Annotated in this window: 51 protein-coding genes (2 of these 51 only partly in view); 34 read left to right on the plus strand and 17 right to left on the minus strand. The window is 61.6% G+C overall.

Annotation, left to right across the window (positions count from 1 at the left end; translation table 11 throughout):
* From MNBBLIKP_RS06060 to MNBBLIKP_RS06080, 5 genes are all read left to right on the plus strand, one after another.
* On the plus strand, positions 1-8 hold the final stretch of the coding sequence (locus tag MNBBLIKP_RS06060; protein WP_088308505.1) for a nuclear transport factor 2 family protein. The gene continues 520 nt to the left of window position 1, outside the view; only the last 8 of its 528 coding nucleotides appear in the window; its start codon lies off the left edge, out of view; its stop codon occupies positions 6-8.
* Positions 5-1,237, plus strand: a complete 1,233-nt coding sequence (locus MNBBLIKP_RS06065; RefSeq protein ID WP_217896657.1) for an aromatic ring-hydroxylating oxygenase subunit alpha — start codon at positions 5-7, stop codon at positions 1,235-1,237. The genes MNBBLIKP_RS06060 and MNBBLIKP_RS06065 overlap by 4 nt, the downstream gene beginning before the upstream one ends.
* Positions 1,234-1,725 (plus strand): aromatic-ring-hydroxylating dioxygenase subunit beta, encoded by a 492-nt coding sequence (locus MNBBLIKP_RS06070; protein ID WP_088308508.1) that lies wholly within the window; start codon positions 1,234-1,236, stop codon positions 1,723-1,725. The genes MNBBLIKP_RS06065 and MNBBLIKP_RS06070 overlap by 4 nt, the downstream gene beginning before the upstream one ends.
* Positions 1,722-2,471, plus strand: coding sequence for an SDR family NAD(P)-dependent oxidoreductase (locus MNBBLIKP_RS06075; protein WP_088308510.1), 750 nt, complete (start codon positions 1,722-1,724; stop codon positions 2,469-2,471). Before MNBBLIKP_RS06070 ends, MNBBLIKP_RS06075 begins: the two co-directional genes overlap by 4 nt.
* A gap of 344 nt (positions 2,472-2,815) precedes the next feature.
* Positions 2,816-3,970, plus strand: coding sequence for a tyrosine-type recombinase/integrase (locus tag MNBBLIKP_RS06080; protein WP_088308512.1), 1,155 nt, complete (start codon positions 2,816-2,818; stop codon positions 3,968-3,970).
* 5 nt (positions 3,971-3,975) lie between these two features.
* On the opposite strand, the gene MNBBLIKP_RS06085 is transcribed toward MNBBLIKP_RS06080, so the two are convergent.
* On the minus strand, positions 3,976-4,275 hold the full coding sequence (locus tag MNBBLIKP_RS06085; protein ID WP_088308514.1) for a hypothetical protein: 300 nt from the start codon (positions 4,273-4,275) through the stop codon (positions 3,976-3,978).
* Positions 4,276-4,900: 625 nt separating this feature from the next.
* On the opposite strand from MNBBLIKP_RS06085, the gene MNBBLIKP_RS06095 reads away from it, so the two are divergent.
* The 7 genes from MNBBLIKP_RS06095 to MNBBLIKP_RS06125 all read left to right on the plus strand — a co-directional run bounded on the left by MNBBLIKP_RS06095 (position 4,901) and on the right by MNBBLIKP_RS06125 (position 13,051).
* Positions 4,901-5,548, plus strand: a complete 648-nt coding sequence (locus MNBBLIKP_RS06095; protein WP_176399675.1) for a TetR/AcrR family transcriptional regulator — start codon at positions 4,901-4,903, stop codon at positions 5,546-5,548.
* Positions 5,549-5,624: 76 nt separating this feature from the next.
* Positions 5,625-8,045: a TonB-dependent receptor gene (locus tag MNBBLIKP_RS06100; RefSeq protein WP_088308520.1), complete on the plus strand. Its 2,421-nt coding sequence runs from the start codon at positions 5,625-5,627 to the stop codon at positions 8,043-8,045.
* 241 nt (positions 8,046-8,286) lie between these two features.
* A complete protein-coding gene (locus MNBBLIKP_RS06105; RefSeq protein ID WP_140420536.1) occupies positions 8,287-8,520 on the plus strand; it encodes a hypothetical protein in 234 nt (77 codons plus the stop codon).
* Positions 8,517-9,758, plus strand: a complete 1,242-nt coding sequence (locus MNBBLIKP_RS06110; RefSeq protein ID WP_088308524.1) for a thiolase family protein — start codon at positions 8,517-8,519, stop codon at positions 9,756-9,758. Before MNBBLIKP_RS06105 ends, MNBBLIKP_RS06110 begins: the two co-directional genes overlap by 4 nt.
* A gap of 11 nt (positions 9,759-9,769) precedes the next feature.
* Positions 9,770-10,651 (plus strand): SMP-30/gluconolactonase/LRE family protein, encoded by an 882-nt coding sequence (locus tag MNBBLIKP_RS06115; protein ID WP_088308526.1) that lies wholly within the window; start codon positions 9,770-9,772, stop codon positions 10,649-10,651.
* Positions 10,652-10,665: 14 nt separating this feature from the next.
* Positions 10,666-11,511: an SDR family NAD(P)-dependent oxidoreductase gene (locus MNBBLIKP_RS06120; protein WP_088308528.1), complete on the plus strand. Its 846-nt coding sequence runs from the start codon at positions 10,666-10,668 to the stop codon at positions 11,509-11,511.
* A gap of 4 nt (positions 11,512-11,515) precedes the next feature.
* Complete coding sequence (locus tag MNBBLIKP_RS06125) at positions 11,516-13,051, plus strand: class I adenylate-forming enzyme family protein (RefSeq protein WP_088308530.1); 1,536 nt, start codon at positions 11,516-11,518, stop codon at positions 13,049-13,051.
* A gap of 378 nt (positions 13,052-13,429) precedes the next feature.
* On the opposite strand, the gene MNBBLIKP_RS06130 is transcribed toward MNBBLIKP_RS06125, so the two are convergent.
* The 9 genes from MNBBLIKP_RS06130 to MNBBLIKP_RS06170 form a co-directional block, all read right to left on the minus strand.
* Entirely contained in the window at positions 13,430-13,747 is a 318-nt protein-coding gene (locus MNBBLIKP_RS06130; protein ID WP_088308687.1) for a helix-turn-helix domain-containing protein, read from the minus strand.
* Positions 13,731-14,132: a type II toxin-antitoxin system RelE/ParE family toxin gene (locus tag MNBBLIKP_RS06135; RefSeq protein ID WP_176399676.1), complete on the minus strand. Its 402-nt coding sequence runs from the start codon at positions 14,130-14,132 to the stop codon at positions 13,731-13,733. The genes MNBBLIKP_RS06130 and MNBBLIKP_RS06135 overlap by 17 nt, the downstream gene beginning before the upstream one ends.
* Complete coding sequence (locus tag MNBBLIKP_RS06140; protein WP_088308532.1) at positions 14,122-15,363, minus strand: tyrosine-type recombinase/integrase; 1,242 nt, start codon at positions 15,361-15,363, stop codon at positions 14,122-14,124. The genes MNBBLIKP_RS06135 and MNBBLIKP_RS06140 overlap by 11 nt, the downstream gene beginning before the upstream one ends.
* Positions 15,360-16,592, minus strand: a complete 1,233-nt coding sequence (locus MNBBLIKP_RS06145) for a tyrosine-type recombinase/integrase (RefSeq protein WP_088308534.1) — start codon at positions 16,590-16,592, stop codon at positions 15,360-15,362. The genes MNBBLIKP_RS06140 and MNBBLIKP_RS06145 overlap by 4 nt, the downstream gene beginning before the upstream one ends.
* 279 nt (positions 16,593-16,871) lie before the next feature.
* On the minus strand, positions 16,872-18,191 hold the full coding sequence (locus tag MNBBLIKP_RS06150; protein ID WP_254912930.1) for a mannitol dehydrogenase family protein: 1,320 nt from the start codon (positions 18,189-18,191) through the stop codon (positions 16,872-16,874).
* Positions 18,192-18,229: 38 nt separating this feature from the next.
* Positions 18,230-19,630, minus strand: coding sequence for a glucuronate isomerase (gene uxaC, locus MNBBLIKP_RS06155; RefSeq protein ID WP_088308538.1), 1,401 nt, complete (start codon positions 19,628-19,630; stop codon positions 18,230-18,232).
* A gap of 1 nt (position 19,631) precedes the next feature.
* Positions 19,632-21,173, minus strand: a complete 1,542-nt coding sequence (locus MNBBLIKP_RS06160; RefSeq protein ID WP_088308691.1) for a family 43 glycosylhydrolase — start codon at positions 21,171-21,173, stop codon at positions 19,632-19,634.
* On the minus strand, positions 21,173-22,168 hold the full coding sequence (locus tag MNBBLIKP_RS06165; RefSeq protein ID WP_088308540.1) for an alpha/beta hydrolase: 996 nt from the start codon (positions 22,166-22,168) through the stop codon (positions 21,173-21,175). The genes MNBBLIKP_RS06160 and MNBBLIKP_RS06165 overlap by 1 nt, the downstream gene beginning before the upstream one ends.
* Positions 22,169-22,206: 38 nt before the next feature.
* The gene (locus MNBBLIKP_RS06170; protein ID WP_088308542.1) at positions 22,207-25,044 is read right to left on the minus strand and encodes a TonB-dependent receptor; all 2,838 of its coding nucleotides are present in this window, start codon (positions 25,042-25,044) and stop codon (positions 22,207-22,209) included.
* A 268-nt stretch (positions 25,045-25,312) separates the two neighbouring features.
* Here MNBBLIKP_RS06170 and MNBBLIKP_RS06175 point away from each other — a divergent pair, with 268 nt between their 5' ends.
* Complete coding sequence (locus MNBBLIKP_RS06175; RefSeq protein ID WP_254912931.1) at positions 25,313-26,614, plus strand: pectate lyase family protein; 1,302 nt, start codon at positions 25,313-25,315, stop codon at positions 26,612-26,614.
* Positions 26,611-26,994, plus strand: coding sequence for a cupin domain-containing protein (locus tag MNBBLIKP_RS06180; protein ID WP_088308545.1), 384 nt, complete (start codon positions 26,611-26,613; stop codon positions 26,992-26,994). Before MNBBLIKP_RS06175 ends, MNBBLIKP_RS06180 begins: the two co-directional genes overlap by 4 nt.
* 9 nt (positions 26,995-27,003) lie before the next feature.
* On the opposite strand, the gene MNBBLIKP_RS06185 is transcribed toward MNBBLIKP_RS06180, so the two are convergent.
* From MNBBLIKP_RS06185 to MNBBLIKP_RS06205, 5 genes are all read right to left on the minus strand, one after another.
* Complete coding sequence (locus MNBBLIKP_RS06185; protein WP_088308547.1) at positions 27,004-28,539, minus strand: carboxylesterase/lipase family protein; 1,536 nt, start codon at positions 28,537-28,539, stop codon at positions 27,004-27,006.
* Positions 28,526-29,536, minus strand: coding sequence for a sugar kinase (locus MNBBLIKP_RS06190; protein ID WP_088308693.1), 1,011 nt, complete (start codon positions 29,534-29,536; stop codon positions 28,526-28,528). Before MNBBLIKP_RS06190 ends, MNBBLIKP_RS06185 begins: the two co-directional genes overlap by 14 nt.
* 9 nt (positions 29,537-29,545) lie before the next feature.
* The gene (gene kduD, locus MNBBLIKP_RS06195; protein WP_088308549.1) at positions 29,546-30,301 is read right to left on the minus strand and encodes a 2-dehydro-3-deoxy-D-gluconate 5-dehydrogenase KduD; all 756 of its coding nucleotides are present in this window, start codon (positions 30,299-30,301) and stop codon (positions 29,546-29,548) included.
* A gap of 12 nt (positions 30,302-30,313) precedes the next feature.
* Positions 30,314-30,946, minus strand: a complete 633-nt coding sequence (locus MNBBLIKP_RS06200; RefSeq protein WP_088308550.1) for an RpiB/LacA/LacB family sugar-phosphate isomerase — start codon at positions 30,944-30,946, stop codon at positions 30,314-30,316.
* Positions 30,947-31,052: 106 nt separating this feature from the next.
* Entirely contained in the window at positions 31,053-32,081 is a 1,029-nt protein-coding gene (locus MNBBLIKP_RS06205) for a LacI family DNA-binding transcriptional regulator (protein ID WP_088308695.1), read from the minus strand.
* A gap of 105 nt (positions 32,082-32,186) precedes the next feature.
* Between MNBBLIKP_RS06205 and MNBBLIKP_RS06210 the strand changes: the two genes are divergently transcribed.
* From MNBBLIKP_RS06210 to MNBBLIKP_RS06220, 3 genes are all read left to right on the plus strand, one after another.
* Entirely contained in the window at positions 32,187-33,668 is a 1,482-nt protein-coding gene (locus tag MNBBLIKP_RS06210; protein ID WP_088308552.1) for a UxaA family hydrolase, read from the plus strand.
* A gap of 63 nt (positions 33,669-33,731) precedes the next feature.
* Positions 33,732-34,559, plus strand: a complete 828-nt coding sequence (locus tag MNBBLIKP_RS06215; RefSeq protein ID WP_088308554.1) for a 2-keto-4-pentenoate hydratase — start codon at positions 33,732-33,734, stop codon at positions 34,557-34,559.
* 125 nt (positions 34,560-34,684) lie between these two features.
* Positions 34,685-35,917: an MFS transporter gene (locus tag MNBBLIKP_RS06220; protein ID WP_254912932.1), complete on the plus strand. Its 1,233-nt coding sequence runs from the start codon at positions 34,685-34,687 to the stop codon at positions 35,915-35,917.
* Positions 35,918-36,435: 518 nt separating this feature from the next.
* Here the strand turns inward: MNBBLIKP_RS06220 and MNBBLIKP_RS06225 are convergent.
* Complete coding sequence (locus tag MNBBLIKP_RS06225; protein WP_088308558.1) at positions 36,436-37,962, minus strand: class I adenylate-forming enzyme family protein; 1,527 nt, start codon at positions 37,960-37,962, stop codon at positions 36,436-36,438.
* A gap of 134 nt (positions 37,963-38,096) precedes the next feature.
* Between MNBBLIKP_RS06225 and MNBBLIKP_RS06230 the strand changes: the two genes are divergently transcribed.
* Positions 38,097-38,699 carry a TetR/AcrR family transcriptional regulator gene (locus tag MNBBLIKP_RS06230; RefSeq protein WP_088308560.1) on the plus strand — a complete coding sequence of 201 codons (603 nt, stop codon included), beginning with the start codon at positions 38,097-38,099 and terminating at the stop codon, positions 38,697-38,699.
* Positions 38,700-38,705: 6 nt separating this feature from the next.
* Here the strand turns inward: MNBBLIKP_RS06230 and MNBBLIKP_RS06235 are convergent, their stop codons facing one another.
* The gene (locus tag MNBBLIKP_RS06235; protein WP_088308562.1) at positions 38,706-39,566 is read right to left on the minus strand and encodes an alpha/beta hydrolase fold domain-containing protein; all 861 of its coding nucleotides are present in this window, start codon (positions 39,564-39,566) and stop codon (positions 38,706-38,708) included.
* Positions 39,567-39,722: 156 nt separating this feature from the next.
* On the opposite strand from MNBBLIKP_RS06235, the gene MNBBLIKP_RS06240 reads away from it, so the two are divergent.
* The 16 genes from MNBBLIKP_RS06240 to ggt all read left to right on the plus strand — a co-directional run.
* Positions 39,723-41,900 (plus strand): TonB-dependent receptor, encoded by a 2,178-nt coding sequence (locus tag MNBBLIKP_RS06240; RefSeq protein WP_176399677.1) that lies wholly within the window; start codon positions 39,723-39,725, stop codon positions 41,898-41,900.
* Positions 41,901-41,910: 10 nt separating this feature from the next.
* A complete protein-coding gene (locus MNBBLIKP_RS06245) occupies positions 41,911-42,879 on the plus strand; it encodes a fumarylacetoacetate hydrolase family protein (protein WP_088308566.1) in 969 nt (322 codons plus the stop codon).
* A complete protein-coding gene (locus tag MNBBLIKP_RS06250; protein WP_088308568.1) occupies positions 42,876-43,514 on the plus strand; it encodes a nuclear transport factor 2 family protein in 639 nt (212 codons plus the stop codon). The genes MNBBLIKP_RS06245 and MNBBLIKP_RS06250 overlap by 4 nt, the downstream gene beginning before the upstream one ends.
* Before the next feature lie 3 nt (positions 43,515-43,517).
* Complete coding sequence (locus MNBBLIKP_RS06255; protein WP_088308570.1) at positions 43,518-44,756, plus strand: thiolase family protein; 1,239 nt, start codon at positions 43,518-43,520, stop codon at positions 44,754-44,756.
* A 267-nt stretch (positions 44,757-45,023) separates the two neighbouring features.
* On the plus strand, positions 45,024-45,233 hold the full coding sequence (locus tag MNBBLIKP_RS17980) for a phage integrase central domain-containing protein (RefSeq protein ID WP_088308572.1): 210 nt from the start codon (positions 45,024-45,026) through the stop codon (positions 45,231-45,233).
* Positions 45,234-45,344: 111 nt separating this feature from the next.
* Complete coding sequence (locus MNBBLIKP_RS06270; RefSeq protein ID WP_088308574.1) at positions 45,345-46,754, plus strand: aldehyde dehydrogenase family protein; 1,410 nt, start codon at positions 45,345-45,347, stop codon at positions 46,752-46,754.
* A gap of 53 nt (positions 46,755-46,807) precedes the next feature.
* A complete protein-coding gene (locus MNBBLIKP_RS06275; RefSeq protein WP_176399679.1) occupies positions 46,808-47,371 on the plus strand; it encodes a TetR/AcrR family transcriptional regulator in 564 nt (187 codons plus the stop codon).
* A complete protein-coding gene (locus MNBBLIKP_RS06280) occupies positions 47,368-48,711 on the plus strand; it encodes an aspartate aminotransferase family protein (RefSeq protein WP_088308578.1) in 1,344 nt (447 codons plus the stop codon). Before MNBBLIKP_RS06275 ends, MNBBLIKP_RS06280 begins: the two co-directional genes overlap by 4 nt.
* Complete coding sequence (locus MNBBLIKP_RS06285; protein ID WP_088308580.1) at positions 48,708-49,487, plus strand: MBL fold metallo-hydrolase; 780 nt, start codon at positions 48,708-48,710, stop codon at positions 49,485-49,487. The genes MNBBLIKP_RS06280 and MNBBLIKP_RS06285 overlap by 4 nt, the downstream gene beginning before the upstream one ends.
* Positions 49,484-49,858: a Rid family hydrolase gene (locus tag MNBBLIKP_RS06290; RefSeq protein WP_088308582.1), complete on the plus strand. Its 375-nt coding sequence runs from the start codon at positions 49,484-49,486 to the stop codon at positions 49,856-49,858. The genes MNBBLIKP_RS06285 and MNBBLIKP_RS06290 overlap by 4 nt, the downstream gene beginning before the upstream one ends.
* Positions 49,855-50,514, plus strand: a complete 660-nt coding sequence (locus MNBBLIKP_RS18170) for a Rieske (2Fe-2S) protein (RefSeq protein WP_217896658.1) — start codon at positions 49,855-49,857, stop codon at positions 50,512-50,514. Before MNBBLIKP_RS06290 ends, MNBBLIKP_RS18170 begins: the two co-directional genes overlap by 4 nt.
* Positions 50,511-50,750, plus strand: a complete 240-nt coding sequence (locus tag MNBBLIKP_RS06300) for a CBU_0592 family membrane protein (protein WP_088308584.1) — start codon at positions 50,511-50,513, stop codon at positions 50,748-50,750. The genes MNBBLIKP_RS18170 and MNBBLIKP_RS06300 overlap by 4 nt, the downstream gene beginning before the upstream one ends.
* A gap of 464 nt (positions 50,751-51,214) precedes the next feature.
* Positions 51,215-54,151, plus strand: coding sequence for a TonB-dependent receptor domain-containing protein (locus MNBBLIKP_RS06305; RefSeq protein WP_217896659.1), 2,937 nt, complete (start codon positions 51,215-51,217; stop codon positions 54,149-54,151).
* Between the two features lie 46 nt (positions 54,152-54,197).
* The gene (locus MNBBLIKP_RS06310; RefSeq protein WP_176399680.1) at positions 54,198-55,103 is read left to right on the plus strand and encodes a LysR family transcriptional regulator; all 906 of its coding nucleotides are present in this window, start codon (positions 54,198-54,200) and stop codon (positions 55,101-55,103) included.
* A 77-nt stretch (positions 55,104-55,180) separates the two neighbouring features.
* Positions 55,181-56,461 (plus strand): FAD-dependent oxidoreductase, encoded by a 1,281-nt coding sequence (locus MNBBLIKP_RS06315; RefSeq protein WP_088308590.1) that lies wholly within the window; start codon positions 55,181-55,183, stop codon positions 56,459-56,461.
* A protein-coding gene (gene ggt, locus MNBBLIKP_RS06320) for a gamma-glutamyltransferase (protein ID WP_176399681.1) crosses the window boundary here: on the plus strand, positions 56,458-56,853 show its 5' portion. Its footprint extends 1,338 nt past the window's final position; 396 of the gene's 1,734 nt are visible here — the first part of the coding sequence; it begins with the start codon at positions 56,458-56,460; the stop codon falls past the right edge of the window. Before MNBBLIKP_RS06315 ends, ggt begins: the two co-directional genes overlap by 4 nt.

Genomic DNA, 56,853 nt, shown 5'->3' on the forward strand with positions numbered 1-56,853 from the left:
CAGCATGACCCGCGACTATTCGGCACTGGTCCAGGACGACCGTGTTCACACCGCGCTTTACACTGATCCCGCGATCTTCGAGGACGAGATCGACCGGATATTCAACACCACCTGGGTGTGGGTGGCGCACGACAGCGAACTGCCGAACAAGAACGACTGGATCACGACCCATGTCGGGCGTCAGCCAGTTATCGTCAATCGCGACAAGGCCGGCACGGTCCGCGTCATGCTCAATCGCTGCCGCCACCGCGGGGCGACGATCTGCGAGGCCAAGAAGGGTAATGCTCCGGGTTTTGTCTGTCCTTATCACGCCTGGACCTATGGCACCGATGGCACCCTCAAAGGGCTACCCATGCCCAAGGGCTACAAGGACTTCGACAAAGGCGATTACACCTTGGTCAACCTGCGGGTCGAGAGCTATCGCGGCTTGATCTTCGCGACTTTCAATCAGGATGCCCCCCCGCTTGAAGAATTCCTCGGTCGGGCTCGTCCGTGGATCGACCTGTTCCTCAAGCAGGGCGGCGGCTATCCAGTGAAGGTGCTGGGCGAGCACAAGTTCACCTTCCCTGGAAACTGGAAGATCCAGCTCGAAAACACCACTGATGCCTACCACTTCCCGATCGTGCACAAGAGCTTCCTCTCCAGCCTCGATGGCGACACTGGCGAGTTGTTCTCGTTCATGGACGCGGGCGGCTATGTCGAAGATCTGGGTAATGGCCACTCGGTCATGGTGATGATCCCCGAACTGGTCGATCTTGAGGAAAACCTGGACGAGCCGATCCCCGAACGCTTTGCCGAACTGGCCGATGAACTTCGCGCCGAGCACAGCGAGGACGAAGTCCGGCGAATTGTGCGCGCGGTCACGGGATCGGGTTTCAACGTCAACCTGTTCCCGAATCTGGCCTGTTCGATGGCCTTCTTCCGCGTGCTGCGGCCACTCTCGGTCGAAGAGACGGAGGTCCGGCACATCGCGATCGGGATGGACGGCGGACCAGCTGCCGCCAACCGCGCGCGGCTGCGCCTGCATGAGCATTTTCAGGGGCCGATGGGCTTTGGCACGCCCGACGATGCCGAGGCCTGGGAACGGGTTCAACGCGGTTCGCAAGCGGGCGAGGATTCGGTCTGGATCATGCTCAATCGCGGCGAGGACAAGACGGAGAGCAACGCGGGCGACGTTACCGCCGAAACCGGGATGCGCGCGGCCTATCAGATGTGGAAGAGGATGATGACCGCATGAGCACGCTTGTTGCCACTCGCGATCTGGCGCTCGCCGCCGAGTTCATTGCGCTCGAAGCCGACCTGCTCGACAACCGCGACTATGCTGCTTGGCTGGCGCTATGGGTGCCCGTGGGCAAGTATGTCGTTCCGGTCAACCCCGACGAGACCAATTTTGAGGACACGCTCAACTACGCCTATGACGATGCCGCGATGCGCAGCATGCGCGTGCGCCGCCTGACAAGTGGGGAATCGATGTCGGCCGCGCATGCCGCTCGAACTCTGCGCTCTGTCTCGCGCTTCCGCCTGCTCGGGCATACCGAGCAGGGCGAATTGCAGGTGCGGAGCGCCCAACAGCTGATCGAGTACAAGTTCGATCGCCACCGGACTTATGTCGCCAATGTCGAATGGGTGTTGCGACGCGAGGGCGAAAGCTTTCGGATTGTGCGGAAGGTGGTGCGGTTGCTCAACGGCGGTGACGCACTCGCCGGAATCACGTTCCTGCCATGACTCTACCGACGCATCATAATGTCGCCCTGGTCACCGGAGGGACCGGCGGGCTCGGCAAAGTGATCTGTCGCCGGCTACTGGCCGAAGGCTTCCGTGTCGCGATGAGCGATGTCGATGCGGCCGCATTGGCCGCGGCTGCGCAAGAGTTGCCGCACCCCGACATGATCACCTGCCAGCTCGATGTCACCCGGCCAGCGGACTTTGAGCGTGCGCTTGACCAGATCGACGAGCGATGGGGCGGGATCGGCGTGCTGGTCAACAACGCTGCTCTCACGCGCACCACGCCGCTCTTCGAGATCTCCCCCGAGGAATTCGACGCTGTTACCGCCGTTGCGCTGAAGGGTACCTTCATCGGCTGTCAGGCAGCAGGCAAGCGGATGCGCGATGCCCGCTTTGGCCGTATCATCAACATGGCCTCGCTTGCCGGGCAAAACGGTGGGGCCGCTACCGGCGCGCACTATGCCGCGGCAAAGGGCGGGATCATCACCCTGACCAAAGTTTTCGCGCGCGATCTTGCGGCACACGGGGTCACCGTAAACGCGATATCGCCCGGGCCGCTCGATCTTGATTCAGTGCGCCAGCTGCTTCCGGCTGATAAACTTGCGGCGGTGGTCAAGACAGTGCCAGTCGGTACTTTGGGTGACCCCGACTACATTGCGAAGCTGGTAGCCTTGCTCGCCGATCCAGCGGCTGTGTCTGCAACAGGCTCGACCTACGATGTGAATGGCGGTCTCTTCATGCGGTAATTTCGGCATTGATTTGGTGAAATTGGACTAGTGCTGCATGATCAGGAAGGCGCAGCCCACGACCTTTGCAGAGACAGTTGATTTTCTGCCGGGCTGCCTCGTTACATCAGATGGATCCGGGGGCGCGCAAGGGGGCACTTAGTGCGCCAATGTTGCCAAGAAGATTTCTGGAACAATCGATTAGACCTAGTAATCGAATCCCTCCCGCTCCGCCATCTATATCATCCCAGGAAAGCCCGATTGATCCCGCAAAGGCTCAGATNTCTTATATTGTTCTTCGCGATCTCCCCAAATCCACGTTAGAGTGTGGGGGTGATTGTGGGGGCGGAACAGGATGATCGATCATGGGCCGGCTCACGCCACTTCAGATTCGAAACCTCAAGGAACCTGGGCGTTATAGCGATGGCGACGGCCTGTACCTGGAACTGACGGGACCGAACAAGGGCAACTGGCAACTCCGCGCTACTGTGAACGGTCGGCGGCGCGATATCGGCCTGGGTTCTCTGGCGCTGGTGTCTCTGAAGGAAGCCCGCGATGCGGCCTTCGAACTGCGCCGTGATATCCAGCGCGGGATCGATCCGGTCGCAGAGCGCAAGCGGAGAAGGTTGGAGATCCTGACCTTCAAGGCAGCAGCCCTGCGGGTCCATGCCGAACAGAAGGCAAGCTGGAAGAACGGCAAGCACCAGGACCAGTGGATCACCACGCTGGAGAACTATGCCTTCCCTTTGTTGGGCAATCGCTTGGTCAACGACATCGAAGGTCCGTTGATCCGCGAAGTACTGCTGCCGATCTGGCTGACCAAGCCGGAGACCGCCCGGCGGGTCAAGCAGCGGATCAGCGTGATTCTCGACTGGGCCTATGCCAGCGGCATGCGCCCCACCGAAGCGCCGATGCGTTCGGTCAATCGAGTACTGCCAAGGCAGCCCAAGAAGGACGGCCATTTCGCCGCCATGCCTTATGGTGCGGTTCCCTCATTCATGGCCCATCTTCATGCCCGATTGAGCGTGCCAAGGCTGGCCCTTGAGTTCCTGATCCTGACCGCAACAAGGTCGGGAGAAGTGCGCGGAGCCAAGTGGAACGAGATCGATCTGGAGGCCAAGCTCTGGACCATTCCTGCTTCCCGGATGAAGGTCGGCAAGGAACATGTTGTTCCCCTTTCCAACGCTGCAATCGACGTGCTGGAGCGCGCCAGGCAGTACCATGCCCCTTGCAGCAACCTGCTCTTCCCGGGACGCGACGTGCGCCGTCCACTGTCCGACATGACCCTGCTCAAGATCCTGCGCTACGCCGACCTGCCCTACACCGTGCACGGCTTCCGTTCGGCCTTCCGTGACTGGGCAGCAGAGCAGACCAGCTACCCCGGCGAGGTCGCCGAAGCGGCGCTGGCGCACACAGTCGCGAACAAGGTCGAAGCCGCCTACCGGCGCACCAACTACCTCGAAAAGCGCCGCGAGATGATGGCCGATTGGGCGAGGTTCTGTGCCACTGTTCAGACCTGACGCGATCAATCTAACAAGCCATGTCGCTCCAACCGGCGCTTGTAAGCATCGTGGGTTCGCTGCCGCAGCGTGCCATCGCCAAGGCTCGAGAGGATCGCATCAAGCGCGACGGTGATGAACAGGTTCTGCCGCACCGGGTCGAGCGCGGCAGGCCCTCTTCGGGACTGATATTCATCGCTCCACGCCTCGACCAGCAGGTCTCGGACGACGATGCTGACGGAAACCTCCGCCTCCTCGGCACGCGACTTGATCCAGTCAGCAACCGCGAAGGGAATATAGGCCTGGACCTTTGCAGAAACTGCCATGTTCGTGACTCCAAGAGTCCCTTGCAAACATGGTTCGACCTTGCGGAAGGCAACAAGCAGGATGGATCATCGGCAAGGTTCGGTCAATGCCGGAAGGAATAAGACATTACAGAGTGATAGGCCTGTGAACCCTGCCCGCCATATTGCCAGATGATCCATGGATCATGGCCAATTCATCTCTGCACTCTCCCGAAAAACGGCATTTTTGCAAGCATTATCAATATCTTATTCTATGCAGGCCACTGCGTACGGTGTGCTTGTGAACCAACTCGGAATTTGGGCTCGGCGCATTGTCACTAAGTTTGTGGAAGGGATGAAAGTTCGATGTAGTGGAGCCACAGCCCAGCGGCGTTTGAGACTGTCCTATCTCGCTGACATTGCTGACGTTCGAGCTATGCGCCAAGCCGATTTGAACCAGCCGTTCATTCATGTCGAAGGTTTCAGCAATGCCGCCCACAACCTGTTGGACTCAGTGAGACTCAGAGCCATTGGTGGAAGGATCGACGCATCCTGCCTTATCTCGATCACCGCCGCGCGCGACTAGCATGCTTAGACTATGAACCTAATTGAGTCATGGCTCAAATAAGTTCTTGCTCAGACTTTTCGACTGTGCCATATGGGCGTCATGGGAAAGGCCGACAAACTCGAATCCGCTTCGCTGACGCCCGCAAAAGGCCGGGTGCGCGGTGTCTCGAAGAATTCCGCCGAAGCGCGGCGCAAGATTCTCGAGTCGGCCACACTGATCTTTGGCAAGCAGGGTTTTTCCCGCACCAAGACCGACGAAATTGCCGAGCATGCCGGCTATAGCCAGGCCACGGTATTCTTCCATTTCAAGACCAAGGCTGGCTTGCTGGAGGCTTGCTTTGAGGAAGCGCTCGAGCGGGCCAAGGCCAATCTGGTGCCGGCCCAAGACTCTGGCACGCTCGATCTGATGCAGCGGCTGGACCGCGCGTTCGACAATTCAGCGACGGCCGATTTCTTTGCGCGCATGCTGGTAGAGTTCAGCGACGATCCAGTTTTCCGCCCGGTCTATGCCGGGTTCCACGAACATCTGCGCCAGCTGATCGCGGCAGAGCTCAGCCGGGAAACCGGTGTGGAAGGGCGGCGCGTCTACCAGACTGCGGCGGCGCTGCTGTCGATGATGGTGGGTATCCACGCTGAACAGCGCCTTGAAGCCGAGCGGCTCAGCCGCGCCGAATACCGCCAGATGCTGCTGGATGTGACGCGGTTGATGCTGCGCAACCTGAACGATCCCGTCGAGGACGGGACATGATCTAAACTAAAGATTTTTCAACGTAACTGCTGATTTCAACAACTCGCCGCAACGGCGGGGCAGGGAGGTTTTGTCTATGACCCAGGATAAGATCTGGCTCGCATGCGCGAGTGGCATGACGATCGCAGCGATGCTTCATGCAAGTCCGGTGCTGGCACAGGATGCACCAGCAGAAGACGATGGCATCGAGGAAATCGTCGTCACCGCGCAAAAGCGCGAGCAATCGCTGCAGGATGTGCCGATTTCGATCTCTGCCATCGGGGCGGACACGCTGCGCGATTCCGGCGCGACCGGAATTGCCGGTGTCGCGGCCCTTGTCCCCTCGCTCTCGCTGGTCGCCAACAACCAGCCGCTGGCGCAAAGCTATCGTATTCGCGGGCTGGGAACCGATCCCAATATCCCGACCTTCGAACCCAGCGTCGCCCTGTTTATCGACGGGGTCTACATGCCGCGCACCGGGCTTGGCGTCGATGATCTGGTCGATATCGAACGGGTCGAAGTGCTCAAGGGCCCGCAATCGACCCTGCATGGCAAAAATGCCACCGCCGGCGTGATCAGCGTTGTCTCCAAGCGTCCGTCGAACCAGTTCGAAGGCAGCGTCGAAGCGACGCTGGGCTGGATCGACGGCGGCCGCACGCCGCTGGCCTACCGCCTGGCAGGCTCGCTGTCCGGACCGGTCACCGACCGCGTCCGGGTGCGCCTGACCGGTGTTTTCTACGAAGCCGGAGCCAGCTTTCGCAACCTGACGGCCGTGGAGCAGCCCAACGAAATGAAGCGCTATGCCCTGCGCGGCCAGATCGAGTTCGACCTGTCAGACGCCATCACCGTCAACATCACCGGTGCCCGCAGCGAGGTGCTGGACAGCAACGGCACCAATCCGGACCTCTATCGCGGCGTTGCGCCCGAGCCCAGCTTTGTGCTGGACAACAATCCGGTGCTCAATGCCCGGTTCGGTGTGACCGCCTGTCCCGACAACAACCCGACCAACCGGATCATTTGCACCACCGATCCCAACCGTTCCAACAGCAGCTCGGACATGGTTTCGGGCACGCTGACCGCCGATCTCGGCCTCGCGACGCTGACTTCGATCACCGCCTGGTCGCAGTATGAAAGCGAACTGCTGGCAACTGACATTGATCAGGTCTCGCTGCCGCTGTTCACCTTTCATGACACCCAGGCCGGCGAGAGCTTCTCGCAGGAACTGCGGCTGATCTCCCCGTCCGGCGGGACGGTCGAATGGCTGATCGGCGGCTACTATCTGGATACCAGGTTCGAACGCGGGAATCGCGGACGCACGGCGATGTTCGAAGCCCAGCCCGCCGCCGCCCTCTTTGCACTCTCACCCTTGCTTCCGCCCCAGGTTGTGCAGGGCCAGCCCGGCGACAAGGGCTTCCAGGATTCGCGCGCCAGTTCGAAGTACTTCGCGGTGTTCGGCCAGGCCACTTACCGGTTCAGCGATCTCCTCGCCCTGACCGGCGGGCTGCGCTGGCAGACCGAAACCAAGAAGGCCTCGATCGCCAACAGCGCGACCTTCACTCCCAATCCCAACCTGCCGGTCGGCCATCCGCTGGCCGGGATCAACATCCTGACCGCCAGCCTGGTCCCCGGCGTCACCTTCCCTGCCGGCGTGCCGATCAACGGCCCCTTGCCGACGATCAAGGATGACAATGTCACCTGGAACGTTACCGCCAACGTGACGCCGAACGACGATACGCTGGTCTATGTCAGCTTCGCCCGCGGATCGAAGTCGGGCGGGCACAACATCGGTTTCGGCAGTGCTGTTCCGGCCCTGCGCGGGTTTGGTGCGGAAAGCGTCGATCACTGGGAACTGGGCGGCAAGTTCGACCTGGCCGATCGCCGGGCCCGTCTGGCGGTCAGCCTGTTCCGCTCGGACTATACCAACTACCAGAATGCCGGCTTCGTGGGCCTGCAATTCCTCGTCAACAATGCTGAAAAGGTCCAGGTGACCGGCGTTGAGGCCGAGGGCACCTTCAGGCTGGCCAAGGGGCTGACCCTGAACCTCGGTGGGGCTTACATCGACGCCGAATTCAAGAAGTACACCGGCGGTGCCTGCTGGTTCGGGCGTGCCCCGAATGCCAATCCGACCGGCACCGGAGCCTTCACCAGCTGCGACCTGTCCGGCAACCAGCTGCCGCTTGCCCCCAAGTGGCGGGTGACCGGCGCGCTGCAATACGAACACCCGGTGCCGCTGGGCGAACTCTATGCCCGGACCGACTTCAACTGGCAGAGCAAGGCCAATGTCAACAGCGCCAGCCTTGATCCGCGCCACGTCCAGGCGGCCTTTGCGCTGGTCAACGCGCGGCTTGGGGTGCGCTTCGATAATGGGCTGGACTTATCATTCTGGACCAGCAACTTGTTCAACAAAACCATTGTGCAACAATCGGGTGTGCTGAGCCTCTTTGGAACAACCTCAGGCTTTCAAAACTACCTTGGTGCACCGCGGCAGGTTGGTGTGACTGCCCGGATGAGCTTTTAAGCGATGCGCCGTGGAGAGCGAGAATTTATCGGTGTCGCAGCTCGTGCCGCACCTGCCGTTCTGCTCTCCGCGGCGCTCGTTTCCGGGCTAAGTACAGCGCAGGCGAAGTCACCGCAGCCTGAAATTGTTACGCTAGGCTAGATGGCAAGACCGATGGCGAACCCGACACGCCGTCAGCCGGCAACGCTGCTCCGCTGGACAAGTCGGTATGATCTTGGCCGCTATTGAGGGAGACGGAGCGATGGCTATCACCGACTTCTCTGACCGCAGGTGGGTCATGGAAGGCGCCGCCAACGCCTATGTGCAGAACCGTCAGACCTGGAGCTTGGATCTGGTCGGCATGCTTTCCGGCCGCATTGCTTGCGGCCTGCTGGCGCTGGGCCTGCCCAAAGGCACCAAGGTCGCCGCAAACTGTTACCAGCCCGTCGCTGCTCACGCAGCCGCGACGGCCCATTTGAGGAACCGCGGAAGATGACGACCATTCATATCGCAGGCGTCGCGATGACGAAGTTCGGCCCCAACCCAGGTACCACGGTCAAATCGCTCACCGCAGAGGCCGTCGCGGCCTGCCTGGTCGATGCCGGCGCCACGCCTGGCGCCGTGCAGGCCGCCTATTTCTCCAACACGATACAGGGCCTGCTTGAAGGCCAGTTGTCGATCCCCGGCCAGATCGCGCTGCGCCACGCAGGCGTTGAAGGCGTGCCGATCGTCAACGTCGAAAACGCCTGCGCGTCCGGATCGACCGCGCTGTGGCTGGCCTGCCAGCATCTGCGTTCCGGTGCCGCCGATATCGTGCTCGCCGTGGGCGTGGAAAAGATGGTCTTCGACGGCGAGGCGCAGCGCGCCACCGTCATGCGCGCCTTTGAAGGCGGCATGGACGTCAGCGCAGGAGATGAAGCGCTTGATGATCTGCTGCGGCTGGGCGCTGGTGTCGATGGCCCCTCCGGCGACGGCCACCGCACCCGCTTCATGGATATCTATGCCGCGCTGTGCCGCGCCCACATGGCGCGCTTCGGCACCACGCAACGCCAGCTGGCGATCGTCGCGGCCAAGAACCATGATCATTCGGTCCACAATGAAAAATGCCATTACCGCAAGGCGATGACGGTTGATGAGGTGCTGGCGTCACGGCCGTTGGGCTATCCGCTCACCGTGGCGATGTGCTCGCCGCTGTCTGACGGCGCGGCGGCGGTGCTGCTGTGCACCGATGCCGGGCTGAAAAAGTTGCAGGGACAGGCGCCGTCCATCCTGATCAAGGCCTGCGAGCTGACCTCGGCCACCACGCGCGACTTTGCCGATTTCGAAGCGCATGTGGCCCGGCGCGCGGCGCTGACCGCCTATGAACGTGCCGGGCTGGGCCCAGGCGATATCGATGTCGCCGAAGTGCATGATGCGGCCGCGTTTGGCGAGATCTTCATGACCGAGCTGCTGGGCTTCTGCGCCATGGGCGACGGCGGCCCGTTGGCCGAGCGCGGCGAGACGCGGATCGGCGGGCGCATCCCGGTCAACCCGTCGGGCGGACTTGAATCCAAGGGCCACCCCATCGGCGCCACCGGCCTCGGCCAGATTTATGAATTGACCCAGCAGCTGCGCGGCACCGCCGGCGCCCGCCAGGTCAGTGGCGCGCGCACCGCGCTGCAGGAAAACAGCGGCGGCCTGCTCGGCATCGAAGAAGGCGCCGCCGTCGTCACCATTCTCCAGAGCCAGTATTGAGGACACAGACCATGAAGCACACCCCCACCCTGTTCGCCGAAGGCTATCTTTTCCCCGAAACGCCGCGCTGGCACGCCGGCCGCGGAGAATTCATCGTCACCGACATCGATCGCGGCCAGGTGTTCGCCGTATCCACTGACGGTCAGCGCCGCCAAGTCTATCAGGGGCCGGACTGGGTGTCGGGCACCGCCTTTGAAAGCGACACCACGCTGCTGGTCACCAACGCGCGCAGCCGCAGCCTGGTGCGGGTTCATCTCGACCAACCCGATGCTGCGCCCGAAATGATCGCCTCGCTCGCCGAGATCGCGCCCTTTGGCATCAACGACATGATCCGGACGGACGCCGGGGTCTGCTTCATCGACACGGTGAGCTTCGATTTCGTCGCCTATGCCCGCGGCGAGATCGCCGCCCAGCCAAGCGTGCTGGCCCGCGTCGATGCCGATGGCCGCGTTTCCGTGGCCACAAAGGACCTGAATTTCCCCAACGGCATGGTGATCACGCCTGACGGCAAGCGCTTGCTGGTGGCGGACTCGCTCGATCAGTGCATCCACGCCTTCGCGCTCTCCGCCGATGGCACGCTCGGCGAACGCACCTGCTTTGCCGCGCTGCCCGGCGAGATGCCGGACGGCATGTGCCTGGATGCCAGCGGCGCCGTCTGGGTCGCCGTGCATGGCCGCGTCTTGCGGGTCGCCGAAGGCGGCGCCGTCCTGGACGAGGTCGACATGGGCAGCACCTTGGGCACCGCCGTCGCCCTGGGCGGCGCCGATGGCCGCACGCTGCTGATCACTGCCTCGGACAGCTATGACCGCTCGGTGATGGCGGGCAATCCAACCGGGCGACTGTTTACGGTGCACGTGGATGTACCGGGCGCCGGCCTTCCGTCGGTTTATTGAAGGGAACTGGTGTTATGACACAGCGACTGGCCGGCAAGACGGCCCTCATCACCGGGGCGACATCGGGCATGGGCATCAACGTTGTCCGGCGCTTCGTCGCCGAAGGCGCGAACGTGCTGTTCTGCGGTCGCTCCAGCGAAGCTGGCGCAGCCATCGCCGCCGAGATCGGCCCGGGCGCCCGCTTCCTGCGCGCCGACGTGACCGATGAGGCCGACGTCATCGCGCTGGTCAAGGCCGCGCAGGATCTTGGCGGCGGGCGTATCGACTTCCTGTTCAACAACGCCGCCCCGGCCTTGCGCGACACCCCGGTCACGGCGCTGTCGGCCGAAGAGATTGTCAGCAGTTCCATGGCGATCTTTGGCAGCGTCGTGCTGATGACCAAGCATGTCGCCGCCGTGATGCAGGCGCAGGGCGGCGGCTCGATCCTCAACAACGGCTCGACCGCCGCGCACCGGGCCAATTCATCGCCCTCGCTCTACAGCGCGCTCAAGGCAGCGGTCTGCCACTTCACTCGTTGCATGGCGCTGGAACTGGCCGATCACGGCATCCGTGTGAACACGGTGTCGCCGGGCGCCATCCCCACGCCGATCTTCCTGCAGTCGCTGGGCATCCAGGCCGCCCACCAAGACCGCGCGCTGGCCGCGTTGCAGGACGTTTTTGCGAAGGCCATGCCCATCGGCCGCGCCGGCAACGGGGAGGATATCGCCGCCGCCGCCGTTTTCTTCGCCAGCGATGAATCATCCTATGTCACCGGGCAGGACCTGGTCGTCGATGGCGGCCTCACCGCCGGGCTGTCGAACGCCGCCAGGCGGGGCCAGGCCGACATGATGCGCGCCGTCCTCGCCAACCTCGGGAACTGAAGCCATGTCCATCTTCACCCTGCTCGAACGCGGCGCAAAGCGCTGCGATGGTCGCCCGTTTGCGGTGTTAGACGGTGTTGAAACCAGCTATCCGCAGGCGCTCGGCCTGGCGCAGCGTGTCGCTGCCGCCTTGGGCGCCGCTGGCTTCGGCCCGGGCAGCCATGCCGCCGTGCTCAGCCCCAATGATCCGGTCGCTTTTACCGCTGCCTTCGGCATTTTCGGCGCCGGCATGGCCTATGTGCCGGCCAATCCGCACAACCCGGCACCGGCGATCGCCAGCGCGCTCAACCTCGTCGATGTCCGCGTGCTGTTCTATCACAGCGCGATGGCGGCCGTGGTGGGGGAAATCCGCGATTCGCTGCCCAAGGTGACGTTGTTCGTTGCATTGGGCACGCCGTGCAGCGGTGATCCCACGCTGGAACAGTTCATCGCCGGGCACGAAGCCCAGCCGCCACGCTCCCTCGCCGCGCTCACCGATGCCGCCTACGTCGGCCAGACCGGCGGCACCTCGGGTGAGCCCAAGGGCGTCCTGCTCAGCCACCGCGCCGTGTTTGCCTTCGTGGAGAAATATCTCGCCGAAATGCCCCACCCGGCTCCGGTGCTGCTGGCCGCCACGCCCCTCACTCACGCCGCCGGCATGCTGGCCATGCCTATCGTCGCGCAAGGCGGCACCATCGTGATGATGGCCCGCCCCGATCTGCCACGCTTCCTCGACCTGATCGCGGAGCAGCGTGTGACGACGACCTTCCTGCCACCCACCGTCATCTATCGCCTGCTCGATCTGCCAGGTGCCGAGACCCGCGACTTCTCCAGCCTGCGCCACTTCATCTATGGCGCCGCGCCGATGTCGGTCAGCCGGTTGAAACAGGCCCTCGCCCTGTTCGGCCCGGTGATGGCGCAATGCTATGGCCAGACCGAGTGCCACAGCTTCGTCACATTTATGCGGCCCGAAGATCATTTCGTCGATGGCCGCATCGCCGATGATGCCCGCCTGTCGGCCTGTGGCCGGCCCTCGATTGGCACGCGGGTGGTGATCAAGGGCGACGATGGCGCTATTCTGGCAGATGGCATCCCCGGCGAGATCTGCGTGCAGAGCGATCTGGCCATGACCGGCTATTACCGCAACGACAGCGCCACCACCGAAGTGCTGCGCGATGGCCTGATTCACACCGGCGATATCGGCTTTGTCGATGGCGATGGCTTCCTGCACATCGTCGATCGCAAGAAGGACCTGATCATCACCGGCGGCTTCAACGTCTATCCGGCCGAAGTCGAGCAGGTCGTCAACGGCCATCCTGCAGTGGCCGATTGCGGCGTCATCGGCCTGCCCGATGCCGATTGGGGCGAAGCAGTGACGGTGGTGGTCGAACTCAAGCCCGGCGCCGCTGTTTCGGAACAGGAACTACTCGATTATTGCCGGCCCCGGCTGGGCGGCGTGAAAACACCCAAGCATGTTGCCTTCTGGCCCGAACTGCCCCGCAGCCCGGTCGGCAAAGTGCTGCGCAAGGAAATTCGTGCGCGAATCAGTGTGCCGGCTTAGGAAAACTAATGGGAGAAAGTGGCAGAGAGGTAAGGATGCCGCGTTGGTTTAAGAACTGATTATTATCAATGTGTTGCAATCATTTCCCTCTTCATTTGCGGCACAAATTGTAGCAAAGTGCGGCTACCAGGAGGCGGCGTGACAACGACGAAATGGCGATTGTCCACCTGCGCTGAATCAAGCTGCCCACATTGTCGGTTAGGTCCAGCCTCCTTGGCCAAATCTCAACGTAGAATGTCCGTTTTAGGGTGGTTGAAGAATGGTCATCAATGACCAGTATTGGGCGCGAAGCGGACTTGGTCCGGTGGCGTGAACGAACTGCGGCTTGTCCCAGCTGTGCTCCGAAACCGGACTGTCAGGAATGTCCGACAAAGCAGACTAAGCGACCGCCTCCAACCCCTTGCGTTGGATGATTGAAAGCAGTCGCAGTGCAGGCCCACCGGGCCTCTTCTTGCCTCGTTCCCAATCAGAGACAAGGTTCTTCGACACATTGAGATAGCGCGCGAACACTGGCTGCGAGACATGCTCAGCCTCGCGGATCGCCTTGATCTCGTCGGGCTGAAGCGGCATTGCCGGGACAAGACACGTGTCATCGAACTCGCGCAGCGTGCGCTTATCAATGGCTCCGCCTTCGTGGAGACCCTCCATCATCTCATGAACGGCAGCTAGCGCTTCGCTCTTATAGGTCCTGGGCATCGTCATTCACCTCGAACATTCTCTCTTCACGCACTTCGGTATCGATTTGCGCCTGCGTCAGCGCGAGCACGAACTTCGCGGCCTGCTTGTAGACCTTTAGCTCGGCCGCGCTGAGGTTTGCCTTGTCGCTCTTGGCAAAGCCAAAAGCGAAAATGGCCAGTTCCTCATGGCGGAAGAAGACCAGCGTGCGATAACCGCCTGACTTGCCTCCGCCTTCACGCGCGACGCGCTGCTTGATCAGGCCACCACCGAGATCGGCGTCGATCAAACCGCGATTGGCGTGATCGATGGCGGCGACAAGCGTCGCGTCGCTGATCCCTTCCCGGCTTGCGAACTTCGCGAACCAGCGGTTCTTGTAGATGCGGATTCGCGGCTTACCGGTCATGGATCAGCGCCCCGATATCACACCTAGTATTATATTTCAATGAATGATCCTCGCCCATAGCATCCGCTATGAGTTCGCCGATCCGCTCCGCTGCGTCGAGAACAGGGCCGTCATCAAGATGCGCATAGCGAGAGGTGGTCTGCAACCGGGCGTGGCCGAGTAGTTTGCCGATCATCGGCAGTGTCTCGGAGCGAGCAGCGGCGTGGCTGGCAAAACTGTGTCTGAGGTCGTGAATCCGAACGCCGGGCAAATTGGCCTCGGCCTTCACGCTTTTCCAGAACACGTCGATGCTGCCGACAGGACGCCGGGTCAGCTTGTTCCAGAACACTGGATCGGATCCGCCGCGTCGTTCGAGCGAGGCAAGCAGCGTCCGCGCCTCGTCGCCGAGCCAGACTGTGCGAGGACCGGTCTTGCTGTCGTGCAACAGCAACCGCCCGCCCTTCACTTCGCTCCAGGTGAGGTCCGTAATTTCGGAACTCCGACAGCCAGTAAGGAGGAGCAGATAGATGATCATCGCATGCAGCGGATGACTATGGATTCTGCGGTTGAGCACCTCGCCCAGTCGCGCAATCTCTTGATTGGAGAGAAACCGTTCGCACTTCCGGCGCTTGTTGGGCCGAATGTAGGCGCAAGGGTTGCTGCCTTCGGGACGTAGGCCCCACCGCTCGGCATGGTTGAACATCGAGCGCAGGATCTCGAAGCAGCGATTGCCCGCGCCGGGGCCAGCGTTGACCGAGACTTTGTTGAACCAGGTCAGCACGTGCGACTGCTCGATCTCGTCGATGAACATGCCGAAGAATGCGTGGTCGAGGTGGCGGCGGCGATAGTAGTTATGGGTCTTATGTGTGCTCGGCTTCCATTTCGCGGCGGCCTGCTTCCAGTACAGCGTCAGGAAGTCGTCGTAGGTCGAGACCTTGCGGACCTCCTTGCGTTTTGTCGCCGGGTCTTCGCCTACCTGCGCGCGCAGCAAGATGCGCCGCGCAACGCTCAAGGCTTGGGCTTTACTCAGGACGTTGGCGTTACCGAGCGTGATGGTCCGGGTGACACCGTTCATCAGCGACTGAACGACGTAAGTGCTGCGTCCGGACGCGTAGTAGCGAACACCAAAGCCGGGCTGCTTCTCTGACCAGACCACCCGGCGCGGCCTTCCGCCGGGCCGCGCGCCCGGATCGAAGCGGCGCAGGGTCGCGAGCTCATCCGCGATGATGCGAGCAAGGCTGACGCGGGTCATGCCGCGAGCCCCAGGCACTTGGCGAGCGAACCCGAAACGCGCTTGGCGGCATCGGCAATCGCCTCGTCGGCCAGGTGCGCATAGCGCTCGGTGGTCTCGGCGAGTGCGTGGCCCAGCAGCTTGCCTATCACGACCAGAGAGATTCCATCAGCGATGGCGATCGAGGCGAAGCTGTGCCGCAGGTCGTGCAGCCGGACATCTGGCAACGCAGCATGCTGCCTAATCGCAAGCCAGGGAATGCTGAGGGCGATTGGCTTGTCACCGCGCACCGATGGGAACACGAGGCCGGTCTCGGCCTTGGCCGGCATGGCAACAAGGACGGCCTGTGCCTGCCGGTTGAGGTAGATGATTTTCGCTCCGGTCTTGCTGTCCGGCAGCATCAAGCGCGGCGGCTGTACCCATTCCCAGCGCAGCCCCACCACTTCGCCGTGCCGAGCGCCAGTGTAGATCAGCAACCGGATCGCCTGCACCGCGATCGGGTCGCTTTCCTCGAATGCACGCAGACTTGCCGCGAGGCGATTGAATTCGCGAGCGCTGAGGAACCGGTCGACCAGCTTGCGCTTGAAGCGCGGGGTTCCCTTGCACGGGTTCGAGCCACGCGGGCGCAGGCCCAACTGTTCTGCGTAGCCCATCATCACCGAGAGGATCGGGATCGTGCGGTTGAATGCCCCCGTTCGATTGGCCCAGCTATCGCGCCAACGCAGAATGTCGGCTTTGCGGATCGCATCGACGCGCTGGTGCCCGAATATCTCGGTCAGATCCTTGAAGATGCGGGCGCGATTGCCTTTGCGAGTCGAGGGCTTCCAGTGCCGGGCATAGTCGGCCCAGAAGCGCGGCGCATAGTCGCGAAACAAGGTCGCATTGCCGCGCTTGCCCTTGGCCTTCGGGGCCGCTGGCAGCCCGTCGAGCGCAGCCTTGGCCAACTGCGCGCGCGCCAAGACGCGCGCCTCCTCCGCGCCTAATTCAGGTGGGCGGCCGAGTGTGACCCGCTTCTGCTTGCCGCGCTGGCGGAACTGAACGAACCAGCTCTTCGAACCTGCAGCGAAGGCCCTGAGGCCAAAGCCGGGCAGTTCGGTATCCCACCAGAAGAACTCCTTGGCTTTGACCTTGCGCCGGGCGATGTTGCCGTCGAGCCTGACCTTCTCGCTCGTAATTCCGTTCTGACGACGCCGATTCGATCCTTCAATTTCGACCGCTTTTGGCGTTACCACATGGCCATTCGTTGACATCGATCTTGCTCCTTCATAGAAGGAACAAATTCAGGTTATACCAATGGTTTATATTCCATTTCTGCCGCGTGGCGGCGTAGGGTGTGCTAGAATTTGTCTCTGATTAGTAAGCGCCGTGTTCTAAGAAATGCGGCTCAATGTTTCTAAGGACAATGAAAATCTGTCTCGAAGGATTCCAAGCCCGTCTGGGGCGTGGGACGGATTGCCGATGTTAGTTAGGGGCGCAAACCTCTCATGAAGGAAGGAAGCGTTTTGGGCAGAATTGCATCGCCTAAGCGGTCAAGCTGCAATCGATGCACGTTCGGCTTCATCGAGGTTCCAATCGCCCCCGAGCAATCCTCGATTGCCAAAAAGTGCTTCCGCAAAATCGGCACGACTTGCCTTCTCCCATAATTTGGCGAAGTGGTCGGCCAACGGATCGTCAACTGGACCATTTACACCGCTGATGTGGGTCAGCCAAGCCGATAGCCCGGACAAAATGGCCGGGCAGTCACGGCCCAAAACTCGGTTGGCGGCGAGTGTTTCAAGCCAGCGTTGCGGGATCTTCTGGCTGCCGTCCATAGCGATCTGGATCAACCGGTGATTGAGGGCAGGGTTGGCGAAACGTTTGATCAGCGATGCGGCATATGCGGCCAGATTTTGCTCGGCTGCGGCGGCGATTGTGGGGGCTGCTTCCTGCAACATCAGCTGGTCGACCAGGGTCCTCAGGTGAGGGTCGGCAATCGCTTCGTGAACATAAGTGTAGCCGTGCTGCAACCCGCAATAGGCCAGCAGCGAATGCGCTCCGTTGAGCATCCTGAGCTTAGCGGTTTCAAAGGGGGCAACATCGGAAACCAGGTTAGCGCCATAGATCTCCCAATGAGGTCGAGGTCCGGCAAACCGGTCTTCGATCACCCATTGACTGAATGGCTCAGTCATCACCGCGCCCAGATCGGTCAAACCATTTGCAGAAGCGACCGCAGACCTGTCTTGCTCGGTGGTGGCCGGGACGATCCGGTCGATCATGGTCTGCGGGCACGCGCAATATTCGGCGTACCAATCGAGCAACGCCGGATCCTGCTGCGCCAGATATTCGCGCATCAACCGATCGAGTTGCTGGCCGTTCTCGGCCAGATTGTCGCAAGACAGCAGCGTAAGACCTGGCAACCCAGCGTCACTGCGCTGGCGCAGCCCTTGCGCTAGCAAGCGGTAGATGCTCCCTTCGCTTGCTTGCGCCATATCGAGCGAACCATCGGCGGCGCGGCAATAACCCTTCTCGGTGATGGTAAAACTGGCGATATGAGTACCCGGCGCAGCCAGTGCGGCGACGACCGCATCGGGCTCGCGGCTGGCTACCAGTACATTGGCTACCGAACCGATCACCCGGGACTTGCAGCCTGCGGCAGAACATTCGCTGAGGGTATAGAGACCGTCCTGTGGGTTCAGCTGATCCGCGACATCGCCCGAGCGCAGCGAGACGCCGGTGATCATCCAGTTCCGCTCACCTGCATTCATCGCCGCATCGGTGTACCAGGCCTGGTGCGCCCGGTGGAATGCGCCGATCCCGAAATGCACGATCCCGATGCCTTGTGCACTGCGATCATAGCCAAAGCATGCCACCGATGGATCAAGTCCGGATAGGGTCGATTTCGCAAGTCTCACAGCCGGTAAGCCTGCTTGACCAGATTGTAGGCAAGGTCCTGCGCCAGCTCGGCGGCTTCCCAGTCCTGGATCCGGTGCTCTGCAACCAGTTCGGCCAGGAACCCGCAATCGATCCGCCGCGCGACATCGTGACGCGCCGGGATTGAAAGGAAGGCCCGGGTGTCGTCATTGAAGCCGACCGTGTTGTAGAATCCCGCAGTTTCGGTCGTCGCCCGGCGAAAACGGCGCATGCCTTCGGGACTGTCGTGGAACCACCATGCTGGGCCGAGCTTGAGGCAGGGATAGTGCCCTGCGAGTGGAGCCAGTTCGCGCGCATAAGTGCTTTCATCGAGCGTGAAGAGGATGATCGAAAGAGCAGCCTCATTACCATAACGATCCAGCATCGGCTTGAGCGCTTGAACATATTCGGTGCGGCTGGGCACATCGGCACCCTTGTCGCGACCGAACCGCGCGAACACGGCAGCGTTGTGGTTGCGGAAGGCACCGGGGTGGATCTGCATGACCAGCCCGTCTTCCAGGCTCATCCCGGCCATCTCGGTCAGCATCTGGGCGCGGAACAGCTCGGCCTCAGCGGGGGTGAAAGTTCCGGCACTGACCTTGGCAAACAGCGCCTCCGCTTCGGTCTGGGAGAGATCGGCAGTCTGGGCACTGGGGTGGCCATGATCGGTACTGGTCGCGCCCATATCGGCAAAGAAGGCTCGCCGCTGTCGATGCGCAGCGAGATAGCCCGGCCAGCTCAGGCAATCCTCACCGGTAAGGTTCGAAAAGATCCGCAGGTTGTCGCGAAACCCTTCGAACTCTGGGTCGACCAACGGATCGGGGCGATAGGCAGTAATGACTTTGCCCTGCCAGCCAGATTGGCGAATTGTCGCGTGATGCTCAAGGCTGTCGATCGGGCTTTCGGTGGTGGCAATAACTTCGATGTTATAGCGTTCGAACAACGCACGCGGACGAAAAGCATCGGTCATCAACGCCTGCGTGATCGTATCGTAGTAGTGATCGGCGGTTTCGGCACCCAGCAGGACTTCGATCCCGAAAGCCTCGGCAAAGACCCAATCGAGCCACATCCGCGAGGGGGTGCCCCGGAACAGGTGATAGCGTTCGGCGAACAGGTGCCAGGCCGCGCGCGGATCAACATCGGGATTTCGAACCCCCAGCGCCTCCATTGGCACGCCTTGCGAATAGAGCATCCGGAAGACGTAATGATCGGGCACCAGCAGCAACTCCGTGGCGTTGCCGAACGGCTCGTTGGCTGCAAACCAGCGCGGGTCGGTATGGCCATGCGGGCTGACGATCGGCAGATCCTTCACCGCTGCGTAGAGTTCGCGTGCGATATTTCGAACCTTGTGGTCAGCAGGAAACAAGCGGTCGGGGTGCAGGTTCAATGGGCGCGCCATGTCAGTTTTCTAATGCCTTGTATTGAAAGTTGCGAAAGCGGGCTTCGCCGGTACCGGCTGCGTAAAGTCCGGGCCGAAGTGAAAGAAAACCACCTCGGACGTTGTGGTGATAGCCGGATACTTCCATCCCGCGATCGAAACGCTGCCAGCTTTTGCCATGATCGCCGCTGGTATGGATCGAGATGATGTGGCGCCGGTTGGTGATCCGCATGCGCATCTGCCCGCCGTGCGGGTTTGCCGGGCGCGCGCGTTCGATGCCGTATTGGTGGGTTACAAAGCGCTCGGCGTCGAAGCCGAGGCCGCAGTAGAGCTTGTCATCGTAGAACAGCACCAGTCCCGCGGTGACGCCGGGATCGAGTTCGATATCGCATTCGAAGCTGTACGAAGTGTCGCCGGTATTGAGCAGCAAAGGCGATCCGCTGGAAGGTGCGGCTCCGCTGCCCTTGAAATGTAGCACGCCCTGCCGGCTGCTGACGCGGCTGGCCTCGTCCGGCGCCGGGCGAAAGAAGGTCCACTTGGTGCCCAGCATTAGCGGCGCCGAAAAGTCGTCGCTCAGGGCCAGCCCGTGCGGCACAGCTTCACCGCCACGCGGGGAGGGAAGCGGCCGGGAGAGATCGCCGCCAGTCATCCGGAACCAGCCGTCGGCAGTCCAGCGGATCGGATCGAGCAGGCATTGCCGCCCCAGCGTCCAGAAGCCCGCGCGGTAACCGTGATAGAGCGCCCACCATGATCCATCCGGGCCTTCGACCAGCGAGGCATGGCCGCGCGACCACCATGCTTCGCGTTCGGAGCGGGTCCGGACCAGAGGATTGCCGGGATGCTGTTCCCATGGCCCATGCAACGAGCGTGAGCGTGCGGCGATCACCATGTGCCCGGTTGGCGGACCCGCGGTTCCGCCAACCGCGGTGATCATATAATACCAGTCTCCACGCCGCAGGATCTTGGGGCCTTCGGGCGAAAAGCCTTCGACATCCCAATCGGGTGGATAGCGCCAAGGATCATAAACATGCTCGACCGTCCCCACGACGCTTAGGCCGTCATCAGAGAGCCGAACCCGGTCCCCACCTGAGAGGAACAGCCAGCGCGAGCCATCTTCGGCAACGGTGTGGCAGGGATCGATGTGCCGATGGAGGCCCAAGGGTGTGGGATCGCTCCATGGTCCATCGATATGATCGGCCCAGCAGACGTAGATGTCATTGGGCTGGGCCTTGACCGGAATGTAGAGAAAATAGCGCCCTTCATGCTTTTCCAGGCTGACCGCCCAGACCGATCCGATGTTGCGGGTCAAAGCCGGTCGGCGCGGTTGCCAATGGACCAGATCGCGCGAATGCCAGATGGTCAGACCCGGATAAGCATCGAAACTGGAAAAGGTCAGGTAGTAGTCCTGCCCATCCTTGAGGATTGCGGGATCGGGCCGGTCCCCGGCGATGACCGGGTTGAGAAACTGGCCAGCGCGAGGCGCAGCGGCAGTGGCAGGCCCGGCGCCAATGCTCATGGTCCCAAGGGTGGCTGCCTTGAGCACGTCGCGGCGATCGATATCCATCAGCCCAACCCGACGGTGCGGGCCCAGGCCCGCCAAAGCTCAGGCCAGGCTTCAACCGGCTTGCCAACGGCCTTGCGCAGCCCGAAGCCGTGACCGCCGTTGGCAAACAGGTGCAATTCGGCTGGCACCTTGCGCGCGCGCAAGGCGGCATGGAGGCGCAAGGTGTTGTCCACCGGCACTACGTCATCATCTTCAGCGTGAAGGAGGAAATGCGACGGTGCATCTGCAGGAACGTTGCGATCTGGAGAATGCGCTGCTTCTGCCGCAGCGCTGGGCGCCTTGCCCAGCAGCAATTGGCGCGAGCCGGGGTGAGCAATTGCCGGGTCCATGCTGACCACCGGATAGATTGGCGCCGCGCAATGCGGCTTGGCCGAAAGCCGGTCCGCCGGATCGATCGGGGAATAGACAGGCGCTGCAAAACGCGCTGCCAGGTCTGCGCAGACATGCCCGCCTGCAGAAAAGCCCATCGCCGCAACGCGCTCTGGATCGATGGCAAAATCGCGTGCGCCATGACGGATCAGGCGCATCGCACGCTGCGCGTCGGCAAGCGGGGTATCGGCTCCGCTGGCCCAGCCTTCGCCAGGCAAACGATAGAACAGGACAAAGGCTGTGAACCCGCGCGCGGAGAGCCAGCGCGCCATTTCATAACCTTCCTTGTCCACCACGACCCATTTGTAACCGCCGCCGGGCGTCAGCAGGACAGCCGCGCCATTGGGCCGGTCGGGCCGGAACACTGCCATGCGGGATCGGCTGATCCCGAACACTGCGCGGTCGGTGACCAGGGTATCGGCCGAACGTTCGTTGACAGTCTCGATCAAGGGCACCGGCGGTGCTCCAGGTGCGCCCTTCGGCCACAGATCGATCGTTTCAGTCGGTTGCGGCAGGCCAGGCGGAAGTCCCGAAGCGGCAACGGGCGGAGGGGTTTGCCCCTCCGCCCGCTGTGCCAGGCCGGCTACCAGCCCGGCGGCAAGGAGCGATCTGCGATCAATATCCATGCCCTGAGCCAGTCCCTCGGTTAACCTGCCTGGGTGCGTTACATCTTGAGCCGTGCACCAAAAAGGATCGTACGGCCGAAGTGGTTGTTTTCGTAATTCCGGTCGGCATCGAAATCGGTGAAGCGATAGCGATAGGTGTCGAGCAGGTTGTTGCCTTCCACCGAAAGCTCCAACCAGTCGGTCACCTTGTAACGGATTGACGCGTCGAGGTTGGTCGTTGCGCCATAACCCTCGAGCAGGTTGCCGGTGCCACTCGAGCCTTCATGGTAACGTCCGCGGTAGCTGACCATGATGCGTGCGCTGAACTTGCCGTCGTCATAGTAAAGCGTGCCGTTGTAGGCCTCCTTCGAGACGTTCGACAGGGTGTTGACCACGGTCGTGTTCTGCAGCGCGCCGTTGGGCACGATGGCCGGTCCTTGCAGGTTGAAGGTGGCGTCCGACTGGATGAAGGTGGCATTGGCGATCACGCCGAAGTTGCCGAGGATGCCGTCGGCAAAGGCCTTGAATGGCACCTGCGCGGCGAATTCCCAGCCCTTCAGCGTTGCACCCGAACCGTTGACCGTGGTCGACAGCGTCCAGATCGGCTGGCTGAGCTGTGCCGGGTTCAACGCTGCCGGCGAAGACGGGTTGAGCACCGATACCGGCAGGCCGGTCTGGGTAAATGTGGCACCGGTCACCGAAGCCGACTGGGTGAAGGTGTGGACCTTCTTGTGGAACCACGCAGCCGAGAGCACTGCGCCGGGGGCGAAGTACCATTCCAGCGCCAGGTCGAGGTTGGTGGCGCGGTAGGGTTCGAGGAACGGGTTGCCGCTGGTCACGCGGTAGTTGAAACCGTCAGCCGAACCGCCAGGGGTGAGCGAGCCGAGCGTCGGACGGGTCATCACGTCGGCAATCGCCGCGCGGAAGATCACGTCGTCGTGCGGGAAAACAGCGAGGTTTGCCGAGGGAAGCCAGTCGTCATAGCTGCGGGTTACTGTGGCGTTGACGCCGCTGACGAGGCCATAGGACGACTGGTCGGTCTTGGCGTAACGGACGCCGGCATTGAGCGCGTACTTGAGCCCCAGCATTTCGCCATTGGCGTCAACCTGGAAGTAGGCACCCTTGGTGGTTTCCTGAACGCCGCGGTTGTTGCCCGCGTCGAGCGCCGGCGTGCGGTTGTAGAGCCCGGTAAAGGCCGTTGCCGCCGGCAGGTTGGGGATCAGCCAGGAATTGGTATTGCCCGCAGGCTGGCCGGCATCGCCCATGGTGAACAGCTGCGACAGCGCAGGCGTGACGGGGAAGCCGTAAACCGCAGTCGGGCCGAACAGGCTGGAGGCCGAGCAGGCAATCGTGCCATTCGCGCTGGTGACAAGGCTGGTGCCGCCGTTGCCGCAGACGGCCGTATCACGCGTGAAGGCGGCAACGTCGAAGTTGTAGCGCCGCCACACCGCGCCCAACTTGAGCTTGAAGCCTTCGGTGACATCGAATTCGGTGCGCAGCTGGATCGTCTTGAACTTGTTGTCGACGCCCGAAGGACGATCGCGGATTTCGGCGAGCTGGAAGTTGGCCGGATCGGCAACGCTGGTGCCGAAAGTCAGCTTCGGATGGGCCATATCGGTATAGTCGAACGAATAGCCCTGGGCATCGCGGTCATCGAAGATGATCGTCGTTTCGACCGGGATGTCGGCGCTCGACTTCGAGAAACCACCGAGCAGGGTGAAGCGGAAGCGATCACCGATTTCCTGATCCCAGGTCGCGCCGACCTGATAAAATTCGGTCGAGCTTTCGCGGCGATAGGCTTCGGTGCGGACCCATGCGTCGTTGAGCGTCGCCTTGATCATGTTGTTGTTGCCATCGTAAACCGGGTTCACAACATTGATCGAGCGCTCGTTCGAGCGAAGCAGGACTTCGCCCCACGATTCTTGACGGACCGCATCGTACTTCGAATAGAGCCCGTCGATCGAGAACTTGGTCGCTTCGGTCGGGGCAAACTGGATCGAGCCGGTGAGGCCGAGGCGCTCGCGGTCATGCGCGACTTCGCCGTAGCGCGGGATGCGCGGGTGAAAGGCCAGCGCGGCCTTGTCGCAGGCGGCGCTGGCAACATAGCTGCCGCCCGAATTCGCCGTGGTAAAGCAGTTGGTCCCGTCGACCCCGTCGAAGCGCGCCTGCGCCCAGCGCACGGTGTTGTTGCCCAGTTCCAGAGTCTTGGTCTTCGAATAGGCGGCCGAGATCGCTACGCCCAGCGTACCGGCGTCGTTGCGCCAGCTGACCATGCCGGCCGCGCGCGGGCCGATGGTGTCAGACAGATCGTTGTACGAACCGACCAGCGAAAGCGCGCCGCTGAGGCCAGCCTTGCCCTTGAGCGGATTGCCGGTGTTGAGATCGACCACGGCGCCGAGCGAGCCTTCATCGAGCGATGCTTCGGCGGTCTTGTGGACGACCAGGCTTGAGAACAGTTCCGAGGCGAAGACGTTGAAATCGAACGCGCGGTCGCGGTTGGCGCTGGCGCCATCGACCGAGGTGGCGATCGTTTCCATGCCGTTGACGCGTACGCGGGTGAACTGGCTCGACAGGCCGCGCACGGTGATCGAGCGGCCTTCGCCGCCATCGCGCGAGATCGAGATGCCGGGGATGCGCTGCAGCGATTCGGCGAGGTTCTGGTCGGGGAACTTGGCAATGTCTTCGGCAACAATCGCATCGACCGCGCCGACCGAGGTCTTCTTGACGTTGAGCGCAGCTTCGAGCGACTGGCGGAAGCCGGTGACGATGATCTCGTCAACCGGAGCCTCATCAGCCGCAGGAACATCTTGAGCATGGGCCACTGCGGGCACGGTAAACGCGCTCCCGGTGATAAGTGCAATCTTGAGCAGCGACATCCCTGAAACGTTGTTGCGCATTCTCGTTCCCCTCAGCGCCTTAACGGCGATTGGCAATTGATACCGGTGTCAAAGGAGAATGCGTTCCCGCATTCTTTGTCCTTCGGCACCCCTCCTTCCATTCTCACCAGCCCGGAGGGCGCGGCCCTCGGCAGCGCTCCATCCGATTTGGTAACCGGTGTCATTTTTATTGCCCTGTCTTGTTTGCTCTGTCAAGAAGGCTGAAACCGGAGGTTGAGCGATGTTTCGAAAACTGCGCCTTCTAGTCTTGTTCTGGGCTTTCCTGCAGATGTCCGGACTGGCAGCAAGCGCTTCATCACCGTCTCTCGAGCCGACTCGCGGGGGAGCCGGAGGGCGAATCATCGCAGTGACGACTTTGGCCAAGGATGGCCCGGGCTCGCTCAAGGCCGCACTGGAGGCAAAAGGCCCCCGGATTGTTGTGTTCGAAGTGGGCGGTGTGATCGATCTGGGCCGCGAGACACTGACAATCTCGGAGCCCTACCTCACGATCGCCGGTCAGACTGCACCGACCCCCGGAATCACCATCATTCGCGGCGGGATCGACCTCAGAGGTCATGATGTGATCATCAGTCACATCCGGGTGATGACCGGAGCCGATGGGCAGCCCCATTATTCGGGCTGGGAAGCCGACGCGCTGTCGACCGTCGGCGCCCACCATGTGATCATTGAGAATTGCAGTTTCCTGTGGGGAATTGACGAGAACATGTCCGCTTCGGGCCCGCGCTTTACAGGAACCACTCCGGCCGAATGGCGCGCTGGCACCAGCCATGACATCGTGTTTCGCAACAACCTTGCAGCAGAAGGTCTGGCCAATGCCAGTCATCCCAAGGGTGAACACTCCAAAGGGTCGCTGGTCCATGACAACGCCACCGGAATTGTGTTCTACCGCAATGTCTGGGCGCACAATCTTGAGCGATCGCCGCTGGTCAAGGGCGGGGCGCGGGTGCTGCTCGTCAACAACATGATCTACAATCCTGGCCGCCGTGCAGTGCACTACAACCTGATGGCGCTGGAGTGGGCCGATCATGCCTACCAAACCGGCGAGATCACATCTGTCGGTAATGTCATGCGCGGCGGTGATGATACCGTTGAACGCCTGCCGTTCCTGATGCTGGGCGGAGACGGTGACCTGGCATACTATGGCCGCGACAACCGCGCGGTTGACCGCCATGGCCAGCCGCTGCCCGAATTTGGCCGGTACGGTGAAACCAAGGCGCGCCTGATTCGGGCGAAGAGGCCGTTGGCTGACCTTTCGGGCATGACCATCCTGCCATCAGGCGAGCTTGAGTCCAGCCTGCTTTCCAGCGTCGGCGCCAGGCCCTGGGACCGCGCTGCTGACGATGTTCGGGTGATCTTTTTTATCGCCGAAGGTCGCGGTGAAATTATCGACGACGAACGCGAAGTCGGCACCGGCTATCCTCGCCCGCCCGAGACGCGCGCCCCGTTCGTTGCGGCGGACTGGAACCTTGAGACCTTGCGGCCCCGCTCAGGCCGCTATCCAGGACAAAAAGGCGCGGTGCAGGAAAATCTCAGCCCCCGCGACAAGGCGATGCGGACAGCTGGACAATGATCGGCTGGGCGGTCCTGCTGCTATCTGCCGCACCGGCGATGGTGGTGATCGACGAGGCGGCAACCAGGCGCGATGAACCGCCCCCGCATGGGGCCATCGGCATGTCGACTGCTTTCCGGATCAGCGATGCCGTGCCCCAACCGCGGGCGATGGAATTCCGCCGCCGGATCCTGCATCGCGGCGCCGCAATCGGCGAACACCGGATTGACCATGACGAAGTCTACTACGTGCTCGGCGGGACTGGCGAGGTGGTGTCCGATGGCAAGCGCGCGGTGCTGACCAAGGGCATGACCGCCTACCTCTACAAGGGTGCGGTGGTCGGCATTCGGCAGCTTGGCAAACAGCCGCTATCCCTGATCATTGCCTACCCTAACCCGTAACGCTCGGCTTCAGCTGCCTGGCTGGATGTAGGGTACGCGGGCGAACAGCTCGCGCTCCCATTTGCGCGGATCGGACACCAGGCGGCTGGTACTGTCGAACACCATCGTGTCGCGCCGTGCCAAGCTATAGGGTGCCCAACCCGGATTGCCGGTACGGGCAAACCGCACGAAAGCATCCATTACCGTATCGCTCATTGCCTGCCTTGCTGGGGTAGGGCTTTCGAAGGTGCCGAAAGCCAAGCCGATATCATCGGTATGCTTGGCCTGCTCGAAATCGAGTTGATAGACCCAGGTCGTGCGCAGTCCGGCCTTGGCGCGCGCATCAGCTTCCTCGACTTGTCCGCGCCAAGATCTTCCGGCGGTGACCATCCGGTGGAAGATCTGCTCAGCATTGTCCGCCGGATAGCGCGCGCGAAACTGCGCGGTGACCCAGGCGGGATCTATATCGACCCTCAGTTCGGGTCCCGCCCGTGCGGCCAGATTCGACCAGTCGAGACCTTTCAGCTGGCGACTATCCGGACCAAAGAACGCCCGGGTTTCGGCAACGCAATTGCCCAGCAGCATCGGGATCGCATTGCCCTGTGGCGCCGGGTCGGGCCAGAACGGGTGGCGGGTGAGGTGCTTCATGTCGAGCACTGGCCCCATGTAGAGTCCGCCCCCCATGATCGGATCAGTGGCAGCAAGCGCGCCGACCAATTGCGCGACTGGCGCGGTTGCGGGATCGACTCCGCGCCCCAGCTTGTCGAGGAACGCCTGCGTCCGTTTGGCGGCATTGAGCGGGCCAGGAGCGGTGACCTGCTGACCCGACATGGTGATCGCCTTATGGAACAGTCCCTTGGCGGCCGGCATTGCCATCAGGGTCGCAATCTTGGCCCCGCCGCCCGATTGGCCGAAGACCGTGACGTTCGCGGCATCGCCCCCGAAGGCGACTATGTTGCGCTGGATCCATTGCAGCGCGACAATAAGGTCCAACTGGCCATTGTTGCCACTGTCGGGAAAGCGATCGGGCAGGTAAAGGTAGCCCAGCGCGTTGAGCCGGTGGTTGACGGTGACAACCACGACTTCGCCGCGTTCGGCCAGTTTTGCGCCATCATTGAGTGGGTCAGTGACCGAGCCGGTCGAATAGGCCCCGCCGTGGAAATAGACCATGACCGGGCGCTTCGGACTCTTCGGCCCGCCGGTCGTCCACACATTGAGAAACAAGCAGTTCTCTGCTTGGGGCTGATACCGATCGCTCTGCTGCGGGCATGCCGGTCCAAAGGACGGGCCTTCGGCCTGTTGCGCAGAAAGAACAGGTATCGGCGGTCGGAAGCGCGGTGCATGGCCATACCAGATTCCCGGGTAGGAATGTACTCGCGGTGGACTATCGGGATTGGTGTGGCTGCTCCAAGCGACGCTGCGATATTCCCCGTCGGGCGCTCGGATCATTTGATAGGCAACAAAATCGGGCTCCGCTGGCGCAATTGCGCTTGCTCTGGCGGCAAATGGCATAGCCAGGCCGCCTGCCAACGCGGCACGGCGGCTCCAGCCGTCAGCGCCGGACATCGCCCCCGTCGGCGTCAAAGCTCTCCAGCATGGCCCGGCTGGCCAGGCACATGTCTCCGGGCAATGAATGCTTGAGCGCGGTTAGGGCAAGCCCGCCCTCGGCCATGGTCTGGACGCTAGCGCCTTCGAGCCAGCGGTGGAGCAGGCCTGCGGCGAATGCGTCACCAGTACCAATTCGCTCGACAATGCCGGTCACGTCGATCTCGGCGGTCTGGTGCGCGGCGTCGCGGCTATCGACCCTGGCGGTGATACGGTGGTGATCGCTGGTCACCAGGTGCCGCGCCGTCGATGCGATCAGCTGCAACTTCGGGAACGCGGCAAATGCCGCCTCAGCCGCTTCGCGCCGTCGGTCTGATCCGTCGCCCGAAAACGCGCGCCCCAGCAGCAACGAGATGTCGCGGTGGTTGCCAATCAGGATAGTCGCATCCTTGACCAGATCGCGCAGCACCATGCCTGGATTGCTGTCCCAGGCAGCCCACAACTGTGAGCGGTAATTGCCATCAAAACAGATCGGCACGCCGGCGGCTTTTGCTGCATCTTGCGCGGCGCGGGCCAGCGCCACGCCTTTGGGGCCGAGGGCCGGGGTGATGCCGCCGCAATGCAACAGCCGCGCCCCTGTCAGCGCCCCGACAAGGTCGATCGCCTCGGGACATGCCTCGGCAAAGGCACTTCCGGCCCGATCATATGTGATGGCCGAGGGCCGGGTACCCGCACCATCTTCCATAAAGTAGAGGCCCATCCGGCCCGGTGCCCGAGCGACAAACCCGGTATCGGCTCCGGCACTTCGCAATGCAGCGATCGCGCGGTCACCAAGGGCATTGTCGCTGACCAGTCCGGCAAAACGCACGGGATTGCCCAATGCGGCCAGCGCCGCCGCAACATTCGCTTCAGCTCCGCCAACCGCCAACTCCAAGCTGTCAGCCTGAACCATCAGCTGGTGCCCAGGTGGAGTGAGCCGAAACAGCAATTCGCCAAAGCAGACAACGGGAGCGGCCATCATCAGATGCTAGCGTGCCAGCCAGCCGCCGTCGACTGCCAGGATATGGCCAGTGACGTAGTCGGACGCAGGCGAGGCGAGGAACACCGCTGCCCCGGCAATATCCTCCGGACTGCCCCAACGCCCTGTCGGAATCCGCTCGAGGATCTGACGGTTGCGGGTCTCGTCAGCCTGCAGCGCGGCGGTGTTGTTGGTCTGGATGTAACCGGGCGCGATCGCATTGACCTGCACGCCCTTGGAAGCAAGCTCATTGGCCATGGCCTTGGTTACCCCGGCGACGCCCGACTTGGCCGCCGCATAGCTGGGCACCCTGACCCCGCCCTGAAAGCTGAGTAGCGAGGCAATATTGATGATCTTGCCGCTGCCTTGTGCAGCCATGTGGCGCGCTGCCGCCTGGCTGAGGAAGAAGAGACTCTTGAGATTGGTATCGACTACTGCGTCCCAATCCTCTTCGGTAAAATCGGCCAGGTCATTGCGGCGGATGATTCCGGCATTGTTGACCAGGATGTCGATCCGGCCGAGTGCGTTGACGGCTTCATCGATCACCCGATCGACTGGTTCGATTGTAGACAGGTCGGCGGCGATGCTCACCGCCTTGCGGCCAGTCGCACCGATCATCCGCAACGTTTCAGCAGGCTCGCTGCGCCCAGCCAAGGCGACGTCGGCCCCAGCTTCGGCCAGAGCGACCGCGATAGCCTGACCGATCCCGGTGTTGGCCCCGGTAACCAGTGCAGCCTTGCCGGCGAGAGAGAAGGAAATGGTCACTTCGGGCCTGCCTCAGAGCGCGCGCAAGTAGTCGGCGATCGCCTGGTCCTGGCAATTCGGGTAGAACAGCTCGGCAAACTTCTCACCCGCGATGGCCGCCTTGAGCAAGTCCTGATCGACCGACTTGAGTACGGTCAGCATGTCGTTGCACGAGGCCGCCTTCATGTCCTTCAGGATCGAGCGGTTCGCGGCCATGAAGTGCGCGCGTTCCTTGGGATAGCCCGCCCCGCCTTCATTCTCGAAGATCTTGCGGTAGCAATCCTGCAGATTGAGCTCCGCCGCCCAGCCAAAGCCTTTGGCGTAAGGCATCGACATCGCATTGCCGTCATTGATCTGGCTGAACAGGAATGCGTCGGTCGGATCGATCACCAGTCCGCAGAACACGCCAGGCATCGAATTGCAGGCCAGCATCGAGCCCATGCCAGTCCCGCAGCCAGTCACCACGAAATCGGCAGCCTTCGAATTCAACAGGATGCCGGCCAGCAGGCCGTTCATCACGTAGGTCAGCGAAGCCGAATCTTCAGGGGTGTACATGCCATAGTTGTGAACCTGATGGCCCAGCGGCTCAGCAACGGCGGTCAGCGCATCGTGCACGATGGCATTCTTGGCTGCCTGGCTGTTTTCGATGATCAGTGCGATTTTCATGGCTGGTCTTTCATGCTGAAGCGGCAAATGTCCGGCCAATGGTAACCGGTGTCATTGCTTTGATCAAGGGGGAGCAAGTGGGCACCAGCGGTTCAATCCGATCAGATCAAGCTTTTGGCGCCGCGGTCGATGCGCGCGGAACGAACTCGGTCGGAAACTGTGACTGCTCTTTTGCCGCCAGATCCGGATGGATCAGCTTGCGCGCTGCCGAGCGGCCCATGCTGCGAATTGGCCATCGCACGGTGGTCAGCGGCGGCCAGATCGTTGCGGCGATCGCCGTATCGTCAAACCCGACAATCGAGACATCGCCCGGCACTTCAAGCCCGCGCTCGCGCGCGGCGTGCACCACGCCCGCCGCCATCACGTCGTTGCTGGCGAATATGGCACTGGGCGGCGCAGCCTGATCGAGCAGCTGCGCGCCCGCCGACAGACCGGTCTCAAAGGTGTAGTTGCCGCGTGCGGTCAGTTCCGGACCATGCGGCAAGCCATGCGCTTGCAGGGCCTCTCGCCAACCTTCGCGGCGTTCCAGCGCAGAGCGGAACCCTTCTGGTCCTTCGATCAATCCAATTCGGCGGTGCCCCTGCTCAATCAAAAACTCGATTGCTTCACGAACGGCCTGACGATCGTTCGACTGCACCAAATGGGCCGGATCGTCGAGCTCGGCCGAGCCCATGCGAACATAGCGGCAGCCCAGTTCGTCAAACAGCGAAACAAAGGCATCGTCTTCTGACAGCGGCGGCAGGATCATCACGCCATAGAGCCGCTGTTGCTCAATGAACTTGCGGATGTCGTCAAACAGACCGGTCTTGTGGCGATCAACCGGGTGGATCACCAGCGCGAATTCGGTCTCGCGGATGGCGTCCAGTACGCCTTCCTGGAAATTCAGCACCATCTGCGCATTGGGGTTGTCGTAGATCATCCCCAGCACGAAGTTGTGCCGCAGCGCCAAGGCCCGTGCCTGCGGGTTGGGAACATAGCCAAGTTCGGCAATGACCGCCTCAACCTTTTCCCGGGTGGCATGATTGAGCAACGGCGAACGGTTGATCACCCGGCTGACCGTCTTCTTCGATACACCGGACAGGCGTGCAACATCGTTGATCGTCGGCTTCACATCGCCCTTGCCCCTGGTCGCCATGCCAAATCCCGTTTCGCTGCCGGACAATCCGATGCTGGTTTGTGCCTTGCCTTGTTGTGCGAGGCAAGGCAATCTTGACACCGGTTACCATTACACAGGCTTGCAATGACCTCGACCTTTCCCGCGCTGCTGCGCATACACGATGCCGATACCGTTGCGGTGGCACTTGCGCCGCTTGCCGCAGGAACCAGCGCGCTGGGCGTGACACTGGCTCACGCAGTTCCGCAGGGGCACAAGGTGGCTTTGGTCGCGCATGTCGAAGGTGCCCGTGTTACCAAGTACGGCCAACCGATCGGTCGTGCCACCAGCACCATCGCGCCAGGCGACCATGTCCATTCCCACAACCTTGGCACAGCTCTCGTTGGCGAGCTCAGCTATGCGCCGGGGCGGGCCACGACAGCAGAATCGGTCAGCCCTGCGCAGGTCACCTGGCAGGGCTATCGCCGCGCCGACGGACGCGCGGCCACCCGCAACGAAGTCTGGATTCTCCCAACCGTAGGCTGTGTCGGCCTCACCGCGGAAATGGTGGCGAGCGCAGCGCGGGACCGCCACGGACCGGCCATTGACGGGATCTACGGATTTACCCACCCCCACGGCTGTTCGCAGCTTGGCGACGACCTTTCCGGCACGCGCGCGCTGCTGGCTGGCCTTGCCGCCAACCCCAACGCCGCGGGCGTGCTTTTGCTGGGATTGGGCTGCGAATCGAACCAGCTTGATGCTTTGGTTGAATGCATCCCAGAAGCCGCGCGAAGCAAATTGCGCATACTCTCAAGCCAAAGCGCGGGCGATGAACTGGCGATGGCCGGTGCCTTGATCGACGAACTGGTCGAGCAAGCATCACCGGCGCGGCGCGAAGCACTCGCGTTGGCCGAGCTCGCGGTTGGGATGAAGTGCGGCGGATCCGATGGCTTCTCCGGCCTGACCGCCAATCCGCTGTTGGGGCGTTTCACCGATAGTCTTGCCGCTGCTGGCGGACGGGCAATTCTGACCGAAATTCCTGAAATCTTCGGGGCCGAACAGGCCTTGCTCGATCGTGCGGTAGATGCGCCGGTATTTGCCAGCGCTGCCGGGCTGGTGAACCGGTTCAAGCGCTATTACCTCGATCAGGGGCTTCCGGTCTCCGAGAACCCCTCGCCCGGAAATCTTGCCGGCGGGATCACCACGCTGGAGGAAAAGTCACTCGGCGCCGTGCAGAAGGGCGGCAATGCCCCGCTGGTTGATGTAGTCGACTATGGCGGCCAGGCAACCAAGGCAGGCCTCACTCTGCTGGAAGCACCAGGCAATGATGCTGTCTCTTCGTCCGCTCTGGCTGCGGCAGGGGCAACCATGGTGCTGTTCACTACCGGACGCGGGACTCCGCTTGGGTTTCCGGTGCCAACGATGAAGGTGGCCTCGAATCGCGAGCTTGCAGAGGCCAAACCGCATTGGATCGATTTCGACGCGTCGCAAGCTTTGCGTGAAGGCAATGAGGAAGCTGACAAGGCGTTCCTTGAGCGCATTGCAGCCATCGCCAGCGGAGAGAAATGCGCGGCAGAGCGCGCCGGGCAGCGCGCGATCGCGATCTGGAAGCGCGGCGTGACGCTGTAATGAAGGTGCTCCAGGGCCAAGGAGGATTGCTAATGACACCGGTTTCCTATAGTGGACGCGCAAATGGGATCTGCTGATAATTTGGGGGCGAGTTTGAGCGAGCAGGCATTAGCTGTGGCCCAGGCCTTTGTTCAGGCACGCCGCGATGCGCGGGTGCTGGAAAGCTATCCGGGCGAGCGGCCGAGCGATCTATCTTTGGCCTATCGGATCCAGGATCGAGCCATTGTGCTGGATGGTCGCGGCGTGGTCGGGTGGAAGGTTGGCAAGATCAATCCGCCAGACGACATGCGGCTTGGTTGCAACCGGCTGGCCGGACCGATCTTTGCCGATACGGTCATGCCAGCAGGGCCTGGTGCGATCCCAGAGATGCCAATCTTCGCAGGAAGCTTTGCTGCGGCAGAGGCGGAACTGTTGTTGCACCTGGCCCCCGGTTGGGACGGTGCACTGCCGCACGACGATGGTGCCACGCGATCGCTGCTTGACGATATCAGGCTCGGCATCGAAATCGCCAGCTCTCCTTATCCAGGCATCAATGCGGACGGGCCAACCGTCACTGCCTCGGATTTCGGCAACAACGCCGGACTTGTGATCGGGCCCCAGCTTGCCAGTTGGCAGGACCTTGATCTCTGCACGATCCTGGTGCGAACAGAAATCGATGGAGAAGTGGTGGGCGAAAGTACTGCCGCAACCATGCTGGATGGCCCCTACGGCGCTGTCCGCTTCCTGCTCGCTAACCTTACGGAGCGAGGCTTCGATCTGTCGGAGGGGTTGTGGGTCTCCACTGGCGCGATAACCGGAGTTCACTCGGTCAAACCTGGCCAGCGAGTCACCGCAACGTTCGGCGAGCATGGCGCGCTCACCTGCACGATTGCGCTCGCCCGGCCTCGCTAGCCGGGGTTCGGCAGACATTACGAATACGACCGGGCAATCCCGGCAAAATAGGGAAGAGGCCAATGACGCAGACTTTCACTGCTCCTGACGGGACGGCTGTCATGCCTAACGGCCGCCGCCGCTGGATGATCATTGCGCTGCTTTTCGTGGCGACCACCGTCAACTACATCGATCGGACCATGCTGGGCCTGCTGGCACCGTCGCTCGGCAAGGAGCTGAACTGGAGCGAGAACGATTACGGCACGATCGTAACCGCTTTCCAGGCCGCTTATGCCCTCGGCTTTCTGCTGATGGGCTGGCTGATCGACCGTTTCGGCCCAAAGGTCGGCTATGCGATAGCCATCACGATTTGGACAGTCGGTCATGTCGCACACGGTTTTGCCTCAACTGTGGCCGGCTTCATGGCTGCGCGGGTCATCCTCGGCGTGGGCGAGGCAGGACATTTCCCAGCTGTTGTTCGCTCAAGCAGCGAATGGTTTCCGCAAAAGGAGCGGGCACTGGCGATCGGCTGGGTCAATTCCGGCACGACCATTGGCGTGATCCTGACTGCGCCCACGCTGGCCCTGTTCCTGACCTACCTGGGGCTAGGCTGGCGTGAGACCTTCATTTGGTCGGGCCTGTTTGGTCTTGCACTGCTGCTGCTATGGTGGAAATTCTACTCCAACCCACGCGAATCCGGAACGGTCAGTGAGGCTGAATTGGCTTGGATCGAACACGATCCGCCCGAGAAGCTTGAGCAGGTTCCCTGGCGCCGGCTGATCACCAAACGTGAAGCATGGGCCTTTGCCGTGGCCAAATTCCTGACCGACCCGGTCTGGTTTCTGATGCTGTTCTGGCTGCCGAAGTACTTCAATTCGACCTATGGCGTGGACCTCAAGGTCGTGTTGCTTCCCATGATCATCATGTACCTGCTGTCGGATTTCGGCTCGATCGCGGGCGGCTGGGTCTCCTCGAAGCTGATTCAGGGGGGGCATACGCCCAACTTCGCGCGCAAGGTCACCTTGCTGCTTTCGGGCTGCGCGGTGCTGCCGCTGCTGTTTGTGTCGGGCTTGTCGAACATGTGGCTGGCAGTCCTTTTGATCGGCATTGCTCTGGCTGGCCACCAGTCGTTCAGCTCTAACCTCCTGTCACTGCCGCCCGATATGTTTCCGAAGCGTGCCGTCGGTTCGGCCATCGGTCTCGGCGGTTTTGCCGGGGGGATCGGCGGAATGATCATGGCCAAATCGACCGGATTGGTGCTCGAAGCCACAAACGGCAACTACACCTTGATCTTCATGGCCTGCACGGCAGTTTACTTCCTGGCGGTGGCTGCAATCCACCTGCTCAGCCCAAGACTGGAGCCGGTCAGGGTCGCCTGACGTAAAAATGCGGCGGATTCCTGCCACTCAACTGACGTGTCTTTGCTCACAACATATGGGGGCATTTCGCGGGGCATGAACCCAGACCACTCGTACTCATATTCTGATTTTATAATCAATTGATACATGAGTTCGAATCCCTCCCGCTCCGCCAGCTATATCATCCCAGGAAAGCCCGATTGATCCCGCAAAGCCGCAGAGTTCTGCGGTTTTCCGCCTTGATCGCGCTTTCTATGTTCTTATATTGTTCTCCACGATCCCCCTAAATCCGGCTTGGAGTGTGGGGGAGATTGTGGGGGCGGAACAGGATGGAAGGTCATGGGCCGGCNTTCTTATATTGTTCTCCACAATCTTCCCAAATCCGATTTTGAGTGTGGGGGCGATTGTGGGGGCGGAACAGGATGATCGATCATGGGCCGGCACAGCAACTGCAAATTCGAAGCCTCAAGGGCACAGAGGTCTCGAGGCCAGCTTGGTTGGTCTTTGAAGGTGGAGCGGAATGCGAAGATTTGGACTGACTAGCCCTGCAGGGTTCCAGCCGCCTCAACCATCAACGCGCGGATGGTCCGCTTGTCGATCTTGCCGTATTGGGTGAGCGGCATCTCGGCGATGAAGTGGACGCTCTTGGGGGCCTTGTAGGCAGATAGCCGGGCCTTGGCGAACTGGCGGATTTCTTCGGGGTTGGATCCCTCTGCAGCGATGACCACGGCAGTGACGGCTTCACCCCAATCAGGGTGAGGGATGCCGACTACGGCGGCTTCCCGAACGCTTGGATGCTCGCGCAGCACGCTCTCAACCTCGGTCGAATAGACGTTCATGCCCCCGCTGATGATCATGTCCTTGGCTCGGTCGACCAGAAACAGATAGCCGTCTTCCAGCCGTGCTAGATCGCCGGTCCTCAGCCAACCGTCCCGCAGTGCTTCCTGGGTCGCGACCGGATCGCGGAAGTATTCGGTGAGCAGGTAAGGCGAGCGGACTTCAACTTCGCCGGCGCCGGACTCGTCCGGTCGCAGACGGAGTTCGACCAGCGGCACCGCACGCCCGCACGATGCCAGCAGATCGGGGCTGGTGTGACCCTCCTTGCTGAGCGTGGTGATAAGGTTGGGACACTCGGTCTGGCCGTAGATCTGCAGGAAGACCTTGCCGAACTTGCGTAAGCCCTCTTCAAGCCGCTCGCGATTGATCGGAGCTGCGCCATAGACGATTGTGCTGAGCGAGCGATGATCGGCGCTGCCCGCAGCCGGATGATCGAGCAGGCGGTAGAGCATGGTGGGAACCATCATGGTCCAGGTGACGTCCACGTCGCGGCATAATTCGAAGAAGCGTTCCGGATCGAAGCGACCCTCGATGACGACATGGGCCCCCTGCAGAAAAGCGGCGACCATGTGATAGCCGGAAGAATGCGGCAGCGGGGTGGTGAGCAGCATCACTTCTTCGGAACGGATGTCGAGGCAATTGATGTGTGAAAACAGGTTCCACGCCATCCGCCCATAGCTGTGGCGAACACCTTTGGGACGTCCGGTGGTGCCGCCGGTATAGGCGATGATCGCAGTGTCGTCGGCATCTGCGGTTTGCGGCTCAAAGGCGATCTGCTCGGCCGTTGCGTCGGACCAGTGTGCATGGTTAGCCGCAATTGGCTTGCCCGGTTCGGCGTCGACCAGAATCGTGAAAGGCTCGTTCTGAAGTCCAGTTGCCTTTGGCAGATCGGCATTGGTGATTAGAATCTGGGCGCCGCTGTGTTCAAGACAATAACCGAGCTCGGGCACGCCCATCAGTTCATTGAGCGGCACCCGGATTGCGGCAAGCTTGAGGATCGCGAATTCGGCGACGACATATTCGCAGCTATTGCGCAGATGCACTGCAACCGCCACGCCTGGACCGACCCCGAGGCCAGCCAGATAGCCAGCAAGGCGATCGGAAAAGGTGTCGATCTGAGCATAGGTCCAGCTTTGCCCAGCCACCGTGATCGCGGGTCTGCTGGTGTGGCGCTGCAACGATGCCAGCAACAATTGCGCGGATGTCGGTGCCTTCAAGACGTCGCTCATCGATACCCTCACCGATTCCAATTGACGGTACGATACGCGGTACCTTAGTACCTGTAAAGTTTGAAGGTGGTGGTTGGCATCGGACCTGCGAGTGGTTATCGCGGCACTGACAATCCTCAGGCGGCAAACCCTCGATGGCACCAAGACGCACCCAGCATCTTACTCCAGGCTCTGACCGGCAGAAGGAACTGCTTGCCGAGCTGGAGGCACTATTCTTCGCCAGCGGCTTTCGGACGATCACCGTCGATGAAATCGCCGCGCGGCTGAAGTGTTCGAAGCGAACGCTCTATGAGATCGCGCCGAGCAAGCAGGAGCTGTTCATCCTGGTGATCGAATCCTGGCTCGATCGCATTCGCCATCTCGGCTGGCAGGGTGCCCTCAAGTACGACGATCCGGAACAGCGCGTGATGGCATATCTTGAGCCGGGCGTGGTCGAGTCTCGTCCGGCCAGCCGACAGTTTCTGGCCGATCTGCAAAGCTATCGCCCCGCGCTGGCACTGCTTGAAGCGCACCAGACCCAGCGGACCAACGTGCTGATGGAGATCGTTGAGGACGGCATCCGCCGCGGACGTTTCAAGCCGTTCCATTCCGCTTTGGTGGCGGAGATTTTTCTGGCTGCTGTCAACCGGATCAATGAACCGGCGATGTTGGAACGGACCGGGGTCGAATTCAGTCAGGCCTTTGACGAACTGTTTCGCATTCTAGCCACCGGCCTGTTTCGCGACGCGGGCGAATAGCCAGCCTCAATCGGCTTGCAAGAACGCGGCGATCTCGTTCACCGCCTGGTCGGCCTCGGGAATGCCAGCCAACAGCGGAAACACGTGCGGCGCGTCCTCATAAACAGAGACCCTCGTCTTTGTCCCCGCCCGCTCGGCCTTCTCGGCATAGCGTAGCGTGTCATCGCGCATGACTTCGCTGCTGCCGACGATGAACAGGGTGTCTGGCAGCAAGACAGGCTCGTCCCAGAACGGAGATGCGGCGGGCTGAGCCGGATTGGCCCCTTGCAGATAGTGGAAGACCTTGTGCATCACTGCCTGCGGCCCGAACATCGGATCGGCCTCGGCGTTGCTGATGTTTGAATGCCCCGTCATCGCCAGGTCGGTGAGGACGGACAGGCAGACCAGCTTGTCAGGCAACCGATGCCCTTCACGCTGCAACTTGGCGCAGGCGCTCAAGACCAGCGCACCGGCCGATGAATCGCTCAGCACAAAAACCGGGCCGGTCTCCTCACCAAGGATCTGCCGAAGTGCCTCGGCGACATCTTCGTGCGCGGCCGGATAGGGATGCTCTGGCGCAAGGCGGTGTTGTAGCATTGCGCCGCGCGCATCGACAGTTTCGCAGACTCGGTCGAGCAAAGCGCGGTGAGCATCACCGCCGGGAAAGCAGAATCCGCCGCCAGGCACATAGATCAGCAGTGCAGCGCCTTCCTCGCGGCGCAGCTCGAGCGTTGCGAGGCCCAGCTGTCGGCTGTTCGGTCCAGGCCCCACCGCATCGAGAGTTGGCAGCATCCCACGCATTGCGATGGGATCAAAGTCGCTGTTGAGCAGCGCGCGGCGGGTCTGGCGGGCTTCCTCGTTAAAGGCGGACAGGGCTTCACTCGGCATCGCTTGACCTCCATACGGTACTAATGTACCCAATATCGTACCGCATCGGAATGAGTCGTTCAAGGCGCGGATAAAAGGGAGGATAGGATGCCGGGGACTGATACCGCAAATTCGTGCCGTTCGACGGTTTGGCTGACGTCCTGCGCTGTCGCGGCGTTGTTCGCTGCGCAGCCGGCCTGGGCGCAGACAACGGCCGAGGCACCCGCCGCCGATGCTGATCGGTCCGGCATCACCGATATTGTTGTCACGGCCCGCAAGCAGGCGGAATCGCTGCAGGAAGTGCCGATGTCGATCTCAGCCGTTGCGGGCAAGGATCTGGAGAATGCCGGCTATACCGAACTCAACGACGTGGCCCGGCTCAGCGGCAACGTGTTCTTTGAAGCGGCGGACCGCTCGAAACCGCAGATTTACATTCGCGGCGTTGGTACGCGCTCTTACGACGCAGGCAGCGACTCGTCGGTCGGCATCTTCATCGATGGCGTGTACCTTGGCCGTTTCGGCGCGATGGACATGGATCTGATGGACGTTGAGCGGGTCGAGCTGCTGCGCGGACCACAGGGTTCACTCTATGGCCGCAATACCATCGGCGGGGCAATTTCGGTCGTGACACGCGATCCTTCCCCGACGTTCAAAGGCCGCCTTTCGGGAGAGCTGGGCGCCAGCGATATTGGCGGTGACTGGCTCTATTCGCTGAACGCTGCAATCAGCGGCCCAATCGCTGGCGACGATGTCCGTGGATCGCTCTCGGTGACGCGGCGCTACCGCGCTGGATACCAGCCGGTCAGCATTGCCAACATCCGTGGCGGCAGTGAAGACGCCTGGTCGGGCCGGGGTAAACTGATGTTCAACCTGGGCGAAGCTACGCTGCGCCTCTCGGCCGATTATTCGCACCTCGATGGGCCGCCGCTGGTGCTGGTTCCCAACCAGTTGGGCGGCGCAGCCAACAATCCCGGCCCCGTCACTCCCGGCTTTGTGACCCCAGCCGAACCTACGGACCCCTACCATTTGTCGATGGACACGCCGGGTCAGGGCATCGTCAAGGAAACCTATGGGTGGTCGGCTCAACTTAACGTCCCGTTTGGCGCATTCGAACTGACGTCGATCACTGCGCTGCGCAAACTCAAGCTCAACGAACTCGACGATCTCGATGGAACAACGCTGCCCTTCCAGGTCTACCTGGCTGACGAGGATGGCAAGCAGTTCTCGCAGGAAATGCGGCTCAATTATAAGTCCGACACGCTGTCTGTCCTGCTCGGCGCCTATTATTCCAAGGAAGATGTCTCCCGGACCGAGATCATCAATTTTGGCCCTGCCTCACTCCTCTCGGCCTTGGTCAACCCAGCTCCGCTGAAGTGGGATTTTGGTCTGAATCTCGCGTCGAAATCCAGCGCCCTGTTTGGTCAGATCCAGTGGGAGCCGGTTGAAAAGCTGTCGCTCACCTTAGGGGGACGCTACAGCTGGGACGAAAAGAACGTTGTTTTTGACACACGGTCGACGGTTCCGGGTTTCATCATCTCGAACTTCACCACGCCGATCGCGCGCAAGTGGCATTCCTTCGACCCATCCGTGTCGCTGAGCTACAAATTCACGGACGATGTGATGGGCTATGCCTCCTATACCTCGGGCTTCAAATCGGGCGCATTCCAGTTCATCGCTGTTTCGCCTGTCATTGCTCAGCAAGTTGCCAATCCGGAATCGGTCGATTCATACGAAGCTGGCCTGCGTACGACCCTGCTTGATCGGCACCTGCGCCTGAATGCCGCCGCCTTCAGCATGAACTATCGCGATCTCCAGCAGTTGCGCGTGATCCAGTTTGCCCCCGGCGTGACCGCAATTCTGACCGCGAATGCCGCGAACAGCCGGATCAAAGGCTTCGAAATGGAGGGCCGGGCCGTCTTCAACAGCAACTGGTCGCTCGATTTCAGCTATGGTTATCTTGACGCCAAATTCCAAAATTACGTGTTCAACCCAACGCTCGATTTCAGCGGCAACCGCATGCAGCGTGCTCCCAAAAGCACCTTGTCGCTGGGGCTAAACTTCGAGTCCAAGACGGGCCTGGGCGATCTCACCACACGGATCGGTTATGCCTATCGCAGCGGCATCTTCTTCGAGGCCGACAACAATGTGGTCGATCCCCAGTCGAGCGAGGGCGCGCTCGGGCTGTGGGATGCCTCGCTCAACCTCAAGAACGGGAACTGGACGATCGGGATCTGGGGGCGCAACCTGAGCGATCAACGCTATCGCCGCCAGGTCCTGAACAGCACCGGCAACGCCCAGCGCGGCATCTGGGCTGAACCGCGTACCTTCGGGGCCCGTATTTCCTACGACTTCTGAGGTACTGCAGATGAAACTGGCAACCTTCACCACCCGGCAGGATCCCACTCCCCGCGTTGGCGTGGTGACGGGCCAGGACAGCGCCATTGTCGATCTGGCAACGGCGCTGTCCCAGACCGGTTTCGACCCGCGTGTGGCCGGATCGATGCAGGACGTGATCGAAGGCGGCGCGGATTGTCTGGCGATGATCCGCACCGCTATCGACAAATTCGCTGGAGAACTGTTGCCGATCACCGAAGTAAAGATGCTCGCGCCGCTGCCTCGGCCAGTCCAGATCCGGGACTGCATGTGTTTTGAAGAGCATCTGGTCGGCTCATCAAAGGCGGCGATGCGGCTGACCGGCCAGACCCAGCCCTCGGAACGATCGCTCAAGATGCACGAGATCTTCAAGGTCCGGCCGATCTACTACAAGGCCAACCGCATGGCCGTGGTCGGACCCGACACCGAAGTGCATTGGCCGGCCTATTCGAAGATGATGGATTACGAGCTCGAAATGGGCTGCGTGATCGGCAAGACCGGGCGCGACATTTCGCGCGAGAATGCCCGCGCGCACATCTTTGGCTTCATGATCTTCAACGATTTCAGTGCCCGCGACACACAAGGCATGGAAATGGAAAGCGGGCTTGGTCCGTCCAAGTCCAAGGACTTCGATGGCGCCAATGCAATGGGGCCGTGGATCGTGACGATTGACGAGTTCTATCCCGACAGCGCGGCCATGATCGTACGCGTCAATGGCGAGGTCCGCTCGGCTGGCAATAGCAATTCGATGACGGTCAAGTTCGAGGACTTGATCGCGTTCATCAGCACCTCCGAAACCCTCCACGCCGGAGAGGTCCTGGGGTCGGGCACGGTCGGCGGGGGCTGCGGGCTGGAGGCGGGCAAGCTGCTGGTCGATGGCGATGTGATCGAACTCGAAATCGAAGGAATTGGTGTGCTGCGCAACAGGGTGTTCGCAGCCAAGCAAGAGGATCAGGTATGACAGACAGTCTGACGGCCCGACTCGACGCTCTGGAAAGCGAGCTCACGACGCTTCGCGACAAGGAAGCGATCCGCGATGTGATCCACCGCTATTGCCGCGGCGCGGACCGCTGCGATCAGCAGGCCTTCAAGGACTGCTATTGGGAAGACGGCTATGACGATCACGGCTTCTACGGCGGGAATGGCCAGGGCTTTGCCGATTACGTAATCCCCATTCTCAAGCAGGTCGATTCGAGCATCCACGCGATCACCAACACGATTATCGACCTTAAGGGCGACCGAGCCTTTTGCGAAAGCCAATGGTCTGTGGTCCACCGGCTTAAGAAGCCGGACGGAGACTTTCTCGATTACTGGCATCAGGGTCGCTACCTCGACATCTTCGAGAAGCGTGGCGGCGAATGGCGGATCCTGTGCCGGACCATCACGGGCGACATGGACCGGCTTCTGCGCACCAAGGACATGCGTGCCTTTATTGGTGAGGGTCAGCCAGGCAGCGACAACAATATCGCGCTTCGCGGTGGCCGTAGTCCGAACGATCCCGTCTTCTCAGGGTTTGACCTGCAGAAGCTGGTGCACGACCGTAAGCCGATCGAAGACCTCTGGTCGCCGTTCTACGCACTCGATCAGATCCTCTAAGCCATGCCCGCCCAGGCGGTCTATATCGCCGGCGTTGGCATGACGGCGTTCGGGATCGACTTGGCGCGTTCGGTCAAGGACCTGACGCGCCAGGCGGTGGGCGCTGCGCTGGCGGATGCGAATTGCGCGGGCTCGCAGATTGAGGCCGCATGGTTTGCCAATACCAGCCAGGGTGCGCTGGAAGGTCAGCACATGATCCGCGGGCAAGCGGCGCTCCGCCCGCTTGGATTCGCCGGCATCCCGATCGCCAATGTCGAGAACGCCTGCGCCAGTGCATCGACAGCGCTTTACGAAGCCGCGAACTACCTGAAGGCAGGAGCTGCCGACATCGTTTTGGCGGTTGGTGCGGAAAAACTCTCGCATCCCGACCGTTCCCATTCGCTTGGCATTTTCGATGCCGGCTGGGACGTGTCCGTGGTCGACCAAAGCCGCGAAGTCCTGCTGGCCCTCGGCGGAATGGATGACACGGCGCTGCCTCTTCCAGCGGAGCGGCGCAGCGTATTCATGGACATCTACGCCGCTTTCGCTCGCCAGCACATGCGGCTCTACGGTTCAACGCAGGAACAATTCGCCGCCGTCGCGGCCAAGAACCATGCCCATTCGGTCCACAACGAACGCGCACAGTATCGCCGCGCCTATTCGGTCGAGGAGATCATGGCAGATCGGTCAATCGTCTGGCCGCTGACCTTGCCGATGTGCGCCCCAGTTAGCGACGGAGCTGCTGCTGCCGTGCTATGCACCGAAGCCGGACTGCGCCGGCTTGGCGCCACGGCCCGCGCGGTCGAACTGCGCGCCTGTATCCTTGGCACCTCGGTGGACCGCGACCCGGACGACCTCGAACGGCACATCGGCCGAGTCACCGCACTCAAGGCATTCGAAGCTGCTTCGCTCGGCCCGGATGACATCAGTTTGGCCGAAGTTCACGATGCCACCGCCGTGGGCGAAGTCATCCAGGTCGAGAACCTCGGTCTTGCTCCGCGCGGAGAGGGCGGGCTGGCAGCCTTGCATGGACACACAGCGTTAGGCGGCCGCATCCCGGTCAACCCCTCAGGCGGTCTTGAAAGCAAGGGCCACCCGATTGGCGCTACAGGGCTCGCTCAGACTTTCGAACTGGTTACGCAATTGCGCGGCGAGGCAGGGCTGCGGCAGGTCGCGGATGCTAGGGTGGCCGTCGCCGAAAACGGCGGCGGGTTATGGGGCGTCGAGGAAGCCGTGTGCGTTGTGTCAGTGCTTTCCAGGTAGCAGCAACCGCTAACTTTTCCGCCGTTCGATCACGAGATTGCTGTCGTTAAAAGCCGCTTCATGTTCAGCATGGCCGAGAGCGGCTCCCCGCTGCTGAGAGGAGCCGTCCCGCTCAAATTTCCATGCGTTCTGCAAGGGCAATAGCGTCGTCAAAATCGACGCCCAGATAGTGAACGGTATTCACGATATTCGAATGGCCCAGCAATATCTGGATGGCTCGCAGGTTTAGATCCGCTGGCCTAGCGTAAGTGGCGCAGGTTTGAGATTGTGACATTCAAGCCTGCAGACTTTCGCATCCATGGCGAGCAGGCGACAAGCTGGATGAACAGCAAGCACCAGCACCAGCGGATCATGACGCTGGAGCAATATGTCTTCCCGCTATCAGGAAAGCGCCTGGTCAACGACATTGAGGGACCGCTTATCCGGAACGGGCTGAGCGAGCGCGTCGAAATCAGCCGTCCCATTCGTCCAGACTAATGATGCCAAGCCTTCAGACGGGTCCAGTGAGGTGCGCTGGCATCACCAAGGCGGATTTGACACAGATCTTTTTTATATCATACAAACGATATATAAAAAAGGTCTGTGACAATGGTAAGCGAACAGTTAGGCTTGGCGTTCAGCCGACAGTTGACCGGATTCAGGGGTGATCCATGCCCCGATCTCGCCGTCAGGCTGGAGCGTGTCGAGCGCTTGCGCCGAATGGTGATCGACAACCGCGACGCATTCCGTGCGGCGCTGATCGAAGACTTCGGCTCGCACCACCCTTGGCTCACCGATCTGATGGAAACCGGCCCGGTGCTGGGGCGATGCAACTATTTTCTGGCTCACCTTCCCGGCTGGCTGCGCGAGGAGCGGATTGATCTCGGGCCGGAGCATGGATCATCACACGGTGAAATTGTGCTGCTTCCAAAAGGCGTGATGGGCAATATCGCGCCTTGGAACTTTGCCATCGAATCCGCACTAGTGATGTGCGTCGATATGCTGGCGGCGGGCAACCGTGTGATTATCAAGCCATCCGAACTCGCCCCGGCCACCGCGCAGGCTGTGGCTGATGCCGTAGCGGCGCACTTCGAGCCTGATCTGCTTACCGTCGTTCAAGGCGGGCCAGAACTGGCACAGGAGTTCGCGGCTATGCCATGGCACCATCTGACCTTTACCGGCAGTCCGCGCATCGGCCGGCTGGTGGCGCAGGCGGCAGCGCGCAACTTGGTGCCGGTCACGCTGGAACTGGGCGGCAAGAACCCGGCATTGTTCGCGCCTGATGGCGTGACGGAAGAACTGGTGCAGCTGTTCCTCTCATTCAAAACACTCAAGTCGGGGCAGGTTTGCACGGCACCCGACTATGTCCTTGTACCGCGGGCCCAACTGGAAGAGTGGGTGTCATTGGCCAAGCAAGTCTGGCGTTCGGCCTATCCCGCCTATGTCGGCACCGACCAGTGTGTGGGGATCATCAATTCTGCGCACTATGAGCGCCTAGTCGGCTATGTGGCGGAAGCGGCTGAAAAGGGTGTTAGATGCGAAGGCCTGAATGACGATGTCCCCGACCCAGCCCGGTGGCAATTGCCTCTGCGGCTGGTGATCGACCCGCCAGCCGATCTAAGCTGCATGATCGACGAAGTGTTTGGTCCGATCATCCCGGTTGTGCCTTATGACACTGTTGACGAAGCGATCAGCCGGATCAATGCCGGGGAAACGCCGCTCGGGGCCTATATCGCCACGCATGACACGGCGCGCGCCGCCCGGTTTGTCCGCGAGGTCCGCAGCGGCGGTGCGGCTGTGAACAATTTCGGGCTCCAGGGCGGGCATGTGGCCCTGCCGTTCGGTGGGTTGGGGAACTCCGGCCAAGGCTGCCATTCGGCCAAGCAGGGCTTCCTCAACTACAGCCACGCCAAATCGGTCTTCTGGGGATCGGGGGACAATATCGTCCACAAAGTGTTGGCGCCGCCGCTGTCCGAGCTGACCGGCATGGCCGCGAATGGCCAATATGGAGAGGCCTGATCATGCCAAAGATTGTCGATCATGACGAACGCCGCGCGCATATCGCATCCGCCGTGCTGCGTGTCATCGCGCGCGACGGCGTAAAAGGCGCGGATCTGCGCTCGGTGGCCAATGAGGCTGGCTGCTCGACCGGTGTGATCGCGCATTATGTTGGTGACAAGCAAGCACTGCTGCTCGGCGCATTGCGAGAGGCGATGAGCCATGTCGCGCGCGGCATGGCCGATGTCGCCGCTCGGCAGAGCGGGATGGCACGGCTGATCGCGATGTTAGAAGCAGGGATGCCGCTTGACCCGGAGCGTGCCGCTTCATGCCGCATCTTCTATCACTTCGCCGCCGAAGGGATGAACGATCCCAAGCTCGCAGGCGAGCTCGCCAGCTATTATGATTGGTGGCGGCGTGAAGTCGGCGATGTGATTGAGGAGCTCCAAGTTGAGGGACATTTTGCATTGCAGAATCCCTCAGCACTTGCAGAGACTATGGTCGGACTGGCCGAAGGGCTTGCAATTCAAGGCGTCTTCGCGGCTGACCAAACGCAAACCGAGCGGCTGAGCGGGAGGCTGGCGGATGCAGTTGCCCGCTTTGATGCTCCGCTATTCCGCCGGGAGCAGATGGCATGAGCGCGCTGCAATTGCTTGAAGCCGCAATTCATGCTGCCTGGCGAGAGCGCACCCCGCAGTCAGCCGCCTGGCACGAACGGGCGCAAGCCGCACTGGTGGGCGGTGTCTCAGGCACGGTCCGCTTCTTTCAGCCATATCCTGCCTATTTCGAAGGTGGCCAGGGCGCGCATGTCACTGACATCGACGGGCATGACTACATCGACTGCTTCCTGTGCGGGGCCTGCCTGCTGCTGGGCCATCGTGCCCCCGCTCTGATGGATGCCATCGCCGAAGGAGCGGAAAGGGGATCGCTGATCCTCAATCCCCGGCACAGCACAGAAACCGCCGAGATGCTTCAGGGCATCGTACCGGGTGCCGAACGGGTACGCTTTCTCAACAGCGGCACCGAGGCTGTCATGTCGGCGCTGCGTTTCGCTCGCGCCTTCACGGGGCGGGCCAAGATCATCAAGTTCCTGGGTACCTACCACGGCATGGAAGACCAGATGCTGGTCGGGCTTGACGGGCGGGCCAATGTGCTGGGGGCCGGCATTCCGCCCGGCGCGGTCGAAGACATCATCATGCTGCGCTTTGGCGATGAGGAAGCACTGCGCGTTGCACTGGCGGCCGGAGACGTCGCAGCGGTGCTGATGGACCCTTCGATGCACCATGGCGGATTGTGGGTAGGCGATGGGAGCTTTCACCACTCCGTACGCGAGATGACGCGCAAGGCGGGAACGTTGCTGATCTTTGATGAGGTCATCGCAGGCTTCCGGCTTGCAGCAGGCGGTGGGCAACACCATTTCGGGGTGACTGCGGACCTTGCCATCTTCGGCAAGGCTTTCTCCGCGGGCGAAAAGCTGGGCGCAGTGACAGGCCGGGCAGATGTGATGGGCGTGGCCGATCCCTCGGGGCGCTCCAAGGGGCCTTTCGCCTTCCAGAGCGGTACAGGCAATGACACGACTGTGGCCCAGCTCTGCGCGCAGGCGGCGATGCGCGACTATGCCCAGCGTCAGGCCGATGGCGGCTATGACAAGATTGCAGCGCTTGCCCGGCGGCTGGGTGATGGGTTGGTGGCGACCTTTGCCGCGCACGGGTTGGCGCTCCACGCCAACACGCTGGGGCCGATCGTCCGAATTTTCATGATCGATGGCGCGGCCGACTATGATCGGGCGAGCATCACCAACCGCAAGCAGCTCAATCTCTTCCACCTCGCGTTGTTGACGGAAGGCGTGCTGACAATCCCCGGCTCGAACGATTTCTTCCTCTCATTCGTGCATAGCGAAGCGGATATCGACGCGATCATCGCCGCCGCCGCGCGTGTGCTCAGGCGGTTTGACTTTGCCAGCGCGGGCGAACCATGACCGCGCTGAGAATCGCGGATCACTGGTTCGCGCGCAAGGCGCTGGGCGATGGCATCACCCTCTTGTGGGAGCCGCATGTCCACCCGCTCCTGCGCTGCAACATCTGGCATGTCGCGGGGCGGGACAGCGACCTGCTGGTCGATACCGGGTTGGGCGTGGCGAGCCTTGCAGAAGCTGCTGCTGATCTGTTCGACAAGCCGCTGACTGTAGTACTCACCCATTGTCATATGGACCATGCGGGCGGCGCGCATGAGTTCGGCGCGTGCTGTGTCCATGCCGCAGAGGCGCAGTCGCTCGTCGGCGCGAGCAATCATTTGCCGCTCGATCTGGCGGCTTATTCGGCCGATGACCTCGCGTGGTTTTCGGGCATTGGCTACGACATATCAGGCGGCCTGTTGACCGCGATCCCGCATGCCGGGTTCGATCCTGGCACGCATGTCATGCAAGCCGCCGAAGCCTCGCGTCTGATTGGCGAAGGCGATATCGTCGATCTGGGTGACCGCAAGTTCGAGGTGCTGCATCTGCCCGGCCACTCTCCCGGCAGTATCGCACTTTGGGAGGTTGCCAGTGGTACACTGTTTTCGGGCGATGCGGTCTATGACGGTGCGCTGCTCGACCAGATACCGGGCTCTGACATTCCGGCCTATATCCGCTCGATGGAACGGCTGCGCGCTCTGCCGGCGCGTGTTGTTCATGCCGGGCATGATCCCAGCTTTGGTGGGGGCCGACTGGTCGAACTGGCCGATGCCTATCTCAACAGCAGGAGCGTTTCATGACAATCGATGTCATTGTGCCCGAGGCTATGCGCAAAGCCTATGATGCGTTCCATTATGCGCCAGCAGTGCGCGAAGCTGGATTGATTTTCTGTTCGGGCGTGATCGGCCAGGGCGAGAGCGCAGAGGATGAGTTCCGCAACGCCTGGGAAAAGATCGGTGCTGTGCTGACCGAAGCCGGGGCCGACTTTGCCGATATTGTCGACACAACCATCTACCTGGTCGATCTCGCAGCTAATGCCCAAGTGATGGCCAGGGTCAAAGATGAGTTCGTCCACGCCCCTTATCCGGCATCAACCTGGATTGGCGTTTCAGGTTTAATTCGCCCCGACGCGCGTGCGGAAATCAAGGTGACAGCGAGAGTCAGGCCATGATGATTGAAGTTGGCGAACTGACCCGCGAAGTGGGCGCGACTGCTGCACGTGCCATCGAGGACGAACTGGATTGGGAGCATCTTCCCCATGTCCACGCCTTTGCTTTTGCTAGTGTCACACTCAATCGCGCTGATCGCAATGGCTGGGATGCCAATGTCCTACTCCGCGATGGGCAGGCAATGCGCATGACTGTCGTGATTGATCCAGACCGCATGGGATATATCAACGCCACGTTTGATGCGGACGGCACTGAAAATGGCCGCACCGTTTGCCGGATAACGGCTGGTCAAGGCGATCACTGCACAATGCGCCTGCGCTTTTTCGTGCCGGACCGGCCGAATCTCGACAATGCTGCTGTCGGCAAATTCTATTCCGACATGTGGGGCCGTCTGATTGATGAGGATGAGCCCAAGATGATCCACCGCACCCGCGCGTTGAAGGAAGGGGCCAGGCTTCATAAGGAGCGACGGCAGGTAACCTTGGCGGATGGCACGGTCCGCGATGTGCCGTTGGTTTGTCCGCATCAAGGGCTGCCGCTCGATTGCGAACCGGACAGTGATGGTGTGATGATCTGCCCCTGGCACGGTTACCGCTTCGATGCCCGGACGGGCAGGTGCTTGTCCGGCCAGATCAAGGGTTGGAAGCAACTGACATGATGGAGATTGTCGGCTCTGTCGGCGTCGCGATCCTTTTGGGCGCGTTTTTCGCCAATCTGGTGGGCTGGCTGGCAGCAGACCAAAAGCTCTATCTGATCCTCAATGCCTTGGGTGCTGCCATCGCTGCCTATGCATCATGGGGTATCGGCTTCATGCCGTTTGTTGTCCTTGAGGCAACATGGTGTGTTGTGGCCGTCGCTTCGTTGATCAGGCAAATGACTGGTAAGGTGCCATAATTGCCGCAGGCATGGACGCAGTCAGATTTGTTCACCGGCAAGACGCGAAAGTCAGGTCGGGAATAAAGCCACGATTCCGAAACTCGCGCTGATTAGGCGGACATTACGTTTGCCTGCACAAAATTGGGCAAATGTGGGGGCACCTCGCCCAGAGTTCCGAGATTCCATTTCTGTCCGCGTGTTGGGCAGTTGCCCTAGCGTGCTCCCGCTCATCCACCCGCTTTGCCCGCAGGCAGGCCGGTGATCCTGCTTCGCGTCCAAACAGCGGCGCGCGCTGCCTGTCGCACATAACTAAACGTTATGCACTTGCCATAAATTTGTAATGAACCTGCCTTTCCAGCCTCCGGGATTGATGCAATGTAAGCAGAAGTGCGAAAGATGACGCGCTTAATCAGGGGGGTAACAGCATGAAGAAGTCAGCGAAGCTCATGCGAGTGGCATTACTTGTCAATGCCGCGACATTGGTGGCGGTTCCGCAGACAGTTCTGGCGCAACAGGCTGCTGCAGCCCCGGCGGCGGATGCAGCCGGTGATAGCGAGATCACGGTCGTCGGCAGCCGGATTGAAAATGTGAAGATCGCAGGCGCACTGCCGGTTACCGTGCTCAATGCCGAACAGATCGCGGCAACTGGCAGCGTTTCGGGCGATGACCTGTTCCGATCGATCCCGCAGGCGGGCGACGTCCAGTTCCAGGAATCGCGGACCACCGGCAACCTCAACGATGCGCGCGGGGACAACGCCTCGATCAACTTGCGCAGCGTCGGCACGGGCAACACGCTGGTGCTGGTAAATGGCCGCCGGATGATCCTGACCCCGGGCACCCAGACCGAGAATTTCGTGCCGGTGCAAACCGCCAATACCAATTCGATCCCGGTCGGCGCGGTCCGCCGGCTGGAAGTGCTGCGCGATGGCGCTGCGGCGATCTATGGCGCGGATGCCGTGGCCGGGGTGGTCAACGTGGTGCTCGATGATCGCTACACAGGCGTGCGCGTCGATGGCCGCTATGGCTTTGCCGATGGCACCAGTGAAGCCACAATCGCGGGCAAGGCGGGGATCGAAACCAAGTCGGGCGGCCACTTCCTGCTGTTCGGCAGCTATACCCACCGCACCCCCCTGTTCGCCAGCGAGCGCGATTTTTCGGCGAGTGAAAACCACATGCCCGCGCTGGTCGGCACTCCTTGGGAAGGGGATGCATCGTTCGACAACCGCTCCACTTCCTCACCGTGGGGCAGCTTCACCACCGTCCCCGTCACCACGGTCCGGCAGGGCACGGCTACGCTGACCACATCAGGCGTGTTCCATATCGAACCGACTTCGAACACGGCGGCGGGCTGTTCCAGCACAGTGATTGCCGGCAACCTGTGCCTCAAGTCGGGCACGATCACCGGCGCGACCGACCGCGTGCTGCGTTATGATGAGAACCCGGACCGAACGATCCGTGGCGGACTGGATCGGATCAATCTGTTCAGCACCTTCAAACAGGATCTGGGCGGGGTCGAACTGTTCGGCGAGGCCGGATACTATCACGCCAAGCTGGAAGGGCAGCGCGAACAGTCTGCGCCGATTTCCAGCGCAGTGATCTCGATTCCGACCACGGCCTATTACAACCCGTTCGGCCCGACCACCATTGGCGGGGTCGCCAATCCCAACCGGCTGGCGAATCTGACCGGCGTTCCGACCAGCGGCCTTGCGCTGCGCATGACCACTTATCGTCCGGTCGATACTGGTCCGCGCATCTTCGAAGTGACCGACAATATGGCCCGGGGCCTGCTGGGGCTGCGCGGTGAGTTCGGCAAGTTCAAGTGGGAATCGGCCGCAACCTATTCCTGGGCCAAGACCGACGATTTCACCAAGAACGCCATCAGCAACACCAAGTTCCAGCAGGCGATCGCCCTTTCCACTCCCGATGCCTACAACCCGTTCAACGGCGGCAGCCAGACCAACAATTCGCTGGGCGACGGCACGCCCAACAGCGCAGCGACGATCAATTCGTTCCTGGTCGGGGTCCACCGCATCGGCAAGACTTCGTTGGCGACCTGGGATTTCAAGCTGTCGAATTCCGATCTGTTCAATCTGCCGGGCGGCGCAGTCGGTTTTGCCAGCGGGGTCGAAGTGCGCCGCGAAACCTATCAGGATGATCGCGACGACCGGCTGGACGGAACGATCACCTATAAGGACGTGGTCAGCGGCATCACCTATGGCACCGACATCATGGGGGCCAGCCCCGCACCGGATGTGAAGGCTCATCGCACCATCGCTGCGGCTTATCTTGAACTGGCGGTGCCAGTGATTTCGGAAGAGATGAATGTTCCGCTGGTGCAGTCGCTCGACCTGCAGCTTGCTGCACGCGATGAACACTATTCGGACTTTGGCAATGTGCTGAAGCCCAAGGTGGCGGGCGTGTGGTCCGTGCTGGACGGGATGAAATTCCGCTCCTCCTGGTCGCAAAGCTACCGCGCACCGAACCTGGCGCAGTTCTACAGCGCGGGAACACAAGTGGCCAACACGCGGACCGACTGGGCAGCGTGCCGGCTCAATGTGACCACCTGTACCGGGGTCAGCACATTGGAAGTGCGTTCGGGCAACCAGTCGCTCACCCCCGAAGACGCCGAAACGATCTCAGCCGGGGTCGTGCTCCAGCCGCGCCGCTGGCTGACCATGACGATCGACTATTGGGCGCTCAATGAAATCGGCGTGATCGGGCTGCAGGGCGCACAGAACCAGATTCTGTTCGACTACCTGGAACGCCAGAACGGCCGGACCAATCCCAATGTGGTTCGTCTGGCACCGGTCGGCACGCAGCGGGTGGGGGACATCTCGTTCGTCAAGGATGATTACTTTAACCTGGGGCCGCGCAAGCTGCGCGGGCTGGATTTCGCGGTTAATGTCAATCTGCAGCGCACGCCGCTGGGTGATTTCAACTTCGATCTGGCCGCATCGAAGCTGATCAAGTGGGAACAGACCGCGTCCGATCTGCAGGCCCTGCTGATCGCGGCAAATGCAGCAGGCCAGTTGGGTACCGGGATTGCGATCACCCAGGCCGGAGACCAAGTGCGCCAGAACGGGAACCCGCAGTGGCGGCTTAACGGGAACGTGACCTGGAAGTCCGGCCCGGTCACCGCAAACGTGCAGGTCAACTACGTCGGTTCGGTGTTCGATACCGGCACGGCGGTGATCAACGGTCAGTTCTATGAAGTGCCCAATTTCACCACGGTCAATGCCTACCTCCAGTTCCGCGCACCCAAGGGTTCGGGGCCGCTGGCGGGCACCCGGCTAAAGGTTGGCGCGCGCAACCTGTTTGACAAGGCGCCGCCGCTGACCTCGTCCAACTATGGCTTCAACGGCGCGCTGGCGGATCCCACCGGGCGGTTCGTTTACTTCGAACTGTCGAAGGACTTCTGATCGGCGTCCACGCCTCTGTTGCTGGCCGCATGGCGGGTGTTCCGCCATGCGGCTGAGGCAGATAGAAATATTCCACGCGGTTTACGCCAACGGTTCGATCAGCTCGGCCGCGCGGGCGCTTAACGTATCGCAGCCTGCGGTAAGCAAGGTGCTGCGCCATACCGAGGGCCAGCTGGGGATCAAGCTGTTCGATCTGGTTCGCGGTCGGCTGGTACCAACTGATGAAGCCCATGCCCTGTTCCGCGAAGTGGATGAGGTGTTCCACCGCGTATCTTCGCTGCAGTTGACCGCACGCAACCTGCGCAATTCGGGCGCTGGGCACTTGCGGGTCGGGATTGTACCCTCATTGGGGCTGGAAGTGTTGCCGCAAGTCGTCGCGGCGTTCCGCACCAAAAGCCCTGAAGTCACGTTCGACATCAAGACCATCCACCACAGCGATATCTTGCGTTCGCTGTATGAACGCGAATGCGACATTGCTTTTGGCTATGATCCACCGGTCCATCCGCGCCTTGCGCGCAAAAAACTGGCGTCAGCACAGCTGGTGGTGATCGCGCCACAAGGCAAATTTGCGCACAGCCGCCGCCAGCTGTCGGTAGCCGATATTCGCGAAATGGACCTGATCGGCGTGTCCAGCAGCGGCCCGATCGGCGATATCGTTGCTGCCGCCCATGCCCTGGCCCAGATCGATTTCCGCGAAGTGGCCTCGGTCGACACCTATTACATTGCAGCGGCCCTGGTCAGGCACGGTTCTGGCGTGGCGATTGTCGATGAATTCACTGCTCGCGCCACGGCGTCGCCGGGGGTAGAACTCTATCCCCTGACGCCCGAACTGACCTTTGATGTCCACGCTGCCTGGCTGGAAGACCGGCCGTTGTCGAAACTGGCCGAGCGGTTCGTCGACATGATGAAGGCAGCGCTCCGCAAGGGTGCCGATCTGCCGCCCAAGCCATAACCTGACCCTATGCCCAAGCCCCAACTTTGATTGGCAGCTATGCTTGCCTTGTTCCTTGCCGGATTTAGCATAAAGCAGTGTACAGGTTCAAAGACATCGACGCAGACATGATCCAGGGCGCAGAAACCCGCTGCCAGGGCCAGCTTCGCTCGGCCCTGGTGCTTGGCGCAGGTGTGGTTGGCATGGCGACAGCCTATGCCCTGGCCCGCCGGGGCGTGGCAGTGACGGTTGTTGAAAGCCGCGATCAGCCGGGGTGTGAGGCGTCGTTCTGCAACGGCGCACAGCTCAGCTATGCCTATACTGAGGCACTTGCCAGCCCGGCCTTGCTGAAACATGCCCCGGCGGTACTGCTGGGCATGGATCCTGCGATCCGCATGGCCAGGGCGATTGATCCCGGTTATGTCGGCTGGCTGTGGCAATTCCTGCGCAATGCCGCAGGCTCGCGCTTTACCGCCAATACGCTGGCTGGTTTGCAGCTGGGTCTGGAATCCCGTCTGGCGATGCACCAGCTGCAACAGCGCCACGCGCTTGAATTCGGCCATCAGGTGACCGGCAAGTTGCATATCTACGATAACGCCGCCGCCTTTGCAGCAGCGCAGAACATGGTGGCGCGAAAGCGCGCACTGGGCGCAGAGCAAGAGGTACTGAGCCCCGCCGAAGCCCGCCGGATCGAACGCGTGCTGGAACAGCGGCGCGATCGCTTCGTTGGCGCGGTCTACTCCCCGCAGGAAGAGGTGGGCGATCCGCACCGGTTCTGCCTGGCGATGATGGACCTGTTGCAACGCGAATACGGGGTAACCATGCGGCTCGGTGTTAGGGCCGCAGGGATTGGGTCGGATGGCGCTGCGGCATGGATCATGACGGATGCGGGCGAGCGCATCGGCGCCGACGAGCTGGTGCTTTGCAGCGGGATTGGAACCCGCAGCTTTGCCCGCGAGCTGGGGCTGAGCACGGTCCTGATGCCGATGAAGGGATACTCCCTGACTGCGCCTGCGGGGCCAGGCCCCTTGCGGGTGAGCATTACCGATGTCGCACGCAAGGTGGTATTCTGTCCGCTGGACGGCGCGGTTCGGATTGCCGGCCTGGCTGAATTGGGAGTCAGCAATACGCGGGTAGATCCGCGTCGGTTGGACAGCCTCAAAGCTGCGGCGATGGCTGCTCTGCCCGGCGCTGCCGATTTTGACCGGGCCGGTCACGGCTGGGCCGGAATTCGTCCAATGACTGCCAGTTCGCTGCCGCAGATCCGCCGGATCAAACCACGCATTGCAGTAAACATCGGACATGGCATGCTGGGCTGGACATATTCGATGGGCGCGGGCGAGCGGCTCGCCGCGATACTGCTGGAGAAAGTGGCATGATGCACAGTTTGTGGAAGAGGCTGCGCTCGGCTGCCCTGGTGTTCGGGCTGGCAGCAATGCTGGCCGCTCCGCTCGCCGCGCAGAAGAAGCAGCTGCTTGAATACCCCAGCATCCATTCCCCGGTGGTGGGCGAACGCGGCATGGTGGTTTCGCAGAACGCTATTGCCAGCAAGGTCGGCGCGGACATCATCCGCCGCGGCGGCAATGCGGTCGATGCGGCGGTGGCAATGGGGTTCGCCCTGGCGGTCACGTTGCCGCGTGCGGGCAACATCGGCGGTGACGGCTTCATGCTGGTCCACGACGGGGCAAGCGGGGCGGACGTGTTCTTCGATTTCCGCTCAGTCGCGCCCAAGGCGGCCACACTGGCGATGTTTCTGGACAATCATGGCAAG

The sequence above is a fragment of the Novosphingobium sp. B 225 genome, assembly GCF_002198665.1.
GTDB lineage: Bacteria > Pseudomonadota > Alphaproteobacteria > Sphingomonadales > Sphingomonadaceae > Novosphingobium.

What these genes read in the sequence shown, in the direction of transcription:
- MNBBLIKP_RS06065 (WP_217896657.1), top strand. Translation starts at nt 5, where the DNA reads ATGACCCGCGACTATTCGGCACTGGTCCAGGACGACCGTGTTCACACC.
- MNBBLIKP_RS06070 (WP_088308508.1), top strand. Translation starts at nt 1,234, where the DNA reads ATGAGCACGCTTGTTGCCACTCGCGATCTGGCGCTCGCCGCCGAGTTC.
- MNBBLIKP_RS06075 (WP_088308510.1), top strand. Translation starts at nt 1,722, where the DNA reads ATGACTCTACCGACGCATCATAATGTCGCCCTGGTCACCGGAGGGACC.
- MNBBLIKP_RS06080 (WP_088308512.1), top strand. Translation starts at nt 2,816, where the DNA reads ATGGGCCGGCTCACGCCACTTCAGATTCGAAACCTCAAGGAACCTGGG.
- MNBBLIKP_RS06085 (WP_088308514.1), bottom strand. Translation starts at nt 4,275, where the DNA reads ATGGCAGTTTCTGCAAAGGTCCAGGCCTATATTCCCTTCGCGGTTGCT.
- MNBBLIKP_RS06095 (WP_176399675.1), top strand. Translation starts at nt 4,901, where the DNA reads ATGGGAAAGGCCGACAAACTCGAATCCGCTTCGCTGACGCCCGCAAAA.
- MNBBLIKP_RS06100 (WP_088308520.1), top strand. Translation starts at nt 5,625, where the DNA reads ATGACCCAGGATAAGATCTGGCTCGCATGCGCGAGTGGCATGACGATC.
- MNBBLIKP_RS06105 (WP_140420536.1), top strand. Translation starts at nt 8,287, where the DNA reads ATGGCTATCACCGACTTCTCTGACCGCAGGTGGGTCATGGAAGGCGCC.
- MNBBLIKP_RS06110 (WP_088308524.1), top strand. Translation starts at nt 8,517, where the DNA reads ATGACGACCATTCATATCGCAGGCGTCGCGATGACGAAGTTCGGCCCC.
- MNBBLIKP_RS06115 (WP_088308526.1), top strand. Translation starts at nt 9,770, where the DNA reads ATGAAGCACACCCCCACCCTGTTCGCCGAAGGCTATCTTTTCCCCGAA.
- MNBBLIKP_RS06120 (WP_088308528.1), top strand. Translation starts at nt 10,666, where the DNA reads ATGACACAGCGACTGGCCGGCAAGACGGCCCTCATCACCGGGGCGACA.
- MNBBLIKP_RS06125 (WP_088308530.1), top strand. Translation starts at nt 11,516, where the DNA reads ATGTCCATCTTCACCCTGCTCGAACGCGGCGCAAAGCGCTGCGATGGT.
- MNBBLIKP_RS06130 (WP_088308687.1), bottom strand. Translation starts at nt 13,747, where the DNA reads ATGCCCAGGACCTATAAGAGCGAAGCGCTAGCTGCCGTTCATGAGATG.
- MNBBLIKP_RS06135 (WP_176399676.1), bottom strand. Translation starts at nt 14,132, where the DNA reads ATGACCGGTAAGCCGCGAATCCGCATCTACAAGAACCGCTGGTTCGCG.
- MNBBLIKP_RS06140 (WP_088308532.1), bottom strand. Translation starts at nt 15,363, where the DNA reads ATGACCCGCGTCAGCCTTGCTCGCATCATCGCGGATGAGCTCGCGACC.
- MNBBLIKP_RS06145 (WP_088308534.1), bottom strand. Translation starts at nt 16,592, where the DNA reads ATGTCAACGAATGGCCATGTGGTAACGCCAAAAGCGGTCGAAATTGAA.
- uxaC (WP_088308538.1), bottom strand. Translation starts at nt 19,630, where the DNA reads ATGGCGCGCCCATTGAACCTGCACCCCGACCGCTTGTTTCCTGCTGAC.
- MNBBLIKP_RS06160 (WP_088308691.1), bottom strand. Translation starts at nt 21,173, where the DNA reads ATGGATATCGATCGCCGCGACGTGCTCAAGGCAGCCACCCTTGGGACC.
- MNBBLIKP_RS06165 (WP_088308540.1), bottom strand. Translation starts at nt 22,168, where the DNA reads ATGGATATTGATCGCAGATCGCTCCTTGCCGCCGGGCTGGTAGCCGGC.
- MNBBLIKP_RS06170 (WP_088308542.1), bottom strand. Translation starts at nt 25,044, where the DNA reads ATGCGCAACAACGTTTCAGGGATGTCGCTGCTCAAGATTGCACTTATC.
- MNBBLIKP_RS06175 (WP_254912931.1), top strand. Translation starts at nt 25,313, where the DNA reads ATGTCCGGACTGGCAGCAAGCGCTTCATCACCGTCTCTCGAGCCGACT.
- MNBBLIKP_RS06180 (WP_088308545.1), top strand. Translation starts at nt 26,611, where the DNA reads ATGATCGGCTGGGCGGTCCTGCTGCTATCTGCCGCACCGGCGATGGTG.
- MNBBLIKP_RS06185 (WP_088308547.1), bottom strand. Translation starts at nt 28,539, where the DNA reads ATGTCCGGCGCTGACGGCTGGAGCCGCCGTGCCGCGTTGGCAGGCGGC.
- MNBBLIKP_RS06190 (WP_088308693.1), bottom strand. Translation starts at nt 29,536, where the DNA reads ATGGCCGCTCCCGTTGTCTGCTTTGGCGAATTGCTGTTTCGGCTCACT.
- MNBBLIKP_RS06200 (WP_088308550.1), bottom strand. Translation starts at nt 30,946, where the DNA reads ATGAAAATCGCACTGATCATCGAAAACAGCCAGGCAGCCAAGAATGCC.
- MNBBLIKP_RS06205 (WP_088308695.1), bottom strand. Translation starts at nt 32,081, where the DNA reads ATGGCGACCAGGGGCAAGGGCGATGTGAAGCCGACGATCAACGATGTT.
- MNBBLIKP_RS06210 (WP_088308552.1), top strand. Translation starts at nt 32,187, where the DNA reads ATGACCTCGACCTTTCCCGCGCTGCTGCGCATACACGATGCCGATACC.
- MNBBLIKP_RS06215 (WP_088308554.1), top strand. Translation starts at nt 33,732, where the DNA reads ATGGGATCTGCTGATAATTTGGGGGCGAGTTTGAGCGAGCAGGCATTA.
- MNBBLIKP_RS06220 (WP_254912932.1), top strand. Translation starts at nt 34,685, where the DNA reads ATGATCATTGCGCTGCTTTTCGTGGCGACCACCGTCAACTACATCGAT.
- MNBBLIKP_RS06225 (WP_088308558.1), bottom strand. Translation starts at nt 37,962, where the DNA reads ATGAGCGACGTCTTGAAGGCACCGACATCCGCGCAATTGTTGCTGGCA.
- MNBBLIKP_RS06230 (WP_088308560.1), top strand. Translation starts at nt 38,097, where the DNA reads ATGGCACCAAGACGCACCCAGCATCTTACTCCAGGCTCTGACCGGCAG.
- MNBBLIKP_RS06235 (WP_088308562.1), bottom strand. Translation starts at nt 39,566, where the DNA reads ATGCCGAGTGAAGCCCTGTCCGCCTTTAACGAGGAAGCCCGCCAGACC.
- MNBBLIKP_RS06245 (WP_088308566.1), top strand. Translation starts at nt 41,911, where the DNA reads ATGAAACTGGCAACCTTCACCACCCGGCAGGATCCCACTCCCCGCGTT.
- MNBBLIKP_RS06250 (WP_088308568.1), top strand. Translation starts at nt 42,876, where the DNA reads ATGACAGACAGTCTGACGGCCCGACTCGACGCTCTGGAAAGCGAGCTC.
- MNBBLIKP_RS06255 (WP_088308570.1), top strand. Translation starts at nt 43,518, where the DNA reads ATGCCCGCCCAGGCGGTCTATATCGCCGGCGTTGGCATGACGGCGTTC.
- MNBBLIKP_RS06270 (WP_088308574.1), top strand. Translation starts at nt 45,345, where the DNA reads ATGGTAAGCGAACAGTTAGGCTTGGCGTTCAGCCGACAGTTGACCGGA.
- MNBBLIKP_RS06280 (WP_088308578.1), top strand. Translation starts at nt 47,368, where the DNA reads ATGAGCGCGCTGCAATTGCTTGAAGCCGCAATTCATGCTGCCTGGCGA.
- MNBBLIKP_RS06285 (WP_088308580.1), top strand. Translation starts at nt 48,708, where the DNA reads ATGACCGCGCTGAGAATCGCGGATCACTGGTTCGCGCGCAAGGCGCTG.
- MNBBLIKP_RS06290 (WP_088308582.1), top strand. Translation starts at nt 49,484, where the DNA reads ATGACAATCGATGTCATTGTGCCCGAGGCTATGCGCAAAGCCTATGAT.
- MNBBLIKP_RS18170 (WP_217896658.1), top strand. Translation starts at nt 49,855, where the DNA reads ATGATGATTGAAGTTGGCGAACTGACCCGCGAAGTGGGCGCGACTGCT.
- MNBBLIKP_RS06300 (WP_088308584.1), top strand. Translation starts at nt 50,511, where the DNA reads ATGATGGAGATTGTCGGCTCTGTCGGCGTCGCGATCCTTTTGGGCGCG.
- MNBBLIKP_RS06310 (WP_176399680.1), top strand. Translation starts at nt 54,198, where the DNA reads ATGCGGCTGAGGCAGATAGAAATATTCCACGCGGTTTACGCCAACGGT.